The following is a 55,045-nucleotide window of genomic DNA, read 5'->3' on the forward strand; positions in this document are numbered from 1 at the left end:
GTCGCCATCACGACCGACCACCAGGGCAGCGCCTACGCCGAGATCGCCCTCAGCGGCGAGATGCCGGTGCGGATCCGCAAGCAGGACCCGTTCGGCAACCAGCGTGCCGCGAGCACGACCGGCGTCAACATGCAGACGCACACCGGGTTCCTCGGCGCCCCCGAGGACGACGCCTCCGGCTACCAGCCGCTGGGCGCCCGCCTCTACGACCCCGTCGTCGGACGCTTCCTGTCCGCCGACCCGGTACTGGACCTGAACGACGCCCTGCAGTCCAACGGCTACACCTACGCGCACAACAACCCGGTGACGATGTCCGACCCGACGGGTCTGGCCATCTCGCTGACCGCCTCCGAGCGGGCCGCGGCCCTCGCCGGCGCGGGTCTGTCGGCGGCGCAGGTCGCGCAGGCGCAGTCGATGATGGGCAAGTCCATGACCTCGGTGATCCTCGCCGTGGCGTGGGAGACGCTGAAGGACTTCATCGGCATCAACGACGCGATGGCGTGCTTCGGCGGCGACATGTGGTCCTGCGTCGGCATCGCGGTCGACGCGATCCCGTGGACCAAGCTCGGGAAGATCCCGTCCGTCATCAAGGCCGTGAAGCGCACGATCAAGGCGATCGAGTCCTTCAAGGCCGCGAAGAAGGCGGCCCAGCTCGTCCTGAAGGCCGCGAAGGCGGCCGAGGCGGCGGCGCTGAGAGCGAAGAAGGCCGCGATCGAGCGAGCCAAGAAACTGGCGGCGCAGCGAGCGAAGAAAAAGGCAGCCGAACAAGCCAAACGAACAGCGGACAGAGCCGCAGCGGCAGCCAGGAAGACAGGCAACCGAGTCCAGAAGCAGGCCCAGGCCAAGGCAGCCCCGAAGGTCTCGTCCCACAGCGGCGGCGGAAAGGGCGGCGGCTCGAAGTCGGGCGGCAGCAAGCCCGGCGGTTCGTCAGGCGGCTCGTCCAAGAGCAAGGGAGGAACGAGCGGCAGCGGCGGCTCGGGCAAGGCCGAGGGCGGTGGCAGCGGCAGTGGCGGCTCCTGCCCGATCAACAACAGCTTCGTGCCCGGGACCAAGGTCCTCATGGCCGACGGCACCACGAAGCCGATCGACAAGGTCAAGGCCGGCGACAAGGTCGTGGCGACCGACCCGAAGACGGGCGAGACCCGCATCGAGACGGTCACGGCCGAGATCAAGGGCCAGGGTCTGAAGCACCTCGTCAAGGTCACCATCGATGTCGACGGCAAGAAGGGCGCCAAGACGGCCCAGGTCACAGCGACCGACGGCCACCCCTTCTGGGTTCCGGAGCTGCATGCCTGGATCAAGGCCACCGACCTGGAGTCCGGCGAGTGGCTGCAGACCAGCGCGGGCACGTACGTCCAAGTCACCGCAGTCGAGCGGTGGACGAGCCGTGGGGCGACCGTCCACAACCTGACCGTCGGCGACGTCCACACGTACTACGTGCTGGCCGGAGCGGCACCGGTCCTCGTCCACAACTGTGGCAACGGGGGCGGAGCCGATGCCGACCATCTGCAGGACATGGTCGACGACATGACCGATATCGCCGGCGCGGGCGCCGGTTGGCGCACCCAGGGTGCCCTGCACGCCGACACCCCGTCCGGGGGCCTCGACCTGGTCGCGGTCGGAGCACGTGCGGACCTGACGCAGCGGCAGTGGCAGGCTCTCCCCGACCTGGGGTCGGGCACTCTCGCCATCCGTGTTCCACAGCCAGCCCGGACCGTTCTGACGGAAAACCTGTGGCATGCCGAGGTGAAGCTGTGGACCGAGGCGGCGGGTATCCTCCAGATCCAGCCGCGCCTGCTCGTGGTCAGCAGACCGATCTGCCCCGCGTGTGCGAACTTCCTCACAGCCAGGGGCGCCACCATCACATCGGCGACCACGGCTGAGTGGTAGCCAGCGATTGAAGCTGTGTGGGGCGGGGCTTTCTCTGCCCCACACAGCTGTGTCAGTCCCCAAGGACGGAGCACTCATGCAGGAAACACCCCACGGGCCCGACCTGGCGTACAGCGCCTCCCTGGCTCTTCGCATCGGGGGCGCCGTCTTCGTCGCGTGTCCCGACGAACGCCTTCAAGCCGTGTACTACCGCGTGGACGCCGGCGTGCGCGCCGTATGGCGGCACCTGCGGGGATCCGAAATCAACCAGGAGCTGCTGCGATCGGCGGAGCAGGCGAACCACGAGCTCGTGCGGCGGGCTTCCGCTCTCACGGTGCCCGAGGAGTTCGTCACTGGGTTCCGTGACCTCGCGGCTGCTTCCCTCGGGCAGTTGGCCCGCGGCGAAGCGGTGTCCCGCGACGAGCTGTCCTCACGGGCCGTCGAGGTGGCCGGCTTCCTCGAAAGCGGGTTGCAGAGCGCGGCGGGCGCCGTCGACTTCGAGCGGTCCTGCCAAGCGTCCTGCGAGTCGTTGCTCGGCAGCTGGGCCGACGACCCGCTGTCGACGATGAGGCGCGTACGCCGTGAAACCGACGTATGGGCATTGTCGTATCAGCGCTTCGTACGGCCGGAAGTGAGCAGCCAGCCTGGCTGACCGGGTGGCGCGGGGCTCCGCCGGGCATGTCCGGCGGGCGCCGTGCGCGTCCTCGTCTCCCACCGCCTCGTGCCCAAACAAGCCCAACCGGGTACAACCCGGTGGGGCTCACCGTTCTCATCCGGCGCGGGTCAGCCCAAGATCCCCCGGTCGTACGCCGCTGCCACCGCTGCTGCGCGGTCGTTGACGTCGAGTTTTGGCGTAGAGATGGGTCAGGTGGTTCTCACCGTGGCCAAACGGTGGCTGAGGTCGGACGACCAGTTCCGCGTGGCCGTCGCGATCGGCTTGGAGAACGAGACGTACGTGGCCGATTCCTGGGAGGCGATCGCCGAGCTGGCGGAACCGCTCAGGGAGAGGTTCCCCTCGATGGCGGCTGACGTGGATGCGTGGATGGCGAGAGCCGAACCCGCCTACGAGAGGCTGAAGAAGGGCTCCTTCTTCGAGCAGGGCGCCCAGGACGCCTGAGCACCGTGCTGCCCACCGGATCGCCTCCGGTGGGCAGCACTGCTTTGTCGACCGAGGCGGAATCGGCGCTCAGCGTTTCAGTCTGAAGGTGAAGTCGCCGGCGAGCTTGCCCCGCAGTCGGACCGCCGACACGAGCTTCTCCTCCGCGATCAGTCGCTCCACCTCCGCCCGCGACAGACCGCACCCTTCGGCGATGAGCCGAACCGGCCGGACGGGGATGCGCGCCGTGAAGCGGACCGAGACGTCGATCACCTCGCGGTCCAGGTGATCCGTTCCGCTGGTGTCGAGACGCCAGGCGTCGTCCCAGTCGAGGGCGACGCGATTGCGTCGCAGCACGACCGGGTCCTGAAGCACCTCGGCGGTCAGGCCGAGGTCGTTGGCATGCATACGCTCCAGAAGCTCGGGCCGCAAGGAGCGCACGTTCATCCGCTCCAGGACCGTCAGCTTCGCCGTTACCCCGCACCCGGTGCAGAGCACGAGGAGCCAGGCGTCGAGGAGCTTGTGGTTCGCGTTGACGCGGAACTTGCCGCTCGCCCGGAAGCGCGCGGACGCGCACGTGTGGCAACGGCGGATGACGAGCGGAAGGCAGGTGGGCATGACCACCCAGGTGTTGAGCACAGAAGTACACCGGTTCCAGTGAGAAGACCGCAGCAGAAAGGAGCGCGGCGCACGATGGGCGCGACGCGCGACAGATCAGCGCTCGGGAAATCTCACAGGGTGTACAACGGCCGGCCTTTCACTGGACGACTTGGAGGTGCGGCAGCACGGTAGTGCCGCACAGCGGCGCCGTTCCACAGGTTTTCGAGTGACCCACCGAAAGGCACAGAGTGGCCCGTTGGCCCCACGGGCCGCCCTGACAGTGCGTCAGCGGATGGAAAAACCCCTGTGCGCCGACTCGTACACCTCTGCGATCATCCACGAATGGCGCACAGTCTCGAATCGCTGGTCATCCGGCACACCCACCGCCTTCCGTCCCCCAAGGGCTCCGCCGGCCAAGGAAGCGCCGCCGCACGGCAGTTCGACGCCGCACTGACCTCCGTCGGCTTCAAGCTCTCGGCGGAGCTGCTGCAGCGACTGTCGGGGCTGTCCGAGGCCGCGGTCCTGTACACCGCCAAGCGGACGCTGACCACCGTGCGGGAGATGGTCGGCGACCACGTCCGGCACAACAGCTACTTCATCGACTTCCCGGCCAACGTGCCGGACACCGAAGAGTTCTGGATGCGGTGCGTCGCGAAGGCACTGGCCGACGAGAAGTCGCGCGCGAACGTGCTGACGCAGGTCGCGCACGGCGTCCTCGACCTGCTCAGCCTGCCCACGTACGGCCGCTACCAGCACACCTACGAGGAGATGCTCGCGGCGCAGGACGAGCTGATCGCCGCGGCGGGCGACCGGGTGACCGTACTGCACCTCGGCGGCGACCTGGACGACGAACTCACCGGTCTCTACCTGACGTTGGCGGGCAGCATCACCCCGCTCGGCGACCAGGACCTGCTCGACCTCGCGACCCTCGCCGGACGGTGCGCGCTCGGTCCCCAGCCGGAGTCGATCCCCGTCCGGGAGAACAGGGCGGTCGTCAACGCGGCCCGGTTGCAGGCCGGCGCGGACCTCATGCTCGACACCGTCACCGACGTGCTGAGGCTCGCCTGCGCACTGTCGGGCGGCGACGTGACCCTGCAGGAGCCCACCCGGTTCCGCGCCTTGCCCCGGCCGGTCCGGCGCGCGCTGCTGGCCGGCCTCGACACCGTGGTCGCCGCGAACCCCGCCAAGCTGGCCGACGTCCACCTGCACCGCGAGCCCTTCAAGCGGCTCGGCGAGCGCCTCCACCCGCACGAGTACCCGCGCTGGCCGCACGCCGCCGACGTGTTCGCCGTGGCCCGGGGCGAGAAGGAGGCGCGGTCCTTCGACGGCCGCGTCGAGAAGCTGCTCGACGACGCCGACGTGCTCGGCGCGGTGCGGCTGCTCAAGTCCGCGCCGGGCAAGCTCTTCCGCGCCCTCGACCACCTGCTGCGCCTCGCCGCCGACCAGGAGGAACGGGACACCGTGGTGGCCGCCGCGATCGAGGTCGCGCCGGAAGTGTCCGGCCGGGTCGTGCTGTCGGTGCGCGAGCACTTCCACAACCGGGACCGGGAGACCGCCGAGCCCCGCATCTTCGTCAACCGCCGCGGCCGCGCCTGGGTCACCCCTGACTCCCGGCGGCCGGTGCCGGCCGCCGACCGCGACCGTCTGATCGCCGCCCTCGACGCGGAGACACGCCGCCGCCTCCCGACGCCGGGCCGGCTGCTGCTCGACCCCGACGTCCTCGACGTGGCGCTCCCGCTGAGCGGCCGGGCGACGGCGGCCGGGCTCGGCGTCCTGCCGCGCGGCTCCACCTCGGCGGTCGACGGCGAGAAGCTGCGCTTCTTCGTGTACTGGAAGGAGAGCGAGCACCGGACCGACTTCGATCTCTCGGCACTGCTGCTGCACTCCGACTACAGCACCGACTCCTGGCTCTCCTACACCTCCCTCAAGACGGTCGGGGGCACACACTCGGGCGATGTCACCCAAGCACCCGACGGCGCCTCCGAGTTCATCGACCTGACCCTGGACCGCGTACGCAGCACCTTCATCGCTCCCCAGGTCAACATCTACGCCGGCGAGAGCTTCGACGACGTGGAGGAGTCGTTCTTCGGCTTCATGCTCCGCGACGGCGAGCAGAAGGGCCGTCCCTTCGAGCCGCGCACGGTGCGCATGAAGTCGGAGCTGCGCGGAGTGGGCCGAGTGGCGCTGCCGCTGGTGTTCCGGCGCGAGGACGACGGCCGCTGGCGCGCGAAGTGGCTGCACCTGTACCTGAGGGGCGTCTCCGAGGCCAACCGGGTCGAGGAGAACCAGGTGTCGGTGTCCAAGGTCGTGCGCGCCGTCGTGGAACGCGAGCAGCTCACCGTGCGGCACCTGGTCGAGCTGATGTCCGACGCCACCACGACAGTCGACCTGTGGGACGGCGGGCAGGTCCCGGACGAGCCCGTCACCTACATCGGTCTCGAACGCCCCGAAGGGCTCCACCCGGACTCCAGGGTCATCACCCTCGAAAACCTCCGCGACGTGATCCCCGCCTGAGTGCTAGCGTTACCCGCGGCGAGGCCATGAAGGGGCTTCCTTCTCACTTCCTTTCAAGAAACAAGTTCCTTCGCTTTCCTCGCCGTTCACGTCGCCCCGGGCGGCGCCCGCGCACACCACGCGAGCGCCGCCCGCGCCGTTTTCCCGATTCTCTGCCCGGTCCCCCAGCCGCCGGCCCCGATCCTTGGCCGCCGTCCCCGAGCCGCCAGCCAGGATCACCCCTCTCCCTGTAAGAAGTGCGCCGCCGCGCGCATTCCTAGGTGACAGAGCCGATATGAGGGGACGGCGCATGACACATGCCCAACGTTTCCGGGACGTCTACGAGGAGTGCTATCCACGCGTCCTCGCCTACGCCACGAGCCTGGTGGGACGGCAGGTGGGGGAGGACATCACCAGCGAGACGTTCACGGTGGCGTGGCGGCGGGTGCGGGACATCTCCCAACCCCCGCTGCCCTGGCTGCTGGGAGTGGCGCGCAACCTGGTGCGCGAGCTGCGCCGCCGGGACAGCCGTCAGTACGCCCTCGCCGTCGCCGAGGCGCAGCGCATCAGCAGCGGCGCCCGGACGGACGTCGGCGACGTCGCGGCGGACGTGACCGACCGGGACGCGGCGCTGCAGGCCCTGGCCAGTCTGTCCGACGCCGACCGGGAACTGCTGACGCTCATCGCCTGGCACGGACTGAGCGCCAAGCAGGCCGCACAAGTCCTCGGCTGCACCACCGCGACGCTGACCGTCCGGCTGCACCGGGCCCGCCGACGTCTGGAAAAGGCCCTGGAGCCGACGTACAGGGCGGACACGGCACCTCTGCCGACACCGGCATCCGTACCGGCACCGGCATCCGTACCGGCACCGGCATCCGTACCGGCACCGGCATCCGTACCGGCACCGGCCCCGGCGCACAAGCCGTCACCCACCCCCGGGACGAACCCCGCGCCCTCCGCGCAGAGCCCGCACCGCACCGATCGCAAAGGAGTCCTCGCATGAAGAACACCCACGAACGGCCACGGCGGCCCGACGTGATGAAGATTCTCGCGGATGCCCGGCCCGACGAACTGGACCCCGCCGTACTGGCGGACTCCCCGCGCCGACGCGAGGACCTGGCCCGCATCCTGGCCGCCGCGACGGTCGGTCACTCTCCGCGCTCCCTGGCACCGGGGCGGCTCAGGGGTGGGTTCAGGCCGTTCGGGACCGTGGCGGCCCTCGCGGCCGTCGCGGCCTCCGCCGTGGTCGTGGGCGCGTTCGACGGCGATCCTTCGGGAGGCCGCCCGGGCACGCCCCCGCAGTCGTCCTCCGCCGCTGCGGGGCCGGGCTCGTCGGCGTCCGACGGCCGAAGTGACGTCCGCCTCCAACTGCTCAGCGCGGCGAAGAAGGCGGAGGCGCCGGCCGCCGAGGGAACGTACTGGCAGACCACCACGCGCTCGGAGGACGTGGACGTCGTGGGGGAGCGGGGCGAGTCGTTCGCCGTCCGCACCACGTCGACCGGCGAGTGGTCGGTGGGGGTGCGGCCGGGGACCCGGAGTCTGATGATCTCCGGTCTGGACGGCGTGACCGCCCCCCGCACCGAGGCGGACGAGACGCGCTGGCGGGCGGCGGGCTCGCCCCGCAGGGTGCAGGCCGCGGCCACGGAGGAAGCGGGCGCGGGCACGCTGGGACACACGATGGGACCGCTGCGGCCGATGGTCATGCGGACGGACGCCGACGACAAGATCTACGCCCTCGGCCCCCGCAATGTCTCCTACCAGGATCTGCGTGAACTGCCTTCCGAAGTAGGCGAGTTGCGTCGGCGGTTGGCGAGCCTGCCCGGGCAGGACAGCGGCGCGGACGCCGGCGGGAGCCCCACCGCCCACGTGCTGCGCCAGGCGGCCGACCTCATCACGATGCCGGTGACGCCCGCGGTCCGGGCGGCCGCGTACCGGGTGATGGCGGAACTGCCCGGTGTGCGGGGGCTGGGCCGGGTCACCGACCCGCTGGGCCGCGTGGGCGTCGGAGTCGCGTTCCCGGGCACGTCACGGACCCCGCTGGGGAGCGTGGAGCAGCGGCTGGTCGTGGACCCGTCCACCGGCGCGATGCTCTGCGAGCAGCTCGTGCTGATCGAACCGTCGGCCAGGGCCCTGGGGGCGGGCCTCGGCGTCGGCACGACGGTGAACTACTCGGCGACGACCCGGATGAGCTGGGGCGACAGTCAGATCACGGTGCCGGACACCGCCCGGCGCTGAGCGCCCGTCACCCGGCGGGACGCCCTCGTCGAGACCACGCGACCCGACAGGAGCACAGAAGCAGATGACGACACCCTTTCGAGGCTCGGCCTCACCCGCCACCCGCGTGGCCACCGCGGTCGCGGCCTGCCTCCTCGCCCTCACCCCGAATGCCGCGCAGGCGCACGCGCGGACTTCCGCACCGGCCGACCAGCGGAACACGCCCTGGCAACTGGCGCTGCCACTGTCCGGAGCCGGGTCGACCGACTTCTACGACGTCACCGCGACCGGCCGGACCGACGCGTGGGCCGTCGGCAGGAAGACGGACGAGTCTTCGGCCACGGCACCGGTGGTCAAGCACTGGGACGGCACCCGGTGGAGCGACGTCCCGCCTGCGGGCACGGGCGGCAGACCCGCGCAGTGGGAGGCGGTGGCGGCCTCGGCCCCCGACGACGTCTGGGCGACCGGGACGTACACCGACATCGCAGCCCGCACCGCCTCCCCGGAGGCCGGTCGCACACCGCAGGGCCGCACCGCCGCCAGGCTCCCGGACACGCTCCTGGACCGACTGCCGGACGACCTGGCGGACCGGCTCCGCAAGGGCGCCGCGCTTCCCGAGGCGAACGGCGCGATCGTGCTCCAGCACTGGAACGGCACCCGCTGGAAAGCCGTGCCGCGTCCGGCGCCCGCCGACGGCTGGATCCGTTTCGTCCTGGAACTGAAGTCGGTGAGCACCGACTCCGTGTGGCTGACCACCATGGACTGGAACCCGACGGCGGACCCCGGCGACCCGGACAAGGCGTACGCCGGGCAACTGGAGCACTGGGACGGCCGCGGATGGAGCCGCACCAAGCTGCCCCCGGCGCCGGACGGCAAGCCGGTGCAGCCCCTCAGCGTCGCCGGCACCGGCCCCGACGACGTGTGGGTGAGCGCCCTGACCGAGGCGGGCGGAGTCGCCACACCCCTGCTCTACCGCTTCGACGGCCGGCGCTGGACGGTCAGGACGGTCCCCGTCCCCTACGAGTACGGCCCCGGCTGGATGGCCAACCACATCGTGTCGACCCGGCGCGGAACGGTCCACGTGCTCGGCAAGACCAACGACCCGCAGGTGCCCACCGGGGTGCTGTCCACGCGGTGGGACGGCCGCGCGTGGCAGCCGACCCCGGTCCCCGGCGTCGACGAGGTGAACGCCGCGGGCGTGGACGGATCGGGGAACGTGTGGGTCGCCGGCTGGGCGCCCCGGGGCAGCAGCCACACGCTGTTCTCCCGCTGGGACGGCCACGCCTGGACCGACGAGGAGCTTCCGGTGGACCTCACCTCGACCAGTGCGGGGAGCACGGTCTTCGACGTCGAAGGGGTTCCCGGCACCCGCACCGTGCTGGCCGCTGGAAACGCCGAGTGTGAGAGCGTGACCGGCGTCTGCGGCCTGCTGGCCGTCCGCGGCGCCCGGTGACGTGAACCGGACGCCTGTGGCCCGCGCGGACCCGTGCGGGCCACAGACGCACCCGCGCACGGCAGGCGACGGCCCGGCGCGCAGACCGGTGTCCACCCCACGTCGTACCCCCGACTCCTCCTCAGGGACGACCCGAGCCGGTCACCTCGTGCAGCGGCATCAAGCCGGACTGCCAGCACGGGCACGATGTCCCGACGCCCCCCTCCCGGCCAGGCTGGTGATCTACCCGAACCAGACCTGGAGATCCGTTTCTCGTGGCTACCTTCCTCTACCGGTTGGGCCGGACCGCCTTTCGGCGGCGCTGGCTCACAGCGCTGTTGTGGGCCGTGGTCCTCGGCGCCGTCGGCCTCGGCGCCGCCAAGGCCCCCGCGGCCTCCGACGACGGCGCGTCCTTCATGCCCGGCATCGAGGCGCAGAAGGCGTTCGACCTGATCGGGGAGCGTTTCCCCGGCACGGACGCCAAGGGCGCCTCCGCGCGCCTGGTGTTCGTCGCCCCAGGCGGCGAGAAGGTGACCGCGCCCGGTCATCGCGCCGCCATCGACGCGCTCGTGGACAAGGCCGCCGGCGAACCCCAAGTCGCCGGTGCCGTAAGCCCGTTCAAGGCGGGTGCGGTGAGCGAGGACGGCTCCATCGCCTACGCCACGGTCAACTTCAAGGTGAAAGCAGGCGATCTCACCGACGCCGACAAGTCGTCGCTGGAGACGGCCGTCGACGAGGTCCGTGACGGCGGCCTCACCGTCGAGGTCGGCGGTGACGCGCTCGCCGAGCAGCCGGAGGCGGGCGGCTCCGCCGAGGCCATCGGCATCGCCCTGGCCGCCGTCGTCCTGCTGATCACGTTCGGATCGCTCGCGGCCGCCGGCCTGCCGCTGCTCACCGCCGTCGTGGGCGTCGGCGTCAGCATGGCCGCGATCATGGCCCTGGGCAGCGTCTTCGGCCTCTCCATGACCACCGGCACGCTGGCCTCGATGCTCGGGCTGGCCGTCGGCATCGACTACGCCCTGTTCGTGGTCTCCCGCTACCGGGAGGAGCGCGCCAACGGCCACGAACCGCGTGAGGCGGCCGGTCTCGCCGCCGGCACCGCCGGCTCTGCCGTGGTCTTCGCCGGTCTGACCGTCGTCATCGCCCTGGCGGGCCTGTCGGTGGTGGGCGTGCCGATGCTGACCAAGATGGGCCTGTGCGCGGCGGCCGCCGTGGTGGTCGCCGTACTCATCGCCCTGACCCTGGTCCCGGCCCTGCTCGGGATGTGGCCGAACGCCGTGCTCTCCCGCGCAACCCGCAAGCGGGGCAACATGGTTGACGGTGCGGCCGGCGGCGGTACCGACAACGCCGGTTCCCGGTGGGCCCGTTTCGTGCTCCGCCGCCCCCTGACCGTCCTCGTCCTGTGCGTCGCGGGCCTGGGCGTCCTCGCACTGCCCGTCTCAGGGTTGGAGATGGGCATGCCGGGCGCCGAGTCCAAGCCGGTCTCCTCCACCGAACGACGCGCATACGACGCGCTCGCGGACGGCTTCGGCGCCGGCTTCAACGGCCCGCTGACGATCGTGGTCGACGCCGAGGGCGCGGCGGACCCCAAGTCCGCGGCGGGCGAGATAGCCGAGGAGATCGGGGCCACGCGCGGGATCGTGTCCGTCTCTCCCGCGCGGTTCAACCCCGCCGGCGACACCGCGCTGTTCTCCGCGGTCCCGAGCGCCGGCCCGAACACCGAGGACACCAAGAACCTGGTGAAGTCCATCCGTTCGAAGCGCACCGCTCTGGAACAGCGCACGGGAGCGACCTTCGAGGTCACCGGCAGCACCGCGATGAACATCGACGTGGCGCAGGCCCTCAAGGACGCCCTCGTGCCCTACCTGACGGTGATCATCGCGCTGGCCCTGATCCTGCTGCTGGTGGTGTTCCGCTCCGTGCTCGTGCCGGTCAAGGCGGCCTTCGGGTTCCTGCTGTCGGTGCTGGCGGCGCTCGGCGCGGTCGTCGCCGTGTTCCAGTGGGGCTGGGGCGCGGGCCTGCTCGGGGTGGAGCAGCCCGGACCGATCATGAGCCTGATGCCGATTTTCCTGGTGGGCATCGTGTTCGGCCTGGCCATGGACTACGAGGTGTTCCTCGTCGCGCGCATGAGGGAGGCGTACGTCCACGGCGACCGGGCTCCCCAGGCGGTCGTCTCCGGCTTCCGGCACAGCGCCCGGGTCGTCGCCGCCGCGGCGGTCATCATGATCGCGGTGTTCTCCGGGTTCATCGGCGCCGCCGAATCCATGATCAAGACGATCGGCTTCGGGCTCGCCGTCGCCGTGCTGTTCGACGCCTTCGTCGTACGGATGGCGCTGGTGCCCGCCGTCCTGGCCCTGCTCGGCGACAGGGCCTGGTGGCTGCCGGGCCCGCTCGACCGGCTGCTGCCCCGCGTCGACGTCGAGGGCGCCGGCCTCACCGCGCCCGGCGCGCACGACACCGGGCAGGCGGGCGGCGAGCACACGCGCCAGGAACCGGCCCGCATCTGATGCGGACCCCGCCCCTCGGCCGCGGCGCCGGCGACCGCGGCGCCGCGGCTCCCGCACGCACCGGTACCCTGCCCTGGGAACCGTCTCGGAGCGTGATGAGCACACACTGGCAGCGCAGGACAGCCACCCGGTCCACAGCCGTCGCAGTCGCCGCCTCGGTCCTGCTGCCGGCCGCCACCGTCGTCAGCGCCCTCCTCACCCGGGTGCTGATGCCCGTGGCGCCCGCCCTGTGGCCCGGCGTCGCCCTCGCCGTCGCGGCCTGCGCCGCCCTCCTCCGGCGCCGCGAGCACCCCCTCCCCGTCCTCGCCGTCACCCTCGTGTGCGTGATGGCGCAGGGCGTCCTCGGCTACCTCCTGACGCCCGGGACGATGCTCCCGCTCCTCGCCGCCCAATACGCCGTCAGCGTGCGCACCGCTCGCCGCACCAGCTGGAACGCGGCCGCCGCGGCCACCGCCGGCATGATCGTCGCCGGCCTGTCCCTCGGCTCCTACCACGACTCCGTCGTGCTCGTCGTCGTCAACCCGGCGGCCTGGGTGCTGCTGTCGGCCGCCCTCGGCGCCTACGTCCGCGTACGCCGCGAGTACGCCGTCGCCCGCGCCGAGCACGCCGCCCGTGAACGCGAGGAGGAGGCACGACACCGGGTCGTCCAGGAACGCATGCGCATCGCACGGGAACTCCACGACGTCGTCGCCCACCATCTGACCCTGGCCGACGCCCAGGCCGGCGCCGCCGCCCACCTCTCCCGCACCGACCCCGAGAAGGCCTTCGAGATCGTCGCCAGGCTGCCCGAGTCGACGGCGGCGGCCCTGCGCGAACTCAAGGCCACGGTGGGACTACTGCGCCACGACAGCGACCCCGGCGACGAACTGGTCCCCGCGCCGGGCCTGGAGCAGGTGCCCGACCTGGTCGCCGCCTGCGCGGCGGCCGGACTGGAGGTGACCGTCACCACCGACGGCAGGCCGCACCCGCTCACCCCCGTGCTCGACCTCACGGCCTACCGGATCCTCCAGGAAGCACTCACCAACGTCAGCAAGCACGCCGCCACCCGCACCGCACACCTCCGCCTCGCCTACACCCGCCGCTGCCTGACCCTCACCGTCACCAACGACACCCCGCCCGGCCGGCCCGCGGCCCGACGCCGCTCCGCCGGCGGCGGTTTCGGCCTCCTCGGCATGCGCGAACGCGCGACGGCAGCGGGCGGCACCTTCCAGGCCGGCCACCGGCCGCAGGGCGGCTTCGAAGTCGCCTGCACCCTGCCCCTCACCGGCGGCGACGGTCCCGCGCTCCCCGGAAACGACGAAAGCCCCGCCCCATGACTGTTCGCGTCCTTCTCGCCGACGACCAGACCCTGCTGCGGGCCACCTTCCGCATCCTCATCGACTCCGTCGACGACATGACCGTGGTCGCGGAGGCCGCCGACGGACGCGAAGCCGTCGAACTCACCGCCGCGCACCGCCCCGACGTGGTCCTCATGGACATCCGCATGCCCCACCTCGACGGAGTCGCGGCCACCGCCGGCATCTGCGCCCGGCCGGAGCTGTCGGACACCCACATCCTCATCCTCACCACGTTCGAGAACGACGAGAACGTCGCCAAGGCCCTGCGCGCCGGCGCGAGCGGCTTCCTCGGCAAGGGAGTCCGCCCAGAGGAACTGCTGTCGAGCATCCGCACCGTCGCGGCCGGCGACTCCCTCCTCTCACCCGCCGCCACCCGAGCGCTCATCACCCGCTTCCTGGCCACCCCGGACACCGACGGCTTCCTCACCCTCCCCGAGGCCCTCAAAGCCCTGACCGACCGCGAACGCGAGGTGACGGCCCTCGCCGCGCACGGCATGTCCAACACGGAGATCGCCGACCGGCTCGTCCTGAGCCCGCTGACCGTCCGCAGCCACATCCAGCGGTCCATGACCAAGCTCCACGCCCGCGACCGCGCCCAGCTCGTCGTGATCGCCTACCGGAGCGGCCTGGTGAAACCCCCGCCGCGGCCCGGAACCCCCGCCGGCTGAGGAAGGCGGCGTCCCGCCGGGAACGGACCGGATCAGGAACAGGCACGCAGGAAGTCGACGAGGGCCGCGTTCACCTCGTCGGGCCGTTCCTGCTGGGGCCAGTGCCCGCAACCGGCCGGCTCGGCGGGCGGACGGTGCAGATTGGGCATGCGGTCGGCGAGGGTCGCGATGAACTCGGGCGTGCCAGGGAAAGCGGGCACGGGATCTCGGTCGCCGTACACGTAGAGGGCGGGCGGGGTGACGGCTGCGCCGTCCCAGGGCGCGGTCAGCTCCCAGTTGCGGTCGAGGTTGCGGTACCGGACCGCGGGTCAACCGTCCCCTTTCCCGAAGCGATACTCGTCCGCGCGGCCATGGTGCACCTGGGCCCCTGACACAAGACGAGACTGTGGGCCCCGGATGTTCCCGGGGCCCACAGGCTCGTCAATCGGCGGGTCGGCTACCAGCGATACCAACGACCCTTGCGCCCGCCCGAGTCCGCGGTGCGCACCACGAAGCCCAGCAGCCAGACGACCAGCACGATGACGGCGATCCACCAAAGAGCCTTCAGCGCGAAGCCCGCGCCGAAGAGGATCAGAGCCAGCAGAAGAACGAGAAGCAAAGGAACCATAGTTATCAACCTCCGACGCTTCTGGTGCCCGGCAAATAGAAGAACACACAACGAATTTCCCTGGTTTCTTCACCGATCTGGCGGGCATCGGGCTCTGTTTCTCCATCGAAACGGGTGCGCACTCCGGAGACCCCTTCACCTACTCTTCGGTTGATCGACGATCAACGGCCACCGAGGCCGGGCCGAGGCGGGGGACAGACACATGACGTATCGACGCGCGGTGATACCGGCACTGGCCGGGGGAGTGCTGATGACGCTGCTGCTGTGGTGGGCGGGCGCGAGCACACAAGCACTCCAACTGCGCGGCGCGTCAACCGTGTTCAGCATCGAGTCCGCGTCGGAACTCCGGAGATGGCTCGCCCCGTGGTCGTACGACCCCCCTACGGAACTGTTCGGCGCACCGGCGGGCGACCCGGCCGTGAGCACGGCCGGCCAGTACTCCGACCTCTACCACACGGCCATGCAGATCAGGTTCTTCGCGGTCTTCGCGTTCTTCGTCGCCGGCGCACTGCTCCTGGCCCGCCGGATCCCGCCCACGCAGGGCCGCACCCCGGCCACGCTGCTCGCGCTGTGGGCGTGGGGCCCGGTCGCCGGAACGCTGGCCGTCACGGTCTCCGCGCCGTGGCTGATCGCGTCGGGAGGGCGTGGCAGTTACCGGATCCTGCCGCAACTGGCCGGGGTGGTCGCGTCGAGCGGGCCGGTCGTGGTGTTCGCGGCGCTGGTGACCGCCGGCGTCACGGTGCTCGTGGCGCGTGCCGCCGTCAAGGGGACGGAGCCGGCGCCCCGCCGGAGCGTGCCACCGCGTGCCGCCCGTCTGGCCGCGAGCGTCGGAACCGGCGTGATCGCGCTGTCCCTGATCGTCCTGTCCTACGATTCCGTCGCGGAGTGGATCCAGACCTCGTTCAGCGGCGCGGGGCTGCTGTCCGAGCCCGGGGACCTGCTGCGCCAGTGGCTGCTCCTCGGCGGCTGGGCGGGCCCGTCGACCGCCCCCCTCGGCGACTGGCTCCTCCACCGCGCCGCCGACGTGGTCACGCTGGCGGTGGTGTGGTGGGCGCTACGGCTGCTGCCCGGACTGCTCACCCGCACCACCGCCCCGGCGATGGCGGTGGGCGCGATCTGCGCCACCGTACTGGGACTGTTCGCCAGCCAGGTGCTGCACATGACGATGGACGACACGGTCGCCGTCTGGGGCCCGACCCACCTCTTCTCCGCCCTCGGCAACGGCACCCCGGCCGCCCTCACCTTCGGCACGCTCGCGGGCCTGGCGGCCCTCGCTACGCTGCGCCTGACGGGGGACCGTGCCTGAGTGCACGGAGGTCGGCGTCCAGCATGCGGATCAACTCACCGACCCGTCCGCCGCCGCCCGGCGCCGAGGGGAAGCGCGTGAGCACGTCCACCACGACAGGCGTCGCATGACGCACTGCCTGCTCGAGGTGCCCGGCTGCGACGCTGTGATCGTCGCCGGCGACGAGTTCGGCCGCTCTCGCCGCGTGGGCGCCGGCTCCGAGGATGTGCTTGACCTGGGTGGCCTTGGCCAACGGGTGCAGATAGGCGGCGGCCGCCGCGGACATCGCCGCCCAAGCGGCCTCGCGCGCGGCCGCCGTGTCCACGCTCCTGGCCGCCTTGAGGGCCGCCGACGCCGTGTCGCGCAGAGCCTTGCCACGTTCGCCGCCCCGGGCGAACTCCCACGCGGCGGTGACAGCTTCTCGGGGCCGTGAGTCGCCCGGCTGATCGGCCTCGAATATGTCGAGCACCCCCTCGGCACACGCTGCGGCGAACGCGGCGACCTCACGAAGGTCCTGCTTGCTCAGAACGATCTCGCTTGTTTCCGCTGTCATCGTCCCATCGTCCCATCGTCCCAACGTCCCCGATCCCCCTGGGAGTTCGGGACGGCTCGGGGTCCGATGTCTCGTAGAGTGACTTCAGGAGGAGCGAAGACATGGTCGGTCGTAAGAGCACGCGTTGACGTTCGCGGCCGTGAACCGCTTGTCATCGCGTGCTGCCCTTGATGTGCGGCACAGCGAGCCTTTCCTTTCCGCTGCCTGAAACAGTCGGCGCGCCTCCGCGTGCACCGGGCGGCGGGACTCGTCTTCGACGATCCCCGAGGGGTCCCTTGTGTCGTCCTCCTGTCCCGCTGCGTCCGACCCCGGTTCCTCCGCTGTGCCCGACTCCGGCGGGCCTGCCGCGCCCGGCCTGTGGCGGGACCGTGACTTCCTCCGACTCTGGGTGGGCCAGACGGTCTCCCAACTGGGCGAACACACCTGCCTGGTGATCCTGCCCCTTTTCGCCGTCCTGATGCTCGACGTCGGAGCCGGCGAGTTGGGTGTCCTGCGCGCGGTGGGGCAGGCGCCGATCCTGCTGCTGTCGCTCTTCGTCGGCGCGTGGGTCGACACTCGGCGGACCCGCACGATCATGGTGCTGACCGACACGGGAAGGGCTCTGGCACTGGGCGCCGTCGCCGTGGCCGGTCTCCTCGGTGGACTCGGGCTGCCGGCGCTTGTGGTGGCAGCCTTCGCGGTCGGCGCGCTGTCCGTGTTCTTCGACGTCGCCTACCAGGCGTCACTGGTACGGCTGGTGGCACGCGATCAACTGGTCTGGGCCAACAGTGCACTTGAGGGCAGCCGATCCGCCGCGCAGATCGGCGGACCCGCTCTCGGCGGCGTGTTGGTGTCCACGCTGTCGGCACCGATCGCCGCAGCCTCCGGCGCCGTGTTCTTCGCGTGGTCGTTCCTGTCGATCCGAAGGATCCGCCGCCCCGAGTACATCCCGCAACGCCCAGGCAGCGCAGGCCACTTGGAACGCTCGGAGCGTCCTGCTCGGGTCTGGCGGCGGATCCACGCCGGCCTCCGCTTCGTCGCCGGTGACGCGACGCTGCGGACCGTGTGCCTGGCGTCGGCCGCCTTCCAGTTCTTCTTCGCGGCTGCGATGACCGTCTACCTGCTGTTCTTGCCACGGGACTTGCACTTGTCGGGCACCGGCGTCGGCCTGGCCCTCGCGGCTGCGGGACCGGGCGCGCTCCTGGGCTCCCTGCTGGCCGCCCGCCTGCCGAGCCGCTTCGGGCACGGCCTTGTTCTCGTGTCCGCGGCGGCGCTCGGCGACGGCGTGTTCCTGCTGGTGCCCGCCCTGCACGGCTCCTCCGCGATGACTGTTGCCGCGCTCCTTGCGATCAACTTCGTCTTCGGAACCTTCGGCCAGTTGGTGAACGTCACGATGATGGCCGTCCGGCAGACCTTCACTCCCGACGGGATGCAAGGCCGGGCGGCCGCGACGATCACCTTCGTGGGCATGGGGCTGACGCCGCTCGGCTCATTGCTCGGCGGCCTCTTGGCGGAAACATGGGAAACGCGCACGAGCCTCCTCGCGACAGCGACGGGCATGCTGCTGTCACCGACCCTGATGGCCCTGTCCCCCCTCGCCCACCTCGGACGAACACTCCCGGCCCCACCCGACTGAGGGCGTCAGTCACAGCGCCGGTGGGACCGCCGATGAGGGTCGACGGCACCCTGGATCCGCCGGCGCAGTCGTACGACTTCCTCCTCAGCGGGAAGATCATGGGGATCGCCGAGGTCATCACCGGCACCAGCGGGACCAGCAGCGACGACAACCGGGCCCGTGGGCCCGGCTTGGAGGCGGACCACACTCCCAGCGAGACCATGGCGAACGGCCCGGACAGCACCCACAGCACTGCGGGGTACAGCAACAGCACCCGCCACTCGTCCGCCGACCCGACCATCATCGGCATCGCCCCCCGGCGTGACCGGCCCCAGGAGCCTGGAGCCCTCCGTCACGCACCGCGCCGAATGTACCGCCGCGAGCACCCGGACAGTACCGGCGTCTCGCGGCCGCGGGCACCGGCCTGAGCCCCAGCCTCTGGCGCGCACAGTTACGGCACCCGGACCGACGACGAGACGAACGCCCTGGAAGCCACGGCCGTCCTGTTCGCCGAACGCACCAACAGAATCGCCGGAGACCACGACTTCGCCACCCGCTTGATCACCGAGGCCCTCACCAGTCCTGGACGAAGGCGGCCTGGACTGACTGAACGGCGCGAGGTGGATCGCCGCCGCCGGAACAGCGGACCGACCTGTCACCACGTATCCGCCGGGATCACCTGAAGCTGTCCGCCCCACGCGAAGAACTCGCGGAGCGGACAGCTTCCCGTGGCTGGAAGTACCCGGGCTTTACGGCCGGTTGAGCCTGATCGAGTTGATGGGAGAGAGGTTCTGCGCGGACCAACTCCCCGCCGCGATCGTCGTGCCCGTGCAGTTGCCTCCGTTGTAGCCGTAACACATGGTCGCGCTGGCCCCACCGGTCTGGTTGTTGATCACCCAGTGCCAACCTTCCTGGTTGGCCAGGTTGTGAGCTCCGTAGGAGTAATAGGCATGGGTCAGCGTGCTGCTGCTCGCGGGCTGGTCCTGGGCGTACACGCAGACGGCGCCGGACGGACAGCCGTAGAGCGTGGCGGCATGGGCCGTTCCGGCTCCCGCCAGCATGGTGCCGACGACCGTCACCGTGGCGGCGGAGGCACCCAGCAGTGCCCTCAGCTTCGTTCTCATGGTGATCTCCTTGAGTTCGGCAATGGGGCAAGTACACGGTGGGGCATGCCGGGTTGCTGTTGCTCGCGAGTCGGCTGCCTGTGGCCAGATGCGCGCGGATATCGGCTGACCGCCGGTGCTTCGCCGAAGAGGCCTGGGGCGGAAGGAGCAGGATGCTGGAGAAGAGGTCAGGCACGGTCCGCAGCGCGGTGGTGGTCGGGGGCGGTATCGGCGGGCCGGCCGCGGCGATCGGCCTGCGCCGGACCGGCTGGGAGGTGACGGTCGTCGAACGGGCCCGGGTCCTTGCCGACGTGGGTGCGGGCATCTCCCTGCACGCCAACGGCCTCCGCGCCCTGGACGTCCTCGGCGTCGGCCGAGCGGTGCGCGCCGCCGCGCGCCCCCAGTACACCGGGGGCACCCGCACACCCGGCGACAGTTGGCTGGCCCGTATGGACGGGGCCGTGCTGGAGCGCAAGCTGGGCACGCCGATCGTCGGCATCCCGCGGGTCGTACTGCACCGGCTGCTGCGTGAAGCGCTGCCGCCCGGGTGCCTGGTCATCGGGACCGAGGTGACGTCCGTGGACTGTTCCGACCCCGGGCGGGCGCGCGTGCCGATCGAGGAGGGCGTCCTGGACGCGGACCTGGTCGTGGCGGCCGACGGCGTGGACAGCCGGCTCCGCGGCCGGCTGTTCCCCGGCCACCCCGGCCCCGTGTACGCCGGGTCGACGGTCCTGCGTGCCGTCACCGAGCATCCGGTGACGATGGCCACCGACTTCGAACTGACCTGGGGGCGAAGGCGCGGAGTTCGGCCACATCGCCTTCCCCGACGGCAGGGCCGAATGGCACGCGGTGCTCGACTCGCCGCCCGGCATCCGTCACACGGACGTGCTCGCCGTCATGCGCCGCCGGTTCCGCCGCTGGCACGACCCGGTCCCCGCGCTGCTCGAAGCGACCCGGCCGGACGCCGTCCTGCACCACGACATCCGTGAACTGGCAACGCCCTTGCCCGCCTTCACCCAGGGCCGCATCGCACTGCTGGGCGACACGGCACACGCCATGACCCCGAACCTCGGCCAGGGGGCGTGCCAGGCACTGGAGGACGCCGCCACACTGGCCGCCGCGCTCGCCACCGCACCCACCGTCGAGTCGGCGCTCATTCGGCACGACGCCCAACGCCGCCCCCGCACCTAGGCCGTGGCCCGGGCCGCACGCCAGGCGGGCCGGATGGGCCGGCAACTGACGCACCCTCTGGCTGTAGCCCTGCACAACACGGCCCTCCGACTGGCCCCTCCAGCATGACCGTCCGAGCCGTCCTGAGGCACGCGGACTCGACACCGCCCCCGTCACGGGCGTTCGAAGAGCTGGAGCACGCCTCCGAGAGAGAAGCACACGGCACCGAGAAGGGTGGCCCAGTCGGCGATGTCAGCGTTGATCACGCTGCCGGTGACGGGACGGGTGTAGGCGGCGAGAGCAGAGACCATGAAGAGAACCGAGCCGAACTGGTTCACGGCGACGATCCACCACCCGAGACTGCGCAGGCGCACGCAGCGGCCCCGGCCGTGGCAGATCTCGACGAACGCGAGATGACCGGAGACCAGGAAGAGCACACAGCCGATCACGTCCGGGGCCCAGATCAACCGGTTGATCTGCCGGACGCTCAAACCCTGTAGGAAGGAGTCCAGCAGGTCGACGGCGAACACCAGTGTGCCGGCGAACAGGACGAACGCGCTCAGCCAGTCCACCCGGGTCGGCTCGTAGCTCCACCAGCGCCAGTCGCGCGTGACGAGCCTGCCCGTGCCGCCGGGCACATGGCGGGGGGCGTTGACGACCTGGAGCAGCGAGACATAGCCGCCGGTGTTGAAGAACAAGCCGCCGGCGAAGTAGACCGAGGCAGCCGAGACGGCGTCCCCGGAGCCGAACTGGGCGATGCCGGCCCCGGCCGCGAAGAGCGCTCCGCCGATGACGAAGGCGGTCGCGGCGACGGCGTTGAGCCGGCGCAGACGGCGGATCGAGACCTCGTCGGCGGTGGCGTGCCGACCGGTGGACGCGCCGGGCGCGCGCACGGTGATGACGCCCCGCCGCCGGGCAGCTCGTGACTCCCACACCGCCGTGCCGCCCCCGGGAAGGCGCCAGGTCAGCCGCGTGGTGAACGGTCCCGCGCCCTCGGTGCCCGGGACGCCCCGGCCCCTGTCCCGGCCGCAACCGCCTCGTCCGTCGCGCATGGCACACTCCTGGCCTCGCAGCCCTCGACCAAGCGTCGACTCTGCCAGAAGCGGCAGCAGATGACGGGCATTTCGCCCCTGTTCGACCGCATGAGTCCCCGCTGTGAAGAGCCCACTGGTCGTCGAACAGCGAACTCCTTGAGCAAGAGCCCGGCCAGCGTCAACAGGCGGCTTCTCACTCGCCGGACGAGTCCGAGTAGACGGCGGCAACGGCGGCCGCCCGGTCACGAAGGGCGGCTCGCAGCGATCTCGGGGTGAGGGCTTCCGCGTCCGTACCCAGCTGCCACAGCGCCCATTCGGCGTGCCGTGCGTCCTGGAACGTCACCTCGAGCCGCAGCCGACCGTCCGCGCCGGGTTCTTCCGCGCGAACGGCGAGCGCCGTGTCCAGCAACTCCTCCCTCCGCTCGGGGTTCACCCGCAGCAGCACGGTGATGTGGTCGCCACCGGAGAGAAACCCGGCGGAGCGTTCCCGCCAGACGCGGTCCAGGTCGACCCGGTTCGGCCGCTGCGCCGCCTCGGGAAGTTCCTCGGCGGCCGACAGCCGCGACAGGCGGTACGTGCGGTCCTCACCAGACCTCGTGGCCAGCAAATAGCCCCGGTCGCGTACGGTGACCAGGCCGATCGGGTCGACCGTGCGCCACCGGGGCGCCTGGCCCGTGGCCGCGTATCGGATGCGCAGCTTGTGTCCGGCGAGCACCGCGCGCCGCACCTCGATCATGATGGCGTCCGGCACCTCGTCGGAGACCAGCCGGCGCGAGAGCAGGTCACTCTCAGGGGAGAAGAGGAAACGCTGGGCCGCGTCGCTCGCGGTCGCCTGATGGCTCTCGGGCAGCGCGTCGAACACCTTCCGCATCGCCGAAGCCAGCGCCGAGCCGAGGCCGAGCACCTGCTCGCCGCGCCCCGATCCGGCCGTCAGCAGAGCAAGGGCCTCGTCGTGGTTCAGCCCGGTGAGCTCCGTCCGAAAACCGGGCAGCAGCGCGTAACCGCCGTGCCGGCCGCGTTCGGCGTAGACGGGCACACCTGCCGCGGACAGCGCCTCGATGTCACGCAACACGGTGCGGGTCGAGACCTCCAACTCGCGGGCCAGCGTGTCCGCGGTCAGCCTGCCGTGCCGGCGGAGCAGCAGCACAAGTGAGACCAACCGGTCGGCTCGCATGCGAGAACACTAGCGAGATACCTGACAGAGGATGTCGTGATTCGGCGGAAGGCTCATGCCTACGACGTCAACACCGTTGCCAGGCATATGAGTTGACGGCGTACGCACGGACTTCTGACGATGTGAACGGAGCTGAAGTGGCGATGGTACGAACAGCGGTCAACCCGGTGACGTGGTCGACGGAGCTGGGATTCAACCAGGGTGAGGTGGTCTCCGGGCACAGCCGCACCCTGTACATCTCGGGGCAGACAGCGATGAGCGCCGACGGCCAGCCCCGGCACGACGGCGACATGGCCGCGCAGTTGACGCTGAGCATCGACAATCTGGAGGCGGTGCTCAGCGAGGCCGGCATGTCCCTCGCGCATCTTGTCCGGCTCAACGTCTACACCACGGACGTCGACCTGCTCTTCCAGCATTACGGCGTGCTGGCGGCGCGGCTGGGTGCAGCGCGGGTGGCGCCGACCACGACGATGCTCGGGGTGACGCGGCTGGCGATCCCCGCCCTGATGGTCGAACTCGAGGGCACCGCGGTCGCGTGACGCGGCCCCGCCACGGGTGGGGGCGGTGTCATCCCGCCGACGGGGGTCGCGTACGACCCCCGTCGGCGGGATGCTCGGAGGTGCGAGGCTTCTCAGGGGGAGGCCCCTCGGCGGGCCGGTCGCGGGACTCGGCCAGAGCCCGCTCCAGCGCCTCCCGGGCCCGGCGCTGAATCCCCTCACTGTCGCGCAGAAGCCGATCCATCTCCTCGGCAGTGGGCGGGACGGGCGGCGGCCCCTCCTCGGTCAGCCGGGAGTGCAGCCACCGGCACGCCCGGTCCTCGTCCGTGAACCGTTCGAGCACGTCCCGCGAACCCCGCTCGTGGACGCCCACCACCCACATGCCACCGCGCTCCTCGAGGAAGTAGCGGTCGGCCGGATGGGGTGCGCGATGACAGTCCTGGATCTCGTAGTACGCCTCCGGCACCCCGGCCGCCCGAAGGGCGCGGCACAACTCGAACCGGTCCATGAAGCGATCCTTCCCTCGGGAGCGTCGCGATCACGGCGTGGACGGTTGCGTGGTCTTCAGCCGTACGAGGGTGCCGTTGTTCACCAGGTCGATCACGCGCGTGGGAGGAATGTCCGGGCAGAACTTGCTCGACGTCACGTACTGGGTGCCGGTGCCCGGTTGTTCGAACGCCGGCGCCTGCGGGCCCGCGCACACGGTGACGTCCTTGGCCAGCCGGTACAGGTGGTAGTCGTGCGGGTAGCGGGGGTCCGAGGTGTTGAGGTTCGACGGCGGAAGGGCCCGCAGCCCGTACTTCGTGCCCGCCGGGGCGAGGAAGCGGCCCGCCTCGTTGCCGAAGCGGTCGAGCATCATGTCCTGCCCCGCGTGGAGCACCAACGCCGCCGCGATCACACCGCCTTGGGCGTTGTGCGCGAAGCCGTCGTCCACGGGATAGCGCCAGTCGCCCTGGCCGGAATCGGCGGCGGGGTTCCACCACCGGTCGAGGAACTCCACGGCGGTGAGGCCGCCGAGCCGGTTGTAGCCCTTGAGGATGTCACCCACCGGGCCGCGGTCCGGCAACTGCCGGGGGCCGAGCCGCCAGTCACCGCAGAAGTAGTACCGGCGGTACGCCTCCAGGATCGGATACGGCACCAGGCCTTTGCAGGCGCTCGGCTCACCGTACCCGTCGTGCCCGTTGCCGGACTGCGCGAGCGACCCGACCGGGGCGGGTGCCGACACGCTCGGCCGGGCCGCCTCGGGGGTCTCCGCTCCACCACCGTGGCCGGCCGCGGCCGACGGGGCGGACGCACCCATGACGAGCGAACCGGACAGCCCGACGGCGGCAACGACGCCGGCACACCACCTCGACGATTTCACTGAACCTCCCACAAGGACCCCGGCGGACCCGGCGATCCATCCAGCGCGCCGGGAAACGGCGCCACGGATCGACCGGAAAGACGGGATCACTCAAACCACGGGGAGGAGCGGGCACGAGTGGACACGCCACAACTACGTCCGAACGGACGCGATCGATTCACACAAGATGGTCAGCCGACGAACTGATGAAAGGCGCCGAACCGAAGCCTGAAACGACCCGCGACGCGGACCATGTGAAGGACGTCGCGCGAGACGGCAGTCATGACCGTGTCGGCCACACCAGGGCCTGAGCGACCACGACCCTCTCGCCGTCGAACGTCACGGCGGGGCCGGCATGCAGCTCATAGCCGAGCCCGATCGCCTCACTCACCCGTCGGCAGAACGTCTCGTCGTCAGGGCCGGTCAGAACTCGGTAGGCGGGCAACCCGTCCGGTGGTGTGCTCACGGGGTCATGATCTCAGGCTGACTTCGGCTGTCCACAGGCGTAAGGGAATCCTGGCACGTGACGGTCCGCGCATCGCGAGGTCGCCGAAGGTACGCAGTCAAACCCGTTGAACCGGACGACCGACCTTGGCCGTCATCCGCTCTGTGTACATCTACTCGGAGACCGAGCGTCTGACCCTGCGTCGCTTCACCGCCGCCGACGCGGACCTGCTGATCGAGCTGGACAGCGACCCCGCGGTGATGCGCTTTCTGACCGGGGGCACTCCGACCGCCCCGGAGGTCATCCGCGAGAGCCGCCTTCCCCGCATCATCGCCGGCTACGAGAGGTGGCGGGGCGACCTCGGACTGTTCGCCGCGCACGAGAAGGACGGCGGAGCGTTCATCGGCTGGTTCTGTCTCCGCCCCGAGCGGCAGGGCCCGCCGGACGAGGCCGAACTCGGCTACCGGCTCCGGCAGGCGGCTTGGGGCCGGGGTTACGCCACCGACCGGGTGCCGGGGGGACGTAGCCCGGCCCGGCACCGCGCTCGCGGGGTCAGCCGCCCTGGAGTGTCTCCTGCAGCCAGTCGAAGACGACCTCGCAGTGCTGCCTGGGAGCCATCGGCGAGCAGTGCAGCTGCGCGCCGGTCGCCGCGGTGAGCTTCAGGTACTCCTTGGGAGCCGTCAGTTTGTCGAACATCTGGCGCGGCTGGCCGGGATAGAACTGCTCGAAGTCGTAGTCGAGGACCAGGGTGGGCGCCTTGATCCGGCCCACCACGTCTGTGATGTCCATCGATTGGATGAGCTTGGCGGGCGTGTAGAAGTCGGTGAACATCTTGCCCTGGCGGGCGGCGAGCATCGCCGGCACGGAGAAGGGCTCGAAGCGCTTCTTCACCGTCGCGGCCTCGGCAGACGACAGCTGGGGCGCGACTTCCTTGTTCCAGATGGTGTTGGTCTCCTCCTTGTCAGGGGTGAGCACCTTCTGAAGCTCCCCGAACCCCAGCCACGGGTTCAGGCATCCGGGCATCGCCGCCAACGCGGCGATCCGCTGCTCGAAGGCCGCGGCGCGGGGAGCCAGGTCGCCGCCCATGCTCAGCCCGGTGAGAGCGATCTTGTCGGCGTCCACGTCGGAACGGGCCGTCAGCCAGTCCACGAGCGGCGTGACCACGGTCTCCCAGCGCGGGCTGAACACCACCTGATCCACGAAGATCATCTGCCCCTGGCCGGGACCGTCGTAGACCAGGGCGTTGAAGTCCCGGTCCAGGGCGGCCGCGACACCGTACGTCCACATGTCGACGTTCTGCCCGTCGCTGCCGTTGGTGAGGATCACGGTGGGGCGACGCCGCCCTGAGGCGTCGGGGCGGAAGAGCCATACGGGCATGGGGGTCTTCCCGTACGCGACCTTCGCCGTCACCGGCGCCGGGTCGCACAGCCTGCAGAAGGTGTCCCAAGCGGCGCGGCACGCCTTGTACAGGCCCTCCTCGCGACCGGGGTCCCGGGAGCCGAGGACGAAGAAGAGCGCCTGGGCGTAGTACTGCGACGCTCTCAACGCCCGGAAGCGCGTGGTCTCCCGGTCAGGACGCCCGCCCTCGGGCGCCTTCATCAGCCGATCGCCGAGCTTGCTGAAGGTGTCGACATAGCTCTGCGCCGACAGCCCCGCCTTGTTGATCGTGTTCACCGCGGTGAGCACCTCGCCCACGTCGGCGCTGCCCTGATCGGCCCCACCGAGAGCCAGGAGCCCGCCGAAATTGAACTCCGGGTCGTGGAAGAGCGTCATCACGCCGGGCGTCGGCCCACCGGCGGCGACGGAAGCAGAGCTCCGGGCGGGAGCCTGCGCGGTGGAGGCCCGCGTGGGAGTGCATCCCGCGGCCAACACGGTGGCCCCCGCCACGCCGAGGATCCCGGAAAGGGCGCTGCGCCGTCCCGGGCCGAGAGCGTGATCAGGCGGTACGTCTGTCATGACGCCCCAATGTAGGACCGCGCCCCCCGCGCCTCACCGCACGACGCCCGCCGTTGCCCCGAATGGCCCGCCGCCCCTGGCTTCGTCTCCGCACACACCGGGTGCAGTCGGTGCGATCGGCTGAGGCGAGGCCGCTGTGACGTGCCTTCATCAGGAGCCCACTTGAGCGAGACCCCAAGCCCAAGGTCCTGGGCAGGGTGAGGCCGCGGCCCGATATCCAGCGCCGCAGCCGGCCCTACCGTGATCCCCATGGAGGTACCCGAGCACCACAAGCAGGCTGTCATCCCCCACATCATGGTCGATGGCGCCGCTGAGGCCGTCGACTTCTACGCGAAAGCGTTCGGTGCGGCCGAACTCTTCCGGCTCGAAGGCGAGGCTGGGCGGATCACGCACGCCGAGATCCGCATCCACGGCTCCACGCTCATGCTCGGAGACGCCGACGCTCCCCTCTCGGCTCCCGACCGGACTGCGACGTCGGTTGCGCTGCATGTCTACGTCCCGGACGTGGACAGTTTGACCACGACAGCAGTGGCCGTCGGCGCCGAGTTGCCACCACGCCGACCGACATGCCCTACGGTGCGCGTCAGTCGCAAGCACATGGAGCTCGTCAACTGGCTCAAGTCCGAGCACGGTCTGGGACACGGCCATGCCAACGCCCTCGTCGCCCACACCCTCGCGGAGGACGCCGGCAAGTAGTGAGCGCCGAGGCACTCACCCGATCAGTCCGCGGCGACCGAGCCGCGGCCACTCGGTCGGAGCAGCCAGACGGCAGGCGAAGGCCTCAAGGGCGGCGAAGTCGTCGTCGAGGAGCCCATACCGAGGGTCGATCCGCCGCAACAGCGCGGGTGCACGGTGGTGCGAGGTGACGAAGGCCCGGTCAGGTTCGCCCAGTTCGTCGTCGATCCATGCGAAAGGCCGGCTGCCGGCATGTGCGAGCAGAGGGCGCGTCTTCCAGAACGTGCCGTCCGGTTCCGCTTTCGGCGGCGAAGGCCAAGTGACGACGGGGAGTTCCGGCAGGCCGAGCACGGGCGAGATGAAGGTGTTGGCCTCCGCTTCCCACGTGGTCGCCCACACCATGTCGTACCTCTCGCTCAGCTTCCTCAGCCCCGTGCCGTGATCGCCGTTGAGCCACACGCGCAGCGGCTTCACATAGGCGCGGGGCTCGCCCGGATGCTGAGCGATCCACCCCTCGGGCTTCATCCGGTACGTGGTGTAGCCCTCGGGCCGTCGCTCGGGCTTCGCGGCGTACGGATTGAGCGGGCCGTCGACGTCGAGGTACAGAAGGGGACGCTCTACTGCTGTCCTTCCTGTGGCAGCCAGGTCGGGGCGGTGCGAGCGTAACGTGCGCTGTCCGCGTGCCGCTCGCGGATCACGGCCGCCTGCGTGGCGGAGCCGAGCACAGGCGCGCTCCCCGGCTCAGCGCCGTGGCCGTAGCCGCCCGCCGGGCGGGGGTGGATAGAATCAGGTCTCATGTCGAAGCATGACGAGCTGATCGTTGACATCGCCGCCCTTGTGGAGTCCGGGCAGAGCAGTCAGATGTCACTGACCGTGGTCACCGGTGGTGCTGTCATCACCGGTCGGCTGGCCCCAGAAGCCATGTGGAGGCAGAGGGTCTCGGAGGTGCTGACGGACTCCGCCGACCTGGGCGAGTTCTCCGCGGTCTTCGACGCCGCAACGAAAGGGGACGGGCCGCCCACCCATCTGCACTTCCACGTCGCCCGGATCCTGCAGGGCACCGTGGGTATCCCGGAGACAGGCGGGATGTACCGCGTCGCCATCGAGGACGTCAGCGCCTGGACAGTGGGTGACTTCAGCTACTCCGATCATTAGGTCCGCCTGCCCGGGCGGTGCCGCCGGCGGCCACCTGGAACGGGAACGGCGATCCGCAGCCGCCCCAGCCGGAAGGCCGCCACGTCGTCACTCGTACCGGTACTTCAGCGAATCCGCCTCGGCCTGCTCGATGTCGGCGATCGTCAGCCCCGGCGTCCGCAGTTGCGCCAGCGTCACCTCGGCCGAGGTCGGCTGCGCGTCCGCCGGCAGCCACTGCTCGGGCTTCCAAGCACCGCTGCGCAGCAGCGATTTGGGGCAGTGCGGGTAGACCTCCTCGACCCCGACCACCAGTGCACTGGCCGGCGGCTTGCCCACGGCGGTCAGTTGTGACAGCAACTCCGGGCGGGTGGAGACGCAGGCCCGGCCGTTCATCCTGAGCGTCGTGGTGCGCCCCGGAATGATGAACAGGAGTCCGGCCCGTCCGGTGGCGATGATGTTCTGCAGGGTGTCGAGACGCTTGTTGCCGGTCGCGTCCGGTATGGCCACCGTCCGCGCGTCCAGGACCGCGACGAACCCGGCAGGGCCGCCGCGCGGGGAAACGTCACAATTGCCCTCGGCGTCCGCGCTGGCGACCAGCACCAGCGATGAGCAGCCGATCAACCGCTTCGTCTGCTCGGTGAGTTCGGTCATCTGCTTGCGTATGGCCGCGTCGCCGGGGACCTCATAGGCCCTGCGCAGCGCCTTCTGATCGCGCACGGCGTCGAGTTGGAGCGAGTCGAAGGCACTTCCGGCAAGGGATGTCGTCATGCTCCGACCCTACTGGGCCGAACTACGCCTGATCTTGGTCGATGTGAGACCGCAGCCCACCACATCGACGCCTATGCATCGCCCCCCCAGCCCCTGGACTGCCTCGACCACGCTGTCCACCACCTCGCTCACCGGTTCACACGCGTCTATGATCATCGCCCCACGGCCTTCGTACATCGGTCGCATCCGTGGGTTCCACTTCAGCGCCGCCGCGAGCTCTTCGGGATGCTGACCGAATGGGTTCGTGGTGCGGGTCGCGAGCCGGTGGCGAAGGGTGGCCTCGTCGATCACCAGGCACGCGATGAGGTCGAAGAGATCGAGGACGTCGGCCTCGTTCTCGGCCGACCCGCCCACACCAAGGTCATGCCGCCAGCGTAGACATGGCCCCCGGGCAGGGAGGCAGTTCGCCGCAAACAGACATGGGGACCGTCGACGACGCGGTTTTGAACATGTTCAATTCTTTGGTCTAGGCTCACCCGGACGAAGGAGGGGTAGCCGGTGAAGATCGTGATGCCCGGGGGTACCGGACAGGTCGGCGCGGTCCTGAAACGCGCACCGACCGTCCTGATGTCTCTCTCACTCCCGTACTTCATCAGCTTCACGTACTCGTCGATGGACAGCTTGTTGTACGTCACCGAGACGTTCACGGTGTACGTGTCGAACGCGACCTCGGCCTCCGGTTGGGGGACCCTCCCGTCGGTCAATGGTGCGGTATTGCTGGTCCCGGAAACGGTGGTCGCGGTCTCTCCGGGCGTTCCGAGGAGCTGGGCCAGGTCCGGCCGGTTGAGCACCTCGCACAGCTCATCACCGGTCACGGGCCGGGGCGCCCGCGTGTAGGCCTTCGGCCGTTCCTCCTGTGCACCGTCCGGACAAGACGCGGGCTGCGCAGACTTGTCGTCGGACGGCATCGTCTTTGGGACGACCCACAGCGATCTCAGCAGCACAACACCACATCCGCCGTGGTGGAAGCCACAGTTCCGGGTACGTCAACAGCCTGAGGAGGCAGCGCACAGCCTGGCGGGGCAACAGCGGGCCCGCCACGGGACGAACGGAGGCCCGAAGCCGAAATCAGAAGCGGACGTTGCTGTACTCCTCGACGGCGAGGAGGTCAGGCAGCTTGCAGCCGGAAGTGCAGCACATCGGCGCCGTCAGCGGAAACCCGCGTGCCGTCAGAATCGGTGACCGCAGTCACGGTCAAGCCGGCGGTCGCCGCAAGCTCCTCGAACCGCTCCCGGGTGTACCAGTGCATCGTCCACGGGCGGTCCTCGACTACGCTGTCCGAGCCGTGGTGGCGTTCGTAGCGCAGAAGCGTCGTCTGTGTCCGGGCTGCCTCATCACGCTGCTCGGCGACGACAGACAACCGGAGTTCGGCGCCATCGGATCCGACGGCCGTGCGTGCCAGGCCGATCTGTTCCGCAGGGGTCGGAGCCGGAGTGAACAGAGGCACCAACACGGTTCCGCCGTCGACCAGATGAGCACGGATGCCGCGTAGAGCGGCCAGCGCTGTCGCGTCATCGGGGAGCAGGGTGAAGGTCGGCCCGGCGAGGAAGATCGCCCCGTAGCGGCGAGGCAGGTTCAAAGCCTCCATGCGCTGATGGAACACGGTGACGCGGACGCCCTGTTCGCCTGCCCGGCGTCGCAGCCGCTCCAGCATGTCGGCGGACGAGTCGACGCCGTCGACGTCCAGGCCACGTCGACGCAGCTCGAGCAGCGGATCACCGTCCCCGCACCCCAACTCCAGTGCGGGAAGGCCAGCTTGCTGAACGAAGGCAGCGTAGGGTTCGGGGTCCTGGGAGAAGGACTTCAGCGGTCCGTATATCTCAGCGACGATGCCGGTGTAAAAGTCAGCGGGGTCCACACTCGTCACCCTACGCAGCAACTCCCGTACGCTCACTTGAATATCGAGGCCGGGGCGCGCGGAAATATCACATGCGACGCGCGTCCGCCAGGCCGCCGGCAGGCCGCCCGACCGACGGCGTGACCGGCCCACCCGCGACACCCCGGGGACCGTCTCACGGAGCACGGCATCCGGCGCCGTACTCCGCGAGGTGTCTGCCCGGATGAAGCCTGGTTGTCCGGTCAGTGAGCGCCCAGCAACTCCAGTGTGTCGATGACCCGGTTGGAGAAGCCCCACTCGTTGTCGTACCAGGCGACCACCTTCACGTGGCGGCCGTCGACTCGCGTGAGGGCCGAGTCGAAGATCGACGACGCGGGGTTGCCCGTGATGTCGGACGACACGAGCGGGTCCTCCGAGTACTCCAGGACCCCGGCGAGCGGCCCGTCGGCGGCGGCGCGGTACGCCGCCAGCACCTCGTCGCGCGTCACGTCACGGGCGACGGTCGTGTTGAGTTCGACGATCGAGCCCACCGGCACCGGGACGCGGATCGAGTCGCCCGACAGCTTGCCGTCGAGGTTCGGCAGCACCAGGCCGATCGCCTTGGCGGCGCCGGTCGTGGTCGGCACGATGTTGACCCCGGCGGCCCGGGCGCGACGGGCGTCGCGGTGCGGGCCGTCCTGCAGGTTCTGCTCCTGCGTGTAGGCGTGCACCGTCGTCATGAACCCGTGCTCGATACCCGCGAGTTGATCGAGGACCGCGGCCAGCGGCGCGAGCGCGTTGGTGGTGCACGAGGCGTTCGATACGACCGTGTGCACGGCCGGGTCGTAGGCATCGGTGTTGACCCCGAACGCGAGCGTGACGTCGGCGCCGTCCGACGGAGCGCTGACGAGTACCTTCTTCGCGCCCGCGTCGAGGTGCGCGCGGGCGGCCTTCGCCGAGGTGAAGCGGCCGGTGGCCTCCAGGACGATGTCGATACCGAGTTCCGCCCACGGCAGCTGCGCCGGCTCGCGCTCGGCCAGCACCGTGATCCGACGGCCGTCGACGACGAGCGCGTCCCCGTCGACGGTCACCGGGCGCCCCAGCCGGCCGGCCGTGCTGTCGTACGCGAGCAGCCGGGCGAGGGTGGCGGGCTCGGTGAGGTCGTTGACGGCGACGATCTCGAGGGCGCTGTCGCGCTCCAGCAGCGCACGCAGCACATTGCGCCCGATGCGGCCGAATCCGTTGATGGCGATGCGAGTCATGAGTGATGTCCCTTCCCTTCGCCACCAGACTCCTGCGCGGCCGCCACCGCTGACAGTGGCGTGATCGCCACGGTTCAAAAGGATCCCGCCAAGGTTCCCGCCACGTCGGCGCTCCGCTCGGCTATTCACCCAGGGTGAACGTGCGCCGGTACTCGCTCGGCGTGGTGCCGAGGATGCGCTGGAAGTGCAGGCGCAGATTCGCGCCGGTGCCGAGCCCGACGTCGGCGGCGATCTGTTCGACGCCGCGCTGCGAGCTCTCCAGCAGTTCGCGGGCCAGGTCGACGCGGGCGCGCATCACCCACTGCATCGGGGTGTAACCGGTCTCCTCGACGAAGCGCCGGGAGAACGTGCGCGGCGAGACCCCCGCCCGCCGCGCCAGCAGGTCGAGGGTGAGGGGCTCGCCGAGCCGATGCAGTGCCCACTCGCGGGTGGCGCCGAAGCGCTCGCCGAGCGGTTCGGGGACGCTGCGCGGCACGTACTGGGCCTGGCCCCCGCTGCGGTAGGGAGCCGCGACCAGGCGCCGGGCCGCGTGGTTGGACGCGGCCACCCCGAGGTCGCCGCGCAGGATGTGCAGGCACAGGTCGATCCCGGAGGCGGCGCCGGCCGAGGTGAGCACACTGCCCTCGTCGACGAACAGCACGTTCTCGTCGACCCGGACGAGTGGATGCCTGGCCGCGAGGGCACGCGTGTAGTGCCAGTGCGTCGTGGCGCGCCGGCCGTCGAGCAGACCCGTCGCGGCGAGCGCGAAGGCGCCCGTCGAGATGGCGGCGAGCCGCGCGCCCCGGGCGTGGGCGGCGATCAGGGCGTCGACGACCGCCCGCGGCGGGTCGTCGCGGTCCGGGGACCGGTAGCCGGGGACGAAGACGATGTCGGCCCACGCGAGTGCGTCGAGTCCGTGGCCGACGTGGTACGCGAGACCGTCGCCGCCGGTCACCGGACCAGGCGCCGCGCCACACACCCGCACCTCGTACGGCATGCTCGCACGGGTCGTGAACACTTGCGCGGGAATCCCGACATCGAGCGGCTTGGCACCCTCGAGCACGAGGACGGCGGCACGATGGAGACGGGAGGTCGACACGGAAAGAGACTACGTCGGGTGTGACGTGGATACGCCGGTCGGCGGGGGTGTTCCCGTCTCCTGGCGGATTGCTGCGACAGGTCGGTGCCCGAACCCTGGATTGCATGGCGTTGCACTGTCGCCACGGCACCGGGCCGACTAGGAGGCGTCCGCATGACGATCCGCTTGACACTTCTGTGCGTGCGTCCCACGTACACCACCTTCGGCCCCGCCCCGCTCAGCGAGCGTGACCTCGACGGCGCGGGCGCCTCACTGGCGTCGCTTCCCGCGCACCCGGTGGCCCTCATGTCCCCTTCAGTCGGTTCCGCGCTGGTCGCCACGGCCCTCGGACTGCAGGCCGAGGCGGAGCCCGCGCTGCGCGACCTCGACTACGGCGCCTGGCGTGGCCGCACGGTCGCCGACGTCGTCGCCGCGGAACCGTACGGATACAGCAGATGGCTGACCGACCCGGACGCGGCCCCGCACGGCGGCGAAACCACACGCCGGCTCTGCGAGCGGATCGGGTACTGGCTCGACAATCTGCCGCCGGACACCCCCCGTACCTTGGCCGTCGTCGAAGCAGCCGTGATGCAGGCTGTGCTCGTCCACGCCCTGTCCGCACCGCTGCGGGCATTCTGGAAACTCCCGGTACCGCCCCTGCGTACGGTCAACCTCACATGCCGTGACGGCGTCTGGAACATCCGGAAGGCTTACGTGTCCTCCGTCCCGGACCTTCGTCAGGCACGGTCCGTGCCCCTCACCACGCTGACCGCGCCCGGCGTGGTCAGCCATCACGGAATCCACGTCTGACGGCGGGTCGGCGTCCGGCGATGCCGCCGTGCCCCAGCCACAACTGCCTTGTCCACAAACGGAGTTGTGTGCCAGATCACTGTCGCAGCGGCCCTTGACCTCAACCTCGCTCGAGGTGTCAAAGTGGCCTGCATGACCACCGAGACCGCAGACGTCAAAGCCATCGAAGAGGTAGTCGCCGCCGTCGAGCGCGCCCAGCGCGCCAAGGACGTGGACGGCTTCCTCGCGCTGTTCCACCCCGACGCCCTGTGGACCACCGCACACGGCAAGGTCCTCATCGGCTTCGACGCGATCGCCGCGTTCACCCGCACCGTCTTGCCCACCGCGAGCTGGGACGGTGAGGTCACCTACGAGGCGGTGCACACGCAGTTCCTGCGGCCCGACGTGGCGGCCGTCAAGGTCCGCCAGGTCTACCACTCTGCAGAGGGCGACTCCGAAGGCGCTCCGCTCTACGTCATGACCAAGCAGGACGACGGCAGGTGGCTGCTGCACGCATGCCAGAACACCGAGGTGCGGGCCGGATAGCGGCCGGCCCGGAGGTCTTCGACCCGCCGCCGCAGGACCGTACCGGCGGTGGCGGGTCCGGTCGGCCCGGAGACTCGGCCCCTGGTGGAGCGCAGTCGGCGCCCCCGCTCAGCGGTCGTCCTTGAGCCGGTCGCGCTGGAGCCGGCAGGCGAGGGCACGCCGCACGGAGGCCGATCCGGTGGCGGTGACCCTCGCGGGGATGTCGAGTCCGCGGCTGATCTCGTCGTATGCGCTGCGGTAACCGCTCGGCATCTCCGTCCGGTGCATCATCAGGTCCTCCTCGACCAAGCGCCGCAACTCGTCGACGTTCGGAGGTGTGAAGCGCTTCTTGCCCCTGGCGAGAGCGTGGAGGTAGCGCGTGCAGCGGGCGCCGTCATGGTTCTCGGAGATCTCCTCGGCGAGGCCCCACAGGCGTCCTTCGAGCCAGGGCACGTCGCACTGGTCGAGAGAAAGCGTCGTCGGGGGGAGCGGCTCGCCCGTCCTGTACTTCATCACCTGCTTGGACACGGCGGGCTGACTCATCTCGGTGAGCCGCGCGATCCTGTCCTGCGTCCAGCCGAGGTCGGCGAACAGCTTGACCATTTCGGCGCGCAGCTTCCGCATCTCCTCGCCCGCGCGGATGACCTCGTTCATGTCGGCGAGCATGCGTTTCGCCTGTTCCTCGGTCAGCGTCACGGGCTCGCGGTGTGCATCCTTCTCGCCTGCCATGACCCGGTTATACACCCGAACCAAACGGGTGTCATAACCCAGTTGTACAACTTGGTTATGGCTGACAGGATCCGCGGCATGCCCACCTTCTCCGCACCCGACGGGACCCGGCTCGCCTACCGCGTGACCGGGGACGGCGACCCGCTCGTCTGCCTCCCCGGCGGCCCCGCCGACTCCCGCTACCTCGCAGCCCTGGGCGGCCTGTCCGCCCACCGTCAGTTGATCATCGCGGATCTCCGAGGTACCGGGCGGTCCGCGATCCCCGACGACACCTCCACCTACCGCTGCGACCACCTGGTCGAGGACGTCGAGGCTCTGCGAGCACACCTCGCACTCCCTCGGATGGACCTGCTCGGCCACTCCGCCGGTACGAACATCGCGACGCAGTACGCGGCCCGGTACCCGGAGAACGTCGGCAAGCTCGCCCTGATCGGCCCCAGTCCGCGGGCCGTCGGCATCACGGTCAGCGCGCAGACACGGCGGGAGCTCGCGCTGCTCCGTGAGCACGAGCCGTGGTTCCCGCAGGCCTTCGCCGCCCTGGAGGCGATCGCCGGTGGCACGGGCAGCGACTGGGAAGCCGTCGCTCCCTTCTTCTGGGGCCGCTGGGACGCGGCGGCCCGGCGCCTCCACGCGGCCGGCCGGCCGGAGAACGCGGAAGCCGTCGCGCTCTTCGCGGCCGAAGGCGCCTTCGACCCCCCGTCCACACGTGCGGCACTCGCCGCCCTCCAGGCCCCCGTGCTGCTGCTCACCGGAGAGTTCGACGTGAACAGCCCCCCTCGATCGGCTGCCGAGTTCGCCGCACTGTTCCCCGACGCGCGCCTCGTGGTTCAGCCCGGCGCGGGTCACTACCCGTGGGTCGACGACGCCGACCGGTTCGTGGCGGCCACCGCGGCGTTCCTGGGGTGAAGGCCGCCCGGGCGAACCTGGAGCCGACGTGGCCCGGGGTGAAGACGGCCCGTGCGAACGAGGAGCCGACATGGTCTGTGGCGAAGGTCACGCCCCGAGACATACCTACCGGTCGGTACCCTGCGGAGGCGAAGCCGTGAGCGACAGGAGACGCGATGTCTGCGACCAACCGCCAGATCCGTCTGGCAGCCCGCCCCGTGGGCGAGGTCAAACCCGAAGACTGGCAGCACTGTTCCGAGCCCGCCGAGGAGCCCGGCCCGGGCCTGTTCGCCGGCCGGACGCGCGTCATCTCCCTGGATCCGGCCATGCGGGGCTGGCTGGACGACCGCCCCTCCTACCTGCCGCCGGTCGGCCTCGGCGAGGTGATGCGCGCCGGGTCAGTCATCGAGGTCACCGCCTCAAACCACCCCGACTACCAGCCCGGCGACCACGTGGTCGGCACCTTCGGCGTCCAGGAGTACGTCGTCTCCGACGGCAAGGGCGCACTGAAGGTCGACACCTCCCTCGCCCCGCCCTCGACGTACCTCGGGGCGCTGGGCATGCCCGGCATGACCGCCTACTTCGGCCTGCTGGACGTCGGAGCCCTCAAGGACGGCGAGACCGTCGTCGTGTCGGGTGCGGCGGGAGCCGTCGGCACCATCGCCGGCCAGATCGCCAAGGCCAAGGGCTGCCGGGTCGTGGGAATCGCCGGCGGGCCGGAGAAGTGCGCCATGCTCACCGACGAACTCGGATTCGACGCGGCGATCGACTACCGCGCCGAGGACGTCAGGAAGGCGCTGCGCCGCGAGGCCCCCGACGGCATCGACGTGTACTTCGACAACGTCGGCGGGGACATCCTCGACGCGGCGCTGACCCGCCTGGCGATGCACGCGCGCGTCGTGATCTGCGGTGCTATCAGCCAGTACAACAACGCCACGCCGGTCAAGGGCCCGTCCAACTACCTCTCGCTGCTCGTGCGCCGCGCCCGCATGGAGGGCTTCGTCGTCTTCGACTATGCCAAGCGCTACGCACAGGCCGCCCAGGAGATCTCCGCCTGGATCGCGGCCGGCCGCATCAAGGTCAAGGAACACGTGGTGACGGGAAGCGTGGACGACTTCCCCGAGACGCTGGGGATGCTCTTCCGCGGCGAGAACGTCGGCAAGCTCGTCCTGGAACTGGCATGACCGCCGTCGACAGCGAAGCCGCCGCCCGGCCGGGGCCCGCGGACGGCACCGCGCTCCACGGCAAGGTGGCCGTGGTCACCGGCGGCGCCTCCGGCCTGGGCCGCGCCACGGCGCTGACGCTGGCGAAGGCCGGCGCCCGTGTGGTCGTCGCGGACCTCGACGAACGGGGCGGCCGCGAGGTGGCCGACCTGACCGGCGGCCACTTCACCTCCTGCGACGTCTCCGACCCCGACGCCAACCGCGCGCTCGTGGACTTCGCCCTGGAGCAATGCGGCGGCATCGACATCGCGGTGCTCAACGCCGGGGTGGCGACCGGATGCGGCCTCGGCGACGACTTCGACCTGGCGCGCTACCGTCGCGCCATGGGCGCCAACCTCGACGGCGTGGTCTTCGGTACGCATGCGGTGCTGCCGGCGCTGCGGGCCCGCGGCGGCGGATCGATCGTGGCGACGGCGTCCCTGGCCGGCCTGACGGCCGTACCGCTCGACCCTCTCTACGCGGCCAACAAACACGCGGTCGTGGGACTCGCCCGTTCCCTGGGACCGGCGCTCGCGCCGGAGAACGTGCGCTTCAACGCCGTCTGCCCGGGCTTCGCGGAGTCGCGGATCATCGACCCGCTGCGCGACATGCTCTCCGGTCAGGGACTGCCGATCATCCCGGCCGAGGTCGTGGCGGACACGGTGCTACGGATCGTCACCGGAGACGGCACGGGGGAGTGCTGGTACATCCAGCCCGGCCGCGAGCCGGAACCGTTCCGATTCCGTACGGTTCCGGGCCCGGGCCGAACCGCCGACGTCTGAGCGGGGGATGCGGCATGTCCGGCCGTACCGGACGGACCGGGCACACCGCGGGGCAGGCAACGGCGCAGGGCGGCTCACCCTCCACGGCGAGCCGCCCCGCACCGCCGCGGTGCACGGCGTCGCCACCCCGGCCGTGAGGTAGCGGCGCGCGGAGGCCACCATGAAGTCCACGCGCGATCTCTCCGAAAGGCATGCTCACGATGAAGCCGTCCGACCCCGCTCACCACGCGCCAGTCGCCACCACGATCGACCACCGCTCGGCGATCGCGGCGGAGACCGCCCGCTTCGTCGCAGCGATCAAGGACGCGGACACGGCCACAGCGGTGCCCAGCTGCCCCGGCTGGACACTGGCCGACCTGGTCAAGCACACGGGCAGCGTTCAGCGCTGGTTCTCCGTCCTGCTGCGGGCGCGCATCCAGGAACCTCCGCGCACACGTGAAGTGGACCTTCGCCTCCCGGACCATGAGGACGGATACGCCGACTGGCTGGCCGAGAGCGCGAAGGTGGCCGCGGACGCCTTCGCGGCCACCGACCCGGACCTGCCGATGTGGGCGTGGGGCGCCGACCAGCACGCCCGGTTCTGGGCACGCCGGATGCTCTTCGAGACCCTCGTACACCGGGCCGACGCGGAGCTCGCACTCGGGCACCGGCCCGCCATCGACCGTGCGGCGGCGGTCGACGGGATCGACGAGTTCCTCGTCAACCTGCCCTTCGCCGCCTTCTTCGCCCCGAAGGTGGCCAACCTGCGCGGCCCCGACAGGACCATCCGCTTCCACGCGACCGACGGTGACGACGCCTGGGTGATCCGGCTGCGGCCCGACGGCTTCGGCCTCGACACCACCCACCCCGCCGAGGCCGCCGCCGACGCGACCGTACGGGGAACCGCAGCCGACTTGCTCCTTCTCCTCTACGGCCGGGTGCCCCACGACGCGGAGACCCTGACCCACGAGGGAGACGAGGAACTGCTGTCCCACTGGTCCGCCAACTCCTCCTTCTGACACGGTCGAGGGCCGCCGGCTGCAGTGCAGCGGCCGCCCTCGGTCGTGCTCCGTGTCGCTTCGGTTCAGACCACCACGATCACGACGACAGCGCCGTCGTTGAAGTTGTCGTGGAAGTCGCAGTCGTTCCACCAGCGGTGGTGCTCGCACCAGTCACGGTTGACCAGGGGCGAAGGGTGGGCCGGGGCGGCCGCCGAGGCCGTACCCGCCGCGGCGACCGTGGCACCCCCGGCCATCAGAACTCCGACCGCGGAGGCCGCGAGGAGACGCCTCACGCGTTGTGCTTTCATTGGTCTGCTCCTTCCACCCCTCACGCGTCGCCGACACACAAGACGGTGGCCGCGTCCGACACGCAATCTGCGGCACGGTCCCGGAGTGCGGTCTCACTCACAAAGGTATTCTCCCTTCGCGGAATCCGCCCCTCAGGCCCAGGCCAGGCGCAGGCACAGTGAGCGGAGCGGTGCCTCTTGATCGACCCGGCCGGGCTCCGTACCGGTCCCTCGATGACACATGACGACCTTCCGATCCTCTTCTCGGTGAGCATTCCGAAGGTCGTCCGGTCGGTGACCCCTCCGACTGGAGCGCAGTGCTCCTGATGCACCCGGTCAACTACGTTGAATGGCCGATGACTTGGATGACGGGGTCGTGGACGGTGCCGTGGGTGACGGGCGGTCGAACCCCTATACCGTTCGGCTCGACGCGGAGCGGCGACGAGGCCGGAGCCAAGTGGCTGGACGACCATGTAAAAGTGGGAACGAAACTGGTCAGGACGCAGCAGGTCACCGACATCGGTTTCAACACCGACCCTGCCGACGACGAAGACCCCGCCCTGGATCCCGCCCGCCCGTCCATCGACGTCGTCAACGGCACCCCACCTTCTGATGCGCGACAACGAGGTCGTGGCCCCGGAGGAAGGCGGCAACGAGGAACCGGACCCGCGCACCGAGATCGGCACGGACGCGTCAGGCCGAACGCTCCTCGTCGTCGTCACGTCGAAGACCGAAGGCGAGCGCCTCGGTGTGCCCATCCACGACCTGGCGGAGACCATGCAGGACCTGGGAGCCGTGGACGCGCTCAACCTGGGCGGTGGCGGCTCCACCACATTCGTGGTCGACGGCCACGTCAAGAACGTGGTCTCCGACCCGGGAGGGGTCGAAAGGCCCGTCTACGACAGCCTCTGTGCCGGCCGAGGCGGCCACGGCCTGCCTGCCACCGGCTGACACGCCCGCTGCACCTCGGGCCTCCTCCGATTTGCCCGGGGAGGCTCGAGGTCGCCGAATCCGAGGTCCGCGAGTCGAGGGACCACCGGCTCATGTCGGGGACGTATGGCCCCTGCACCATCGACCCACCGCTGCACGAGTCTGGGATCGAACACCGGACGAGGAGGCAGAACTCATGATGCGAAGTGTTGTTGTAGGTCTCGACGGCTCGGCCGAGAGCCGTGCCGCGGCAGAGTGGGCGGTCGGCGAGGCGAAACGCCGCTTCCTGCCGCTGAAGCTCGTCCACGTCGCGGAGGCGGTTCCCGAGCCCATGGCGTTGGCGCAGTTCCTCGGTGCCCGGACACCGCCGCAGTGGAGCGAGCGCCTCCCCCGCGAGGTGGTCGAAGGTTTGAGGGACCGTCACCCCGGGCTGGAGGTCTCGGTGGAGCAGACCCCCGGCCGTCCCGCCGAAGAGCTGACCCGGGAGGCCGAGGACGCAGAGCTGGTGGTCCTGGGTTCCCGAGGGCTGAGCGGCATCGGAGGATTTTTCCTCGGCTCCGTCAGCCAGGCCGTCGTCACGCGCACCCGGCAGCCCGTGATCCTGGTCCGTGCGGTCGAGCAGGCCACCGACGGGCCCGTCGTCCTCGGTCTCGACACCGACTGCCCCGACGACACGCTGCTCACCTTCGCCTTCGAGGCGGCCGCCCGCCGCGTCACACCCCTGCGGGTCGTCCACGCTTGGAACCTGCCCCCCTACTTCGCCTACGGCCTGCCCGTGGACCCCGAACTCGACGCCGCGCTGGGCAAGCAGGAAGCCGCCACGCTGTCCGGGGTGTTGCACCGCTGGAAGGAGAAGTACCCGGCCGTCGAAGTCATCGAGGAGTCGCATCCCGGCAGCCCCGCCGTCCACTTGGTCGACGCCTCCCACGGGGCGTCCCTCGTCGTCGTGGGCCGCCGCATCCGCCGCAACCCACTCGGAGCCCACATCGGCCCCGTCACACACGCGGTACTCCACCACGTCACCGCCCCCGTCGCAGTCGTCGCACACGACTGACCCGAGAGGACCGGGCCACGCGAGGCTGCGCCAGCGGTCGGCGGCGCAGGCGGCGACGAGCGGCAGCGTCAGCAGGCCCGAGGAGGTCTCCCACTGGGGCCCCCGCTGGTCCCACGTCCGGCGGCACCCCGATGGCGACCCGGTGGTCCACCACGGACGATGGTGCTCGAACCGACCGCGCGGCAGCAGATCTCCCGAGGCCGCGCGGCACGCGTGTGCGTCCGCACCGCACACCTGTGCAGGTCCCACGACCGACGGCCTCAGGAGGTGACCGGGTGAGGACTCCCCCCAAGCCCCCCGTCGGGTTACACCCGAAAGTGCGACGGCCCTCGCTGAACACCCGGCAGGCCCAGCTCGGCCTCGTCGTGAGCCTGCTGGTCCTCCTCGGGACGACGGGGCTGCTGAGCTGGTTCGGCATCGGCAACTTCGCCCATGCTCTGACCTTCCCCGGTCGCCTCACCGGTGCCGTCCTCATCGCGGTCGCGTTCACCACGCTCCTGGCTGCCGGCGCGCTCCTGGACCACTGGATCACGTACAGCTTCCAGTACTCGGGCCTGATCGCACTGATCGGCGTGTTCGCGGCGCTGCTGACCGACGCCGTGCTCCTGCTCAGGACGCTGAAGAACGGCGATCTGGTGGTCTTCCCCGCGCTGTTCGGCGCACTCACGGCGGGGGCGGCATGGGCTCTCTTCGCCCTGTGGCGGACGTCGGTCACGATCCCCGCCCCGAAGCGGGTGGCCGCTGCGCTGGTGGTCTCCTCCATCCTCGCCGTCGCCAATTTCGGCTACCAGAGCCTCTATCTGCCGTACCGGCGTGAGGCCAGACCTGTCATCACGTTGTCCGTGGGGAAGGCTGTGCTCGGCATGGACAGGAAGGCGTTCGCCGTACCGGTCGACATCACGCTCCACAACCACGCCGACGTGGGGTTCTACGTCCTCGGCACCGAAGTCCACGCGATGGGGCAACGGGTGCGGCTGAGCGCCCAGGACCGCCTGCGCGAGCAGTGGCGGAGCGATGCCGTGCAGATCGCCAGATCCGCGGGGGAGCTGCACCCGCTCTCCCGCAGGGCAATTCACCAGCCCGGCGAGTTGGTGCAGGCGAAACCCTGGATGTTGCCCGGAAGCTGGATCGAGCCGAGCGGCACGTTCGCCACCCGCATGATGGTGCAACTACCGGTCAACACGCGGTACGACCACGTGGCCTTCTATGCCACCGCGAGCCTTGCGCGCAAGGATCAGATCGTGCTCGATCCACCGCTCAGCTTCGTGAAAACCACCTGGGGTGGTGGCAGCCTCCCTGCATGGGTGAAGGCCCAGCAGAAGACCGGCCTCGACTCCCTCGTCTACCGTGCCCGGGTGCACGAGAACAACGCGATCGACGAATACATCAGGGAACCCCGCTACGTCACCGTCTATTGGACGTTCGGCCCGCACGGTGCAAGTCTGCAGTCGAGCGTGACGCGCAAGGGCGAGGACAACAGCCAGTTGTCCGGCGAGGAGCTACGTGAGCTGGTGGCCCGGTACGGTTTCGTGGATCCCTTCGCCGGCCCTGTCGAGCGGAGCCTGTGGGACATCAAGAACCAGCGGTGAGCCGCTCCAACCAGGCCACCAGTGCGAGCGAGCTGTTCATCCGGTCCCAGGCGTGGGCGTCCCCCATGCCGAGCTGCGCCTCCCGCACGGCCCGGCACAGCGTCTCGACGTCGAACATCTCCGCGATCAGCGGGTGCCGGGCGGAGCGGCACAGGGCGATGAGGTCGTCGCCGTGTGTGCGCAGGCCGCGGGCGTAGAGGTCGTCGAAGGGGACCTTGACCGCCCTGCCGCGGATCGGGGCCGGAAGGAGGTCCGCCACGGCCTCGCGGAGCACGGCCTTCGGACGGCCCGGCCGGAAGGTGGCCCCGACAGGGAGGCGGCTCATCGTGGCCACGACCTCGGGGTCGAGGAAGGGGTGGGAGAGGAAGAACCCGTCCTGAGCCGCGCGGTGCCAGGACAGCGGGTCGGGAGCGGCGAGGTAGTTGGCGGCGTCGTACAGCGACTGTTCCGGTCTGGGCCCGAACAGGAAGCGGCTCTCCGCGATGCCGGCCTCCCGGTAGCCGTGAGCGCGCGCGAAACCGGGCCGCAGCCATGGGGGGCGGTGGAAGGTGCCGAGTCCGCCGAGCACCGTTCCGTGGCGGGCCAGTGCGGTGACCCGCTCGGCGGTGAGCGGGAGAGCCGGCCGGATCACGTAGGCGTGGACGACGTCCCGCAGGCCCTGCTCGCTTCCCGCGGCCCAGGCGCGTGCCTGCCGGGTCATCTGCCGGAGCCGGCCCGTGCGGGCGAGCCGGTGCAGGTGGAACGGGTTGGCGTCCGCTATCGGATCGGCCCCGCAGCCGGTCAGGAGGGTGTCACAGCCCCGTTCCGCCGCCGCGCCGTGGAGCCGGCTCCAGAACGGGGCACGGAAGGCGTGCGCGCAGGGCTCGTCCGTGTCTCCGGCGTGGTGCGGGAAGTCGTCGAAGTCGGCCACGTCGTCGGCGTCGACGATCACCGGGCGGGCAGCGGATGTGTGCCGGCAGATCTCCTCCAGCGCGAGGTCGAGGTACGGCTGCTCCGCGGCCAGCTCCCCGCGGGAGAAGCGCCCGGCGACCGGGACCAGTTCCCCGGGGCCGCCGTGTCCCGCGGCGAGCAGACGTGCGGCGAGCAGTGCGACGCCGGTGGAGTCGGTGCCGCCCGAGACATGGCAGGCCGTCGTCGTGCCCATACGGCGTCCGACGGCGTTCTCCAGCACCGGGCGCAGCTGCTGCCCGGCCTCATCGAGGCGGGGTTCGCCGGCCGTGGACGCGGACGGGTCTGTGGCGGGACGGGCGCGTCGCGGCGTACGACCGCGCAGCTGTCCGGTGCGGGAGAGCTCCACCACCTCGCCGCCGAGCACGCGGTGCACCCCGGCGAACGGGGTGAGGTCCGTGTGCGGCTGTGCCAGGTTGCCGGAGAGGTACCGGCAGAAGTAGCGGGAGTCCAGCTCCGTGACGCTGCCCAGGCTGCGGGCGGAGGTGCTCACGGCATCCAGATGTCCCCCGGACTGCCTGAAGAACAGGGGGATGCGTGCCTGCTCGTCGCGCATCAGCAGGATACGGTCGCGGCACACCAGAACGGCCGCGTAGTCGCCGGCCGGCATCGGCGGGGCGGCTCCCGGCCGGCCGTAGGCCTCGAGAAGGCCGCGTGCGCCCGTCAGCTGGTCCCGGGCCGAGCCGACCCAGCCGACGACTGCCGCGGTGCCGGCCGGCGAGGAGACCGTGATCACGAGTCCCTGACGTGCCAGGGCGGCGGTGGTCCGGAGCCTCGGGGCGCCGTCGGCCCAGTCGAGGCGGAGCGCGTCCAGTGTCACGGTCCCCCGCAGCCGATCGACAGCACGGGGGTGAAGGCGTGCCCTCGCGGATCGGCGTCGGGGATGCACAATCCGCCCGAGGACGTCCAGGCGTGCAGGGCGAAAGGGTGCTCGCGCACGCCGACGTGGAGTACGGCCTGAAGGCCGCACCGCCGCAGCAGGACGAAGGCCGTCACCGCCTCGGACTTGCAGTCGCCGTTGACCAGCCAGCTGCTGCGGCTGTGCGACCGCACCGCTCGCTTCAGGCGTCCGACCTCCTGCGCCGAGGGGAGGTCCGCGCGGGCGTATTCCGGGGCGGCCAGGGACAGCAGCCGAAGAACGCGCCCGAATCCCATGGTCCGGATCAGCAGGTGCACTCCGCGCAACCAGAACCCTACGGCGGCGTCCGCGTGCCTCTTCCGCCGGTCCGCCGCACACCCGGCCCGCAGGAGAGCGGTGACGAGTTCGGCGCGCTCCTCAGGGCTTCCCCCGGTGAACTTCCGCAGGTCCGCCGCCGTCATCCCGAGAAAACGCGTCCGTTTCCAGTCCGCGATCAACGCTCCGTCGGTCATCCCGGTGACACGGCAGTGCGGTGACAGGATCCGTGCCATGGCTGCCAGGGCATCAGTCTCCGCCACCGCACATCCTCCAAGGATTGCACCGCGAAAGGTGTCAGGACAGGTAACCGTGGCCGTCGTAGAGTCCGCCGCTGAAGCCCCGGATCAGACGACCGTTGCCGAGAAGGACCAACCGGTGCGGCCTACGGCGCCGCAGCAATCGGAGAAACATGCCTACCTCCAGAGTCAGGCAGGGCAGGGCCGATCAGTTCCACGCTACCCCGCCGCGAACGCCCCGCAACCGGGCTGCCGCGCCGATCGGGCGGCCCATCCACGACCCCGCGCCACACAAGGTCGGATGACGTCAATGCGCCGTGCACGTCGGGGGATTGCCCACACGCCCAGGTCGCGACCGGCCGGCTCGCGGAGCACGACGGAAGCAGAGGGATTCCGCCCCACGAGCCGGCGGTCGGCCCGTGAGGCCGAGCCAAGGAGGTTCAGCCATGGGTCATGGGTCACCCCGAACCCTGGCCGGGCGGCGCCGAATCGGAGAACCATCCGGGGCGCGGCGCGAACTGCCCGGCCTTCGGTGCCAGTTGCGGACAACTCAGAAACCGGTCCCCAACTGCACGTAGTCCCGCACACTCACCGTGTGGCCCGCCGGCAACCGAGTGCCGACGACGGTGACCAGGACGCGGACTCCCGTGTCGGCCCAGGCGCACATGCCGACAGGACGGCCTCGGACGGACAACGCCTGGCACTTGCAGAGCACGGGGGTTCTGGCATCGCTGTCCTCTCTCAGGAGCACGAGCCGCGGTGGCTTCACCACCTTCACGCCCGGGGCGCCGGCCGCCGTCCTCAGCATGTGGTCCCGGGCCCGGCGGGGGTCGTCGATCCGTCCGTACGCACCGTTCACCGTCACCCAGTCCTTCGGATCACCCGGAGGAGCGGGCAGGTAGACGCCCGAGACCTCCGTGACGTCCTCATGGCCCCGGTCGGGGGCCGTGGCGACGAGCGGTACGTAGGACGGCCGCACCTTCTGCAAGAGCACCTGCCCGTCCCACATGCCGTCCGGAATACGCAGGACGGGCGGGCCGGACGAGTATCGGGTGTAGGTCTTGCCACCCACCAGCGGGCCCTCCGCGATGCTCCACCCACCCGACCCCACGCACAGAGCGGCCGCCGTGCACGAGGCCACCCATGCCGTCCGGCGCACACGGGAGGGCTTCAGACACACCACGAGAAGCAGGGCGAGAAGGCCGCAACCGCCGGCAACGCCCAACAGGCCGACCCCGACGGCCTTCCGGCGCGCCTCGCTCGCCTCGGTCTCGCCCTCCTCCTGAGGCGCGGGGGCGGTGACGACGAACGTGCTGACGTCGTCCCGCCACTGCCGATCCCCGTCCGGGCCGACCGGGGGGAAAAACCGCACTTGGCCCCCGTAACCGATGAACGCCTTGTCGACGCGGAACGTCAGCGGGGCCAGCCGGTCGCAGCGGACATGGCGATGGCTGTCCTGCTTGTCCCGTACCGTGCGGCAGCCCGCACGCTCGTCGAAGCCGGTCGGCGAAGTGTTCCACGGCAGTACATCCTCGATCGCCACGCCCGGCCCGATGGGCTCGCCCCGCTTCACGTAGGCGCGTGAACCGTCCGGCCGCAGGGTGTAGACCTCGGGCAGAACGGTGAGGGTCCCACCCACGTCGGTGGCGAGAAACGTCTCCTCGACCGCGATCCCGTAGTCGGGGGCACCGGCCGCGGACGCGTGCGCGGCCGTGCCCAGCGCGACCTGGAGGGCCGCCGTCACGGCCATGAGGAAGCCGCCGAGGACACGGGTCAGTGATCCGTCACGGTCTGCCGCCCTGCCGGTCCGGTGCACGCGCAAGGACGGCCCCTCTCGCCTCGATCTTTCCGCCCGCCTCCGGTTCAGACCCTCGACCGACCGGGACGGTTGTACGGCTCCGGTACGGCAGGGGCCCCGGCCGCTGTGCCGTCGGGGGGAGGTGCTGCCGTCCGCCCGTAGCTCAGCGAAGGACACCGGACCTACGCGGATCAGCCACACAACGGATCCCCCCGGGACGCAGGGAGCCAGGGCGACTACGTGCCACTTCCTAGGCGGATGGGTGCCGCGGACACCATCCGGCTGGCCCCATGGTTCCGGAACCCGGGTGCCACCACGATTGCGTCATGCGATTCACAAGCGCTTCCAGCACCTCGGGCTTCTCCCGCACCCCCCACCCGGCTGAGTCTTCGACCCCGTCCCTTTCACGGCGGCGACTGCTGGCCCGCGCCGGCGCCCTGGCCGCATGGGGCACCACCTCGGCCCTCGCCCCGACCGCACGCGCGTCCGCCGCGCAGGCGCCCCCGGCCGGACCCGTACGGCTCGAACTCCCCCGTCCCACCGGGCCCTGCCCCCTCGGCTTCACCGAACTGCGTCTGGTGGATCGCACACGTCGGGGCCCGTGGTGGGCGGGCGACGCGGCCGGGGAGTTACGGGAGCTCATGGTGAGCGTCTGGTACCCGGCCGACCGCGCCACGGCGGAGGACGGCCCTCCGGCGCCCTACATGCGTGAAGGCACGGCCGCGGTCTTCGGGGCGGGCGCGGCGAAGATCCTTCAGGTCGACCGGGAGGCCGTCGACTGGGCCGGCTTCCGTACCCACGCCCGCGTCGGCGTGCCCGCGGTCTCCAGGGCCGGGTGTGCGCCCGTGGTGCTGTACTCGCCGGGCATGTACAACGAGCGCACGCTCGACACGACCGCCGTGGAGGAGCTGGCGAGCCACGGATACATAGTGGTCACCGTCGACCCCGTCCACGAGGCACACGCGGTCGAGTTCCCGGACGGCCGCGTCATCGAGCCGGCGCCGGGGCTCGCCGCCGTCGGGGCGGGCGCCGACCGGTCCAGAGCGGCGCTGGAGGTCCGGGTCGCCGACATCCCGTTCGTCCTCGACCAGCTCGCCGTGATGGCACGCGGCGGTAACCCCGACGCCGGGAAGCGCCCGCTGCCGCGCGGCCTCGGAGAGGCCCTCGACCTCGCGCGCACCGGCATGTTCGGGCATTCTCTCGGCGGGATGACGACCGCCGAGGCGATGCGCGTGGACCGCCGCATCCGCGCGGGGGCCAATCTCGACGGGCCGCTCGGCTACGACTGGACCGACCCCGAACTGCTGCTGCCGGTGGCCCGCACCGGGCTGGACCGGCCGTTCCTGCAGATGGGGGCGTGGCTCGCGGTCCCGTCCGGCAGGCTTCCGCACACCCACGAGCACTCCGAGTCCTGGCGGGCGATGTGGTGGAACTCCACCGGCTGGAAGCGCGATCTGTGGACGGAGGCGGCGGAGCACAACTCGTTCACCGACTACCAGACGATCCTCCCCGGCCTCGCCGAGCGGCTCACGCTGCCCAGTGGGCTGCCGTCCCGCATGACCGGCACCGTGGATCCGGAACGGTTCACCGCGAGCCGACGGGCCTACCTCACCGCCTTCTTCGACCAGCATCTCCGCGGCCACCACCGGCCGCTGCTGGACGGCCCCTCGCCGCTCCACCCGGATGTGCGGTTCGTCGGGTGAGGTGCCGCGGAACCCGCTGAGGAGTACCGTCATGGTGTGACGGGAACCGATGCCGACCAGCGGTGGTCCGGCTCCATGCCGGCGGGCTACGGGCAGTACCTCGTACCGGTGGTCTTCCGGCCCTTCGCCGAGGACATGGCCGCGAAGGCGGCGGCGCTCCGCCCTCGACGAATCCTCGAACTGGCGGCGGGAACAGGCGCCTTGACGTCGCACCTGCTCGCCACGGCACCGGCGGCGGAAGTGACGGCCACCGACCTGAACGAGGCCATGGTCGTCTTCGGGTCGGCGCGGGCGCCGGGCGCGGTGTGGCGGCAGGCCGACGCACAGCGGCTGCCGTTCCCCGACGGAGGCTTCGACCTGGTGGTCTGCCAGTTCGGCGTGATGTTCTTTCCCGACCGGGTCGCGGCCTTCACCGAGGTCCGGCGCGTCCTGGCCTCGGGCGGCCGGTTCCTGTTCAGCACCTGGGGCCCGCTCGGGACGCACTCCTTCGACGCCGCGCTGCAGGCAGGGCTGGAGCGGGCCTTTCCGGTCGACCCACCGCGCTTCTTCCCGACGGTTCCGCACGGTTATGCGGATCCCGCCGCCGTGGTCGCTGATCTGACGGCCGCCGGGTTCGCCGTCGAGGAGGAGCAGGAGCTGACGCTTCAGGGCCGGGCGGCGTCGATCGCCGACCTTGCCAAGGGGTACCTCACCGGGACGCCGGTGCGCGCGGCCGTCGAGTCGCGCGGCGACTCACCAGCTGTCCGGGCAGCCGTCGTCGAGGAGATGACGGCCCGTCTGGGCCCGGGGCCGGTCACCGCCCCGATGACGGCGTACGTCTTTCACGCAGCAGTCTGAACGCCGCACGACGTGTCGAGGCGGTCTCGACGGTTGCGGAACCCGGAACCGGACGATCGCGCCCAGGTCGTCCGCCTTCGGTGGGGCACCGCCAGGGCACCCCACCGCCGGGACAGGTCAGTCCACGTACCACTTACCGCACTTGGTGATGCCGTCGAACTCGCCGCAGGCGCGCGCGGCGTAGTTGGAGTTGTAGACGGACTGCGTGCGGCTGCCGGTGTAGGGGCCGCACATCTTCCAGCCGTCGCGCTTGGCGTCCTGGTCGCTGACGATGCCCTTGAAGTCGGGGAACGAGCGCTTGCTGCGGTCGACCCACAGCCGGTCGCCGGCCTGGCGGCCGGACTTGATCTCGGCGCGGCTGTAGCGGTCGAGCGCCGACTCGTTCTGCAGCTCCACGCGGCGGCCACGGAAGTCGAACGACGCTCCGGACTCGACGGCGCGGAAGCGGCCGACGACGGCGATGCCGTCGCAGTCGTCCTCGGTGGCCGAGGCCACCGTCGCGGGCACGAAGACCACGGCGCCGCTGCCGATCAGCACGGCCGAGGCCGCGACCACGCGGCCCATACGAGACTTCTTCACACGGTTTCCTTTGTCGGAGGACAGATACGGCTGGGGGAGCTGCCGCCGCGCGGAACGGGCCGAGTCCCCACCGATGGACGGATATCGGCATCCCTGTTCCGCTCAGCGGGGTTCCGCTTCGCCCGCCGGAATAGTGCTTCACGGACCTTGTGAAAACCTTGTGATCCTCGCTGCCCCGTGCGAGAGCCCCTGCTCGGGCCGGCCCGGTCGGCGGGCAGCCGTGGGCAGAGCCGCGCTCACGGTGCGTCGAAGGCACGCCCCGCAGCAATGCGAAGGGAAACTGCCACGGCGGCGCCCACCGCGGCCGGTCCACCGATGAGTTTCCGGCGGTCGCGCGGTCTACCCGTCGACGAAAGGAGCGCACCATGCGCGAGATCATCGTTTGCACGTTCCTGACGCTGGACGGCGTCATGCAGGACCCGGGCGGCCCGGACGAGGACCCCGAGAGCGGCTTCGAGCACGGCGGCTGGCAGAAGCCGGTGAGCGACGAAGAGGTCGGCGCGGCCATCGCCGGTTGGTACGAGCCCTCCGACGCGATGCTGCTCGGCCGCAAGACGTACGAGATCTTCGCGTCGTACTGGCCGACCGCCGACCCCGACAACCCGTTCACCCACCGGATGAACAGCATGCACAAGTACGTGGCGTCCCGGACCCTGAAGTCCGTCGAGTGGCAGAACTCCACGCTGCTGGAGGGTGACATCGTCGAAGCCGTACGGAAGCTGAAGGCGTCCGACGGCGGCGCCATCAACGTCGTCGGCAGTGGCGACCTCGCCCAGACCCTGATGAGGCACAACCTCGTCGACGAGTACCGGCTGACCGTCCATCCGGTGATCATCGGCACCGGAAAGCGGTTGTTCGCCGACGGAGCGATCCCCACCTCGCTGGAGCCGGTCAGCGTCTCGACGACGAAGGGCGGCACCGTCGTCGGCGTCTACCGGCCGAACGGTCAGCCCGGGTACGACAGCTACTCATGACGCCTGCGAGCGGACGGTGACATCAGAGCGGGGCCTGCGCCGGTTCCGCCGGCGTGGGCAGTCGGCCGAGGGACCGGTTGAAGCGGCGCAGCAGGAGTACGGCGGTGGCGGCGAGGCCGATGAGGAGGCCGAGCCAGATGCCGAGGGTGTCCACGCCGGCGGCGACGCCGAGGAGGGCAGCGGCAGGCAGGCCGACGAGCCAGTAGCCGACGAGGGTGACGCGGAAGCCACCCTTGGTGTCGTCGAGGCCCCGCAGCAGCCCTACGCCGATGTTCTGGGCACAGTCGAAGAACTGCAGCACCGCGGCGACCAGCAGCAGCTGCCTGGCGATCTCGACCGCCCTGCCGTCACCGCTGTCGAAGAAGGGTGCCAGTACCAGGCCGGGGGCGGTCACGTACACCAGGCCGACCACGGCCATCACCGCCGCCGCGCAGGCCAGGGCCGTGGTCTTCAGCCGCTGGGCAGCGGCCGGGTTGTGCAGCGCCAGCTCCCGGCTGACCCCGATGGACGCGGCGTGGGAGAGGCCGACGGCTATCTGGAAGACGATGTAGACGAGTTGGTTGACGGCGGTGTGCGCGGCCAGTGCCGACGTGCCGAAGCTCCCCGCGAAGAGGGCGACGACGAAGAAGAATCCCGCCTCGGAGCCGTATGTGGCGGCGATCGGCGTACCCAGCCCGGTGAGTCTGCGCAGGGTGGCCGGGCGGGTCTTCCAGATGCTGAGCGACAGTACGGGGGCGAGCCGGGCGTCGCGCCGTGCGGAGAGGTACAGGGCCACGCAGGACAGGGCGTGGACCAGGCTGGTGGACAGGCCGATGCCGGGCAGGCCCAGCTCGGGGAGGAACCAGGTGCCGTGAATGAAGGCCCAGTTGAGGCCGGCGTTGACGGCGATGGAGGCGAGGGTGATGCGGAGCAGAGCCTGCGGTCGGCGCATGCCGACGGTGAACTGCCGTATCGCCTGGAACCACAGGCACGGGACCAGTCCGGGCGCCATGCTGTGGAGAACGGGCTTCGCGGCCCGCACCACCTCCGGGTCCTGACCGAGCCAGATGACGGCGTGCCCGATGAGCACCATCAGCACGGCGCCCACGACACCGACCAGGGTCGACAGCAGCAGACTCGCCCGGACGAGGTCACGGACCTCCTCCTGGGCGCTCCCCGACGGCTCGGCCGATTCCGCCCGCGCGTCGGCCGCCGCGACCTGGTTGCCGACGGCGGTGACCATGCCGACGCCCATGGTGCGCAACTGGTTGAAGATCACCATGGCGAGGCCGCCCGCGGCCAGGGCCTCGGTGCCCAGAAGGCCCATCATGACGGTGTCGGTGGTGGTGAGAGCGACCTGGGCGAGCTGAGTGAGCGCCAACGGCACGGCCAGTGCGGCGAGGGTGCGGCTGTCGCCGAGGAGTCGGGCGAGGGCGGGCTGCATCGGTTCCGTTCCTGTGGGAGGGAAGGCGGTACGACGGGGTGCTACCCCTGGGCCTCCGGTGCGACGCGGCGGAGTTTGGCGAGCAGCTCGTCGACCTCTCGTTCGACGTCGGGGGAGAGCAGGCCTCGGGCGCTCATCCAGTCGTCGTCGAAGACGGTGTCCAGGTACTTCTCGCCACCGTCGTTGACCAGGGCGACCGTGGTGGTCCCCGGCGCCGACGAGGACATCCGGGTCAGCGCCTCGTACACCACTCCGCCCGCCGAACCCCCGAGCATCAGCCCGGTGCTGCGGGCCACCGTCCGGGCCGTGGCGAAGGCCTCGACGTCGCCGACCTTGACGCCCTCGTCGAGCAGCGAGTAGTCGACCATGGCGCCGATCGTCGCACCCTCCGGGGTGCCGGTGCCCGACTGGTGGTAGTCGTGGGCGGGCGGCCCGAAGGCGATGGACCCCTTGGGCTCGACCCCGACGATGCGGACCTCCGGCACGGTCCGGCGCAGCTCGCTCCCGGTGCCGAACAGTCCGCCACCGGTGCCGACGGCGCCGATCAGGACGTCGATACGGCCGTCCAGCGCGGCGTGCAGCTCATGCGCGACCGGGTGGTAGCCGAGCCCGTTGGCCCGGTTGTTGTGCTGCTCGGTGAAGTACGCGTTGTCCGACTCGGTGGCCATCCGCTCGGCCAGTTCCTCGCGCGCCGCCGTGGCGAGGTCCTCGTCGCCCTCGGCGGCCACGTAGACGAGTTCGGCGCCCATGGCCTTCATGGCGCGCAGCTTGTCCTTGGAGGCGTGGTGGTCGACGACGGCGGTGAACGTGTAGCCGCGCTCCGCGGCGACCACGGCGAGGCCGAGTCCGGTGTTGCCGGAGGTGGACTCGATGATCCGGCCGCCGGGGCGCAGCAGTCCGCGTTCCTCGGCGTCGAGGACCATCTGCAGGGCCATGCGTATCTTCGCCGTCCCGGTCGGGTTGCACTGCTCCAGTTTCAGCAGCAGTCGGGCGTCGCTCTCCGTGCGGCAGAGCTCGAAGAGCGGTGTGCCGCCGATGAGTTCGCAGACCCGGCGGACGACGGGCGGGTGGTGCGGGGGTGGTGTGTCCGGATGGCTCATGGCTGAGAACTCCCTACGGGTGGCGGTCCAGACGCCAGCGGGGGCGGGCGGAGGCCGAGCCGTGCGGAGACGGCTCGATGACGACCTTGGGCGGCAGCGGCAGTTCGTGGAACGCCGACTCGTTGGAGTCCATCTGGTAGCCCGCCGTGTTGTGGTAGACGAGCAGGTCGCCGACGGCCGGGCGGACGGGCAAGGGGAGTTTGCGCCAGGAGAGCATGTCCGACTCCAGGCAGGTGGCGGCCCCCACACAGGCCGGATACGGGCCGGCGTCGTCGCGGTCCGCGCGGCCGGCCGGGACGAGCACCGGGTCGGGCAGGAACTCGCTGCCGAACCACTGCTCGGAGAGACTGAGGCTGCTGCCGTCCACGGTGACGATGTCGTAGGCGTCGCGTTCCTTGACGCCCTGGACCCGCATGACGGTGCAGCCCGCCTGGTCCAGCAGCGCCCGGCCAGGCTCGACGAGCAGGGTCACCCCGGCCGCTCGCACGAGGTCGGCCACGCTCGACCTTTCGCCCGCCGGGGTCGTCGAGAGCAGGGCGGCGAGGGCCCCGGCTCCGGCGACGGGGGAGTGGTACGGGTAGTAGCCGGAGAAGGCCTTGTGCTGGTGGAAGTGCTCGGGGCGGGTGCTCTCGTGGAACCGGCGCCAGTCCTGCGCGTCCACATAGTCCACCGCGAAGCCGCCGCCGACGCTGACCCGGTCGGCCCGTAGCCCCAGCGCGCGGGCGCGGGTGCACAGCCGTACCGACTCTGCCGCCAGATCGGCCCGTTCACGGATGTCGTAGCCGGCGAGGTGGAAGCTGAAGCCCGCCATGACCACCTGCTCGGTGCGG

At 70.7% G+C, this 55,045-nt stretch carries 54 protein-coding genes and 5 pseudogenes (2 of these 59 only partly in view); 31 read left to right on the top strand and 28 right to left on the bottom strand.

Going from position 1 to position 55,045, the window contains the following annotated elements; genetic code table 11:
* Positions 1–1,890, top strand: the final stretch of a protein-coding gene (locus ACIOC0_RS05420) for a ricin-type beta-trefoil lectin domain protein (protein WP_402152670.1). It extends 5,964 nt beyond the left edge of the window; 1,890 of the gene's 7,854 nt are visible here — the last part of the coding sequence; its start codon lies off the left edge, out of view; the stop codon is at positions 1,888–1,890.
* Between the two features lie 76 nt (positions 1,891–1,966).
* Entirely contained in the window at positions 1,967–2,521 is a 555-nt protein-coding gene (locus ACIOC0_RS05425) for a hypothetical protein (protein WP_402152672.1), read from the top strand.
* A 131-nt stretch (positions 2,522–2,652) separates the two neighbouring features.
* Here the strand turns inward: ACIOC0_RS05425 and ACIOC0_RS05430 are convergent.
* Positions 2,653–2,760 (bottom strand): annotated as a pseudogene (locus ACIOC0_RS05430) (DNA-binding response regulator); the annotation flags it as partial.
* Between ACIOC0_RS05430 and ACIOC0_RS05435 the strand changes: the two are divergent.
* Complete coding sequence (locus tag ACIOC0_RS05435) at positions 2,750–2,986, top strand: hypothetical protein (protein ID WP_402152674.1); 237 nt, start codon at positions 2,750–2,752, stop codon at positions 2,984–2,986. The pseudogene ACIOC0_RS05430 and the gene ACIOC0_RS05435 overlap by 11 nt on opposite strands.
* Before the next feature lie 69 nt (positions 2,987–3,055).
* On the opposite strand, the gene ACIOC0_RS05440 is transcribed toward ACIOC0_RS05435, so the two are convergent.
* Entirely contained in the window at positions 3,056–3,604 is a 549-nt protein-coding gene (locus tag ACIOC0_RS05440) for a DUF1062 domain-containing protein (protein WP_402152676.1), read from the bottom strand.
* 303 nt (positions 3,605–3,907) lie between these two features.
* Here ACIOC0_RS05440 and ACIOC0_RS05445 point away from each other — a divergent pair, with 303 nt between their 5' ends.
* The 7 genes from ACIOC0_RS05445 (at position 3,908) to ACIOC0_RS05475 (ending at position 14,216) form a co-directional block, all read left to right on the top strand.
* On the top strand, positions 3,908–6,079 hold the full coding sequence (locus tag ACIOC0_RS05445) for a TerD family protein (RefSeq protein WP_402152678.1): 2,172 nt from the start codon (positions 3,908–3,910) through the stop codon (positions 6,077–6,079).
* Between the two features lie 289 nt (positions 6,080–6,368).
* The gene (locus ACIOC0_RS05450) at positions 6,369–7,061 is read left to right on the top strand and encodes an RNA polymerase sigma factor (protein ID WP_402152680.1); all 693 of its coding nucleotides are present in this window, start codon (positions 6,369–6,371) and stop codon (positions 7,059–7,061) included.
* Positions 7,058–8,293, top strand: a complete 1,236-nt coding sequence (locus ACIOC0_RS05455; protein WP_402152682.1) for a CU044_5270 family protein — start codon at positions 7,058–7,060, stop codon at positions 8,291–8,293. Before ACIOC0_RS05450 ends, ACIOC0_RS05455 begins: the two co-directional genes overlap by 4 nt.
* Positions 8,294–8,357: 64 nt before the next feature.
* Positions 8,358–9,725, top strand: a complete 1,368-nt coding sequence (locus ACIOC0_RS05460; RefSeq protein ID WP_402152684.1) for a hypothetical protein — start codon at positions 8,358–8,360, stop codon at positions 9,723–9,725.
* A gap of 254 nt (positions 9,726–9,979) precedes the next feature.
* The gene (locus ACIOC0_RS05465) at positions 9,980–12,211 is read left to right on the top strand and encodes an MMPL family transporter (RefSeq protein ID WP_402152686.1); all 2,232 of its coding nucleotides are present in this window, start codon (positions 9,980–9,982) and stop codon (positions 12,209–12,211) included.
* Between the two features lie 95 nt (positions 12,212–12,306).
* Positions 12,307–13,527, top strand: a complete 1,221-nt coding sequence (locus tag ACIOC0_RS05470; protein ID WP_402152688.1) for a sensor histidine kinase — start codon at positions 12,307–12,309, stop codon at positions 13,525–13,527.
* Complete coding sequence (locus tag ACIOC0_RS05475; RefSeq protein WP_402152690.1) at positions 13,524–14,216, top strand: response regulator; 693 nt, start codon at positions 13,524–13,526, stop codon at positions 14,214–14,216. The genes ACIOC0_RS05470 and ACIOC0_RS05475 overlap by 4 nt, the downstream gene beginning before the upstream one ends.
* A gap of 32 nt (positions 14,217–14,248) precedes the next feature.
* Here ACIOC0_RS05475 and ACIOC0_RS05480 read toward each other — a convergent pair.
* A pseudogene (locus ACIOC0_RS05480) lies at positions 14,249–14,512 on the bottom strand (alpha/beta fold hydrolase); the annotation flags it as partial.
* Positions 14,513–14,652: 140 nt separating this feature from the next.
* Positions 14,653–14,823: a DUF5670 family protein gene (locus ACIOC0_RS05485; protein WP_011113206.1), complete on the bottom strand. Its 171-nt coding sequence runs from the start codon at positions 14,821–14,823 to the stop codon at positions 14,653–14,655.
* A 202-nt stretch (positions 14,824–15,025) separates the two neighbouring features.
* Here ACIOC0_RS05485 and ACIOC0_RS05490 point away from each other — a divergent pair, with 202 nt between their 5' ends.
* Positions 15,026–16,129, top strand: coding sequence for a hypothetical protein (locus ACIOC0_RS05490; RefSeq protein WP_402152692.1), 1,104 nt, complete (start codon positions 15,026–15,028; stop codon positions 16,127–16,129).
* On the opposite strand, the gene ACIOC0_RS05495 is transcribed toward ACIOC0_RS05490, so the two are convergent.
* On the bottom strand, positions 16,098–16,661 hold the full coding sequence (locus ACIOC0_RS05495; protein WP_402152694.1) for a putative immunity protein: 564 nt from the start codon (positions 16,659–16,661) through the stop codon (positions 16,098–16,100). The two genes, ACIOC0_RS05490 and ACIOC0_RS05495, sit on opposite strands and share 32 nt — an antisense overlap.
* 355 nt (positions 16,662–17,016) lie before the next feature.
* On the opposite strand from ACIOC0_RS05495, the gene ACIOC0_RS05500 reads away from it, so the two are divergent.
* Together ACIOC0_RS05500 and ACIOC0_RS05505 are read left to right on the top strand one after the other, a co-directional pair.
* Positions 17,017–18,276 (top strand): MFS transporter, encoded by a 1,260-nt coding sequence (locus ACIOC0_RS05500; protein WP_402153230.1) that lies wholly within the window; start codon positions 17,017–17,019, stop codon positions 18,274–18,276.
* Positions 18,277–18,308: 32 nt separating this feature from the next.
* Positions 18,309–18,683: a hypothetical protein gene (locus ACIOC0_RS05505; protein WP_402152696.1), complete on the top strand. Its 375-nt coding sequence runs from the start codon at positions 18,309–18,311 to the stop codon at positions 18,681–18,683.
* A 321-nt stretch (positions 18,684–19,004) separates the two neighbouring features.
* Here the strand turns inward: ACIOC0_RS05505 and ACIOC0_RS05510 are convergent, their stop codons facing one another.
* A complete protein-coding gene (locus tag ACIOC0_RS05510; protein ID WP_402152698.1) occupies positions 19,005–19,379 on the bottom strand; it encodes a hypothetical protein in 375 nt (124 codons plus the stop codon).
* Between the two features lie 152 nt (positions 19,380–19,531).
* Here ACIOC0_RS05510 and ACIOC0_RS05515 point away from each other — a divergent pair.
* Positions 19,532–20,698, top strand: a pseudogene (locus ACIOC0_RS05515) (FAD-dependent monooxygenase); the annotation flags it as partial.
* Between the two features lie 3 nt (positions 20,699–20,701).
* On the opposite strand, the gene ACIOC0_RS05520 reads toward ACIOC0_RS05515, so the two are convergent.
* Both ACIOC0_RS05520 and ACIOC0_RS05525 read right to left on the bottom strand, forming a co-directional pair.
* Positions 20,702–21,580, bottom strand: a complete 879-nt coding sequence (locus ACIOC0_RS05520) for a hypothetical protein (RefSeq protein WP_402152700.1) — start codon at positions 21,578–21,580, stop codon at positions 20,702–20,704.
* Between the two features lie 175 nt (positions 21,581–21,755).
* Complete coding sequence (locus ACIOC0_RS05525) at positions 21,756–22,736, bottom strand: helix-turn-helix transcriptional regulator (protein WP_402152702.1); 981 nt, start codon at positions 22,734–22,736, stop codon at positions 21,756–21,758.
* A 143-nt stretch (positions 22,737–22,879) separates the two neighbouring features.
* Between ACIOC0_RS05525 and ACIOC0_RS05530 the strand changes: the two genes are divergently transcribed.
* A complete protein-coding gene (locus ACIOC0_RS05530; protein WP_402153232.1) occupies positions 22,880–23,275 on the top strand; it encodes a RidA family protein in 396 nt (131 codons plus the stop codon).
* 28 nt (positions 23,276–23,303) lie between these two features.
* On the opposite strand, the gene ACIOC0_RS05535 is transcribed toward ACIOC0_RS05530, so the two are convergent.
* From ACIOC0_RS05535 to ACIOC0_RS05545, 3 genes are all read right to left on the bottom strand, one after another.
* Positions 23,304–23,741 (bottom strand): hypothetical protein, encoded by a 438-nt coding sequence (locus ACIOC0_RS05535; protein WP_402152704.1) that lies wholly within the window; start codon positions 23,739–23,741, stop codon positions 23,304–23,306.
* Between the two features lie 30 nt (positions 23,742–23,771).
* Complete coding sequence (locus tag ACIOC0_RS05540; RefSeq protein WP_402152706.1) at positions 23,772–24,596, bottom strand: TNT domain-containing protein; 825 nt, start codon at positions 24,594–24,596, stop codon at positions 23,772–23,774.
* Between the two features lie 259 nt (positions 24,597–24,855).
* Entirely contained in the window at positions 24,856–25,041 is a 186-nt protein-coding gene (locus ACIOC0_RS05545; RefSeq protein ID WP_351098128.1) for a DUF1737 domain-containing protein, read from the bottom strand.
* Between the two features lie 143 nt (positions 25,042–25,184).
* Between ACIOC0_RS05545 and ACIOC0_RS05550 the strand changes: the two genes are divergently transcribed.
* Positions 25,185–25,676 (top strand): GNAT family N-acetyltransferase, encoded by a 492-nt coding sequence (locus tag ACIOC0_RS05550; RefSeq protein WP_402152708.1) that lies wholly within the window; start codon positions 25,185–25,187, stop codon positions 25,674–25,676.
* Here ACIOC0_RS05550 and ACIOC0_RS05555 read toward each other — a convergent pair.
* Positions 25,573–26,976 carry an alpha/beta hydrolase family protein gene (locus ACIOC0_RS05555; protein WP_402152710.1) on the bottom strand — a complete coding sequence of 468 codons (1,404 nt, stop codon included), beginning with the start codon at positions 26,974–26,976 and terminating at the stop codon, positions 25,573–25,575. The genes ACIOC0_RS05550 and ACIOC0_RS05555 overlap by 104 nt on opposite strands.
* Positions 26,977–27,270: 294 nt before the next feature.
* On the opposite strand from ACIOC0_RS05555, the pseudogene ACIOC0_RS05560 reads away from it, so the two are divergent.
* A pseudogene (locus ACIOC0_RS05560) lies at positions 27,271–27,456 on the top strand (VOC family protein); the annotation flags it as partial.
* A gap of 111 nt (positions 27,457–27,567) precedes the next feature.
* Positions 27,568–27,672, top strand: a pseudogene (locus tag ACIOC0_RS05565) (DUF4287 domain-containing protein); the annotation flags it as partial.
* Positions 27,673–27,687: 15 nt separating this feature from the next.
* Here ACIOC0_RS05565 and ACIOC0_RS05570 read toward each other — a convergent pair.
* The gene (locus tag ACIOC0_RS05570; RefSeq protein WP_402153233.1) at positions 27,688–28,296 is read right to left on the bottom strand and encodes a hypothetical protein; all 609 of its coding nucleotides are present in this window, start codon (positions 28,294–28,296) and stop codon (positions 27,688–27,690) included.
* 150 nt (positions 28,297–28,446) lie between these two features.
* On the opposite strand from ACIOC0_RS05570, the gene ACIOC0_RS05575 reads away from it, so the two are divergent.
* The gene (locus tag ACIOC0_RS05575) at positions 28,447–28,806 is read left to right on the top strand and encodes a hypothetical protein (RefSeq protein WP_402152712.1); all 360 of its coding nucleotides are present in this window, start codon (positions 28,447–28,449) and stop codon (positions 28,804–28,806) included.
* A gap of 87 nt (positions 28,807–28,893) precedes the next feature.
* On the opposite strand, the gene ACIOC0_RS05580 is transcribed toward ACIOC0_RS05575, so the two are convergent.
* From ACIOC0_RS05580 to ACIOC0_RS05605, 6 genes are all read right to left on the bottom strand, one after another.
* Entirely contained in the window at positions 28,894–29,553 is a 660-nt protein-coding gene (locus ACIOC0_RS05580; RefSeq protein ID WP_402152714.1) for an MSMEG_1061 family FMN-dependent PPOX-type flavoprotein, read from the bottom strand.
* A gap of 9 nt (positions 29,554–29,562) precedes the next feature.
* A complete protein-coding gene (locus tag ACIOC0_RS05585; RefSeq protein WP_402153270.1) occupies positions 29,563–29,907 on the bottom strand; it encodes a hypothetical protein in 345 nt (114 codons plus the stop codon).
* Entirely contained in the window at positions 29,841–30,461 is a 621-nt protein-coding gene (locus ACIOC0_RS05590; RefSeq protein WP_402153235.1) for a DUF6215 domain-containing protein, read from the bottom strand. The genes ACIOC0_RS05585 and ACIOC0_RS05590 overlap by 67 nt, the downstream gene beginning before the upstream one ends.
* 200 nt (positions 30,462–30,661) lie before the next feature.
* Positions 30,662–31,411: a class I SAM-dependent methyltransferase gene (locus ACIOC0_RS05595; protein ID WP_402152716.1), complete on the bottom strand. Its 750-nt coding sequence runs from the start codon at positions 31,409–31,411 to the stop codon at positions 30,662–30,664.
* Between the two features lie 221 nt (positions 31,412–31,632).
* A complete protein-coding gene (gene gap / locus ACIOC0_RS05600; protein WP_402152718.1) occupies positions 31,633–32,631 on the bottom strand; it encodes a type I glyceraldehyde-3-phosphate dehydrogenase in 999 nt (332 codons plus the stop codon).
* Between the two features lie 121 nt (positions 32,632–32,752).
* Entirely contained in the window at positions 32,753–33,709 is a 957-nt protein-coding gene (locus ACIOC0_RS05605; protein WP_402152720.1) for a GlxA family transcriptional regulator, read from the bottom strand.
* 180 nt (positions 33,710–33,889) lie between these two features.
* Here ACIOC0_RS05605 and ACIOC0_RS05610 point away from each other — a divergent pair, with 180 nt between their 5' ends.
* Positions 33,890–34,498 (top strand): histidine phosphatase family protein, encoded by a 609-nt coding sequence (locus ACIOC0_RS05610; RefSeq protein ID WP_402152722.1) that lies wholly within the window; start codon positions 33,890–33,892, stop codon positions 34,496–34,498.
* 132 nt (positions 34,499–34,630) lie between these two features.
* A complete protein-coding gene (locus ACIOC0_RS05615) occupies positions 34,631–35,023 on the top strand; it encodes an SgcJ/EcaC family oxidoreductase (RefSeq protein ID WP_402152724.1) in 393 nt (130 codons plus the stop codon).
* Positions 35,024–35,131: 108 nt separating this feature from the next.
* On the opposite strand, the gene ACIOC0_RS05620 is transcribed toward ACIOC0_RS05615, so the two are convergent.
* Positions 35,132–35,731, bottom strand: coding sequence for a sigma-70 family RNA polymerase sigma factor (locus tag ACIOC0_RS05620; RefSeq protein ID WP_402152726.1), 600 nt, complete (start codon positions 35,729–35,731; stop codon positions 35,132–35,134).
* 78 nt (positions 35,732–35,809) lie between these two features.
* On the opposite strand from ACIOC0_RS05620, the gene ACIOC0_RS05625 reads away from it, so the two are divergent.
* From ACIOC0_RS05625 to ACIOC0_RS05640, 4 genes are all read left to right on the top strand, one after another.
* Positions 35,810–36,637, top strand: a complete 828-nt coding sequence (locus ACIOC0_RS05625; RefSeq protein ID WP_402153237.1) for an alpha/beta fold hydrolase — start codon at positions 35,810–35,812, stop codon at positions 36,635–36,637.
* Between the two features lie 155 nt (positions 36,638–36,792).
* Positions 36,793–37,800 (top strand): NADP-dependent oxidoreductase, encoded by a 1,008-nt coding sequence (locus ACIOC0_RS05630; protein WP_351098144.1) that lies wholly within the window; start codon positions 36,793–36,795, stop codon positions 37,798–37,800.
* Complete coding sequence (locus tag ACIOC0_RS05635) at positions 37,797–38,600, top strand: SDR family NAD(P)-dependent oxidoreductase (RefSeq protein ID WP_402152728.1); 804 nt, start codon at positions 37,797–37,799, stop codon at positions 38,598–38,600. The genes ACIOC0_RS05630 and ACIOC0_RS05635 overlap by 4 nt, the downstream gene beginning before the upstream one ends.
* A gap of 191 nt (positions 38,601–38,791) precedes the next feature.
* Positions 38,792–39,598 carry a maleylpyruvate isomerase family mycothiol-dependent enzyme gene (locus tag ACIOC0_RS05640; RefSeq protein ID WP_402152730.1) on the top strand — a complete coding sequence of 269 codons (807 nt, stop codon included), beginning with the start codon at positions 38,792–38,794 and terminating at the stop codon, positions 39,596–39,598.
* A 65-nt stretch (positions 39,599–39,663) separates the two neighbouring features.
* Here ACIOC0_RS05640 and ACIOC0_RS05645 read toward each other — a convergent pair whose 3' ends face one another.
* Positions 39,664–39,888 (bottom strand): hypothetical protein, encoded by a 225-nt coding sequence (locus ACIOC0_RS05645; RefSeq protein ID WP_402152732.1) that lies wholly within the window; start codon positions 39,886–39,888, stop codon positions 39,664–39,666.
* A gap of 588 nt (positions 39,889–40,476) precedes the next feature.
* Here ACIOC0_RS05645 and ACIOC0_RS05650 point away from each other — a divergent pair.
* From ACIOC0_RS05650 to ACIOC0_RS05660, 3 genes are all read left to right on the top strand, one after another.
* On the top strand, positions 40,477–40,818 hold the full coding sequence (locus tag ACIOC0_RS05650; protein ID WP_402153239.1) for a phosphodiester glycosidase family protein: 342 nt from the start codon (positions 40,477–40,479) through the stop codon (positions 40,816–40,818).
* 175 nt (positions 40,819–40,993) lie between these two features.
* Complete coding sequence (locus tag ACIOC0_RS05655) at positions 40,994–41,851, top strand: universal stress protein (protein WP_402152734.1); 858 nt, start codon at positions 40,994–40,996, stop codon at positions 41,849–41,851.
* 317 nt (positions 41,852–42,168) lie between these two features.
* On the top strand, positions 42,169–43,440 hold the full coding sequence (locus tag ACIOC0_RS05660) for a hypothetical protein (protein ID WP_402152736.1): 1,272 nt from the start codon (positions 42,169–42,171) through the stop codon (positions 43,438–43,440).
* Here the strand turns inward: ACIOC0_RS05660 and ACIOC0_RS05665 are convergent.
* The 3 genes from ACIOC0_RS05665 to ACIOC0_RS05675 form a co-directional block, all read right to left on the bottom strand.
* Positions 43,424–45,208, bottom strand: a complete 1,785-nt coding sequence (locus ACIOC0_RS05665) for an asparagine synthase-related protein (protein WP_402152738.1) — start codon at positions 45,206–45,208, stop codon at positions 43,424–43,426. The genes ACIOC0_RS05660 and ACIOC0_RS05665 overlap by 17 nt on opposite strands.
* Positions 45,205–45,825, bottom strand: a complete 621-nt coding sequence (locus tag ACIOC0_RS05670; RefSeq protein WP_402152740.1) for a lasso peptide biosynthesis B2 protein — start codon at positions 45,823–45,825, stop codon at positions 45,205–45,207. Before ACIOC0_RS05670 ends, ACIOC0_RS05665 begins: the two co-directional genes overlap by 4 nt.
* A gap of 526 nt (positions 45,826–46,351) precedes the next feature.
* Entirely contained in the window at positions 46,352–47,623 is a 1,272-nt protein-coding gene (locus ACIOC0_RS05675) for a hypothetical protein (RefSeq protein WP_402152742.1), read from the bottom strand.
* Between the two features lie 302 nt (positions 47,624–47,925).
* Here ACIOC0_RS05675 and ACIOC0_RS05680 point away from each other — a divergent pair, with 302 nt between their 5' ends.
* Both ACIOC0_RS05680 and ACIOC0_RS05685 read left to right on the top strand, forming a co-directional pair.
* Complete coding sequence (locus tag ACIOC0_RS05680) at positions 47,926–49,302, top strand: alpha/beta hydrolase family protein (protein ID WP_402152744.1); 1,377 nt, start codon at positions 47,926–47,928, stop codon at positions 49,300–49,302.
* A gap of 75 nt (positions 49,303–49,377) precedes the next feature.
* Complete coding sequence (locus ACIOC0_RS05685; RefSeq protein WP_402153241.1) at positions 49,378–50,139, top strand: class I SAM-dependent methyltransferase; 762 nt, start codon at positions 49,378–49,380, stop codon at positions 50,137–50,139.
* Between the two features lie 117 nt (positions 50,140–50,256).
* On the opposite strand, the gene ACIOC0_RS05690 is transcribed toward ACIOC0_RS05685, so the two are convergent.
* Complete coding sequence (locus ACIOC0_RS05690) at positions 50,257–50,718, bottom strand: hypothetical protein (RefSeq protein ID WP_351098156.1); 462 nt, start codon at positions 50,716–50,718, stop codon at positions 50,257–50,259.
* Between the two features lie 365 nt (positions 50,719–51,083).
* On the opposite strand from ACIOC0_RS05690, the gene ACIOC0_RS05695 reads away from it, so the two are divergent.
* Entirely contained in the window at positions 51,084–51,692 is a 609-nt protein-coding gene (locus tag ACIOC0_RS05695) for a dihydrofolate reductase family protein (RefSeq protein WP_402152746.1), read from the top strand.
* 22 nt (positions 51,693–51,714) lie between these two features.
* Here the strand turns inward: ACIOC0_RS05695 and ACIOC0_RS05700 are convergent, their stop codons facing one another.
* The 3 genes in view from ACIOC0_RS05700 to ACIOC0_RS05710 are tightly spaced (at most 41 nt apart) and all read right to left on the bottom strand, a layout consistent with a single transcriptional unit that may run on beyond the window.
* The gene (locus tag ACIOC0_RS05700) at positions 51,715–53,115 is read right to left on the bottom strand and encodes an MATE family efflux transporter (protein WP_402152748.1); all 1,401 of its coding nucleotides are present in this window, start codon (positions 53,113–53,115) and stop codon (positions 51,715–51,717) included.
* Between the two features lie 41 nt (positions 53,116–53,156).
* Positions 53,157–54,215 (bottom strand): cysteine synthase family protein, encoded by a 1,059-nt coding sequence (locus ACIOC0_RS05705; RefSeq protein WP_402152750.1) that lies wholly within the window; start codon positions 54,213–54,215, stop codon positions 53,157–53,159.
* Positions 54,216–54,228: 13 nt separating this feature from the next.
* A protein-coding gene (locus ACIOC0_RS05710) for an alanine racemase (RefSeq protein WP_402152752.1) crosses the window boundary here: on the bottom strand, positions 54,229–55,045 show its 3' portion. It continues 545 nt past the right edge of the window; 817 of the gene's 1,362 nt are visible here — the last part of the coding sequence; the start codon falls outside the window, past its right edge; its stop codon occupies positions 54,229–54,231.

Origin of the sequence: Streptomyces sp. NPDC088254 (assembly GCF_044740925.1) — a bacterium.
Lineage (GTDB): Bacteria > Actinomycetota > Actinomycetes > Streptomycetales > Streptomycetaceae > Streptomyces.

Bases quoted from the DNA above. Each gene is read 5' to 3' on its own strand.
- ACIOC0_RS05425 (WP_402152672.1), top strand. From the start codon at position 1,967: ATGCAGGAAACACCCCACGGGCCCGACCTGGCGTACAGCGCCTCCCTG.
- ACIOC0_RS05445 (WP_402152678.1), top strand. From the start codon at position 3,908: ATGGCGCACAGTCTCGAATCGCTGGTCATCCGGCACACCCACCGCCTT.
- ACIOC0_RS05450 (WP_402152680.1), top strand. From the start codon at position 6,369: ATGACACATGCCCAACGTTTCCGGGACGTCTACGAGGAGTGCTATCCA.
- ACIOC0_RS05455 (WP_402152682.1), top strand. From the start codon at position 7,058: ATGAAGAACACCCACGAACGGCCACGGCGGCCCGACGTGATGAAGATT.
- ACIOC0_RS05460 (WP_402152684.1), top strand. From the start codon at position 8,358: ATGACGACACCCTTTCGAGGCTCGGCCTCACCCGCCACCCGCGTGGCC.
- ACIOC0_RS05470 (WP_402152688.1), top strand. From the start codon at position 12,307: ATGAGCACACACTGGCAGCGCAGGACAGCCACCCGGTCCACAGCCGTC.
- ACIOC0_RS05475 (WP_402152690.1), top strand. From the start codon at position 13,524: ATGACTGTTCGCGTCCTTCTCGCCGACGACCAGACCCTGCTGCGGGCC.
- ACIOC0_RS05485 (WP_011113206.1), bottom strand. From the start codon at position 14,823: ATGGTTCCTTTGCTTCTCGTTCTTCTGCTGGCTCTGATCCTCTTCGGC.
- ACIOC0_RS05490 (WP_402152692.1), top strand. From the start codon at position 15,026: ATGACGTATCGACGCGCGGTGATACCGGCACTGGCCGGGGGAGTGCTG.
- ACIOC0_RS05495 (WP_402152694.1), bottom strand. From the start codon at position 16,661: ATGACAGCGGAAACAAGCGAGATCGTTCTGAGCAAGCAGGACCTTCGT.
- ACIOC0_RS05505 (WP_402152696.1), top strand. From the start codon at position 18,309: ATGAGGGTCGACGGCACCCTGGATCCGCCGGCGCAGTCGTACGACTTC.
- ACIOC0_RS05510 (WP_402152698.1), bottom strand. From the start codon at position 19,379: ATGAGAACGAAGCTGAGGGCACTGCTGGGTGCCTCCGCCGCCACGGTG.
- ACIOC0_RS05520 (WP_402152700.1), bottom strand. From the start codon at position 21,580: ATGCGCGACGGACGAGGCGGTTGCGGCCGGGACAGGGGCCGGGGCGTC.
- ACIOC0_RS05525 (WP_402152702.1), bottom strand. From the start codon at position 22,736: ATGCGAGCCGACCGGTTGGTCTCACTTGTGCTGCTGCTCCGCCGGCAC.
- ACIOC0_RS05530 (WP_402153232.1), top strand. From the start codon at position 22,880: ATGGTACGAACAGCGGTCAACCCGGTGACGTGGTCGACGGAGCTGGGA.
- ACIOC0_RS05535 (WP_402152704.1), bottom strand. From the start codon at position 23,741: ATGGACCGGTTCGAGTTGTGCCGCGCCCTTCGGGCGGCCGGGGTGCCG.
- ACIOC0_RS05555 (WP_402152710.1), bottom strand. From the start codon at position 26,976: ATGACAGACGTACCGCCTGATCACGCTCTCGGCCCGGGACGGCGCAGC.
- ACIOC0_RS05575 (WP_402152712.1), top strand. From the start codon at position 28,447: ATGTCGAAGCATGACGAGCTGATCGTTGACATCGCCGCCCTTGTGGAG.
- ACIOC0_RS05580 (WP_402152714.1), bottom strand. From the start codon at position 29,553: ATGACGACATCCCTTGCCGGAAGTGCCTTCGACTCGCTCCAACTCGAC.
- ACIOC0_RS05590 (WP_402153235.1), bottom strand. From the start codon at position 30,461: ATGCCGTCCGACGACAAGTCTGCGCAGCCCGCGTCTTGTCCGGACGGT.
- gap (WP_402152718.1), bottom strand. From the start codon at position 32,631: ATGACTCGCATCGCCATCAACGGATTCGGCCGCATCGGGCGCAATGTG.
- ACIOC0_RS05615 (WP_402152724.1), top strand. From the start codon at position 34,631: ATGACCACCGAGACCGCAGACGTCAAAGCCATCGAAGAGGTAGTCGCC.
- ACIOC0_RS05620 (WP_402152726.1), bottom strand. From the start codon at position 35,731: ATGGCAGGCGAGAAGGATGCACACCGCGAGCCCGTGACGCTGACCGAG.
- ACIOC0_RS05625 (WP_402153237.1), top strand. From the start codon at position 35,810: ATGCCCACCTTCTCCGCACCCGACGGGACCCGGCTCGCCTACCGCGTG.
- ACIOC0_RS05630 (WP_351098144.1), top strand. From the start codon at position 36,793: ATGTCTGCGACCAACCGCCAGATCCGTCTGGCAGCCCGCCCCGTGGGC.
- ACIOC0_RS05635 (WP_402152728.1), top strand. From the start codon at position 37,797: ATGACCGCCGTCGACAGCGAAGCCGCCGCCCGGCCGGGGCCCGCGGAC.
- ACIOC0_RS05640 (WP_402152730.1), top strand. From the start codon at position 38,792: ATGCTCACGATGAAGCCGTCCGACCCCGCTCACCACGCGCCAGTCGCC.
- ACIOC0_RS05645 (WP_402152732.1), bottom strand. From the start codon at position 39,888: ATGAAAGCACAACGCGTGAGGCGTCTCCTCGCGGCCTCCGCGGTCGGA.
- ACIOC0_RS05655 (WP_402152734.1), top strand. From the start codon at position 40,994: ATGATGCGAAGTGTTGTTGTAGGTCTCGACGGCTCGGCCGAGAGCCGT.
- ACIOC0_RS05680 (WP_402152744.1), top strand. From the start codon at position 47,926: ATGCGATTCACAAGCGCTTCCAGCACCTCGGGCTTCTCCCGCACCCCC.
- ACIOC0_RS05685 (WP_402153241.1), top strand. From the start codon at position 49,378: ATGCCGGCGGGCTACGGGCAGTACCTCGTACCGGTGGTCTTCCGGCCC.
- ACIOC0_RS05695 (WP_402152746.1), top strand. From the start codon at position 51,084: ATGCGCGAGATCATCGTTTGCACGTTCCTGACGCTGGACGGCGTCATG.
- ACIOC0_RS05700 (WP_402152748.1), bottom strand. From the start codon at position 53,115: ATGCAGCCCGCCCTCGCCCGACTCCTCGGCGACAGCCGCACCCTCGCC.
- ACIOC0_RS05705 (WP_402152750.1), bottom strand. From the start codon at position 54,215: ATGAGCCATCCGGACACACCACCCCCGCACCACCCGCCCGTCGTCCGC.